This window comes from Janthinobacterium foliorum, from assembly GCF_978021625.1.
In genome coordinates this window covers 1-57,164 of sequence record NZ_CDXDQE010000003.1, presented here as the reverse complement: position 1 = coordinate 57,164, position 57,164 = coordinate 1, and the positions used below count along the sequence as shown (strand labels likewise).

The 57,164-nt window shown below is 63.4% G+C and carries 50 protein-coding genes and 1 rRNA gene (1 of these 51 running past the window's edge); 9 read left to right on the top strand and 42 right to left on the bottom strand.

The window, feature by feature from the left end; translation table 11 throughout:
* The 4 genes from ACZ92H_RS07730 to ACZ92H_RS07715 all read right to left on the bottom strand — a co-directional run.
* Positions 1-152, bottom strand: the start of a protein-coding gene (locus ACZ92H_RS07730) for an amino acid permease (protein WP_465048893.1). It extends 1,279 nt beyond the left edge of the window; 152 of the gene's 1,431 nt are visible here — the first part of the coding sequence; the start codon lies at positions 150-152; its stop codon lies off the left edge, out of view.
* 116 nt (positions 153-268) lie between these two features.
* Entirely contained in the window at positions 269-727 is a 459-nt protein-coding gene (locus ACZ92H_RS07725) for a RidA family protein (protein ID WP_465048892.1), read from the bottom strand.
* 255 nt (positions 728-982) lie between these two features.
* Positions 983-2,566: an ABC-F family ATP-binding cassette domain-containing protein gene (locus tag ACZ92H_RS07720; RefSeq protein ID WP_465048891.1), complete on the bottom strand. Its 1,584-nt coding sequence runs from the start codon at positions 2,564-2,566 to the stop codon at positions 983-985.
* 169 nt (positions 2,567-2,735) lie between these two features.
* On the bottom strand, positions 2,736-3,848 hold the full coding sequence (locus ACZ92H_RS07715) for an NADH:flavin oxidoreductase/NADH oxidase (protein WP_465048890.1): 1,113 nt from the start codon (positions 3,846-3,848) through the stop codon (positions 2,736-2,738).
* Between the two features lie 176 nt (positions 3,849-4,024).
* Here ACZ92H_RS07715 and ACZ92H_RS07710 point away from each other — a divergent pair, with 176 nt between their 5' ends.
* Positions 4,025-4,582: a glycine zipper 2TM domain-containing protein gene (locus ACZ92H_RS07710; RefSeq protein ID WP_465048889.1), complete on the top strand. Its 558-nt coding sequence runs from the start codon at positions 4,025-4,027 to the stop codon at positions 4,580-4,582.
* A 109-nt stretch (positions 4,583-4,691) separates the two neighbouring features.
* Here ACZ92H_RS07710 and ACZ92H_RS07705 read toward each other — a convergent pair whose 3' ends face one another.
* From ACZ92H_RS07705 to ACZ92H_RS07660, 10 genes are all read right to left on the bottom strand, one after another.
* The gene (locus ACZ92H_RS07705) at positions 4,692-5,201 is read right to left on the bottom strand and encodes a DUF1993 domain-containing protein (protein ID WP_131373284.1); all 510 of its coding nucleotides are present in this window, start codon (positions 5,199-5,201) and stop codon (positions 4,692-4,694) included.
* Positions 5,202-5,301: 100 nt separating this feature from the next.
* Positions 5,302-6,288: a DUF2167 domain-containing protein gene (locus ACZ92H_RS07700; protein WP_465048888.1), complete on the bottom strand. Its 987-nt coding sequence runs from the start codon at positions 6,286-6,288 to the stop codon at positions 5,302-5,304.
* A gap of 145 nt (positions 6,289-6,433) precedes the next feature.
* A complete protein-coding gene (locus ACZ92H_RS07695; protein WP_465048887.1) occupies positions 6,434-7,459 on the bottom strand; it encodes a succinylglutamate desuccinylase in 1,026 nt (341 codons plus the stop codon).
* Positions 7,459-12,171 carry an NAD-glutamate dehydrogenase domain-containing protein gene (locus ACZ92H_RS07690; RefSeq protein WP_465048886.1) on the bottom strand — a complete coding sequence of 1,571 codons (4,713 nt, stop codon included), beginning with the start codon at positions 12,169-12,171 and terminating at the stop codon, positions 7,459-7,461. The genes ACZ92H_RS07695 and ACZ92H_RS07690 overlap by 1 nt, the downstream gene beginning before the upstream one ends.
* 322 nt (positions 12,172-12,493) lie before the next feature.
* Positions 12,494-13,834, bottom strand: a complete 1,341-nt coding sequence (gene astB / locus ACZ92H_RS07685; RefSeq protein WP_465048885.1) for an N-succinylarginine dihydrolase — start codon at positions 13,832-13,834, stop codon at positions 12,494-12,496.
* A gap of 25 nt (positions 13,835-13,859) precedes the next feature.
* A complete protein-coding gene (astD, locus tag ACZ92H_RS07680; protein WP_465048884.1) occupies positions 13,860-15,350 on the bottom strand; it encodes a succinylglutamate-semialdehyde dehydrogenase in 1,491 nt (496 codons plus the stop codon).
* Entirely contained in the window at positions 15,343-16,395 is a 1,053-nt protein-coding gene (gene astA / locus ACZ92H_RS07675; protein WP_131373278.1) for an arginine N-succinyltransferase, read from the bottom strand. The genes astD and astA overlap by 8 nt, the downstream gene beginning before the upstream one ends.
* Positions 16,396-16,408: 13 nt before the next feature.
* Positions 16,409-17,440: an arginine N-succinyltransferase gene (locus ACZ92H_RS07670; RefSeq protein ID WP_465048883.1), complete on the bottom strand. Its 1,032-nt coding sequence runs from the start codon at positions 17,438-17,440 to the stop codon at positions 16,409-16,411.
* A gap of 106 nt (positions 17,441-17,546) precedes the next feature.
* Positions 17,547-18,788 carry an acetylornithine/succinylornithine family transaminase gene (gene astC / locus ACZ92H_RS07665; protein WP_131373276.1) on the bottom strand — a complete coding sequence of 414 codons (1,242 nt, stop codon included), beginning with the start codon at positions 18,786-18,788 and terminating at the stop codon, positions 17,547-17,549.
* 289 nt (positions 18,789-19,077) lie between these two features.
* The gene (locus ACZ92H_RS07660) at positions 19,078-20,022 is read right to left on the bottom strand and encodes a GlxA family transcriptional regulator (protein WP_131373275.1); all 945 of its coding nucleotides are present in this window, start codon (positions 20,020-20,022) and stop codon (positions 19,078-19,080) included.
* 134 nt (positions 20,023-20,156) lie between these two features.
* Here ACZ92H_RS07660 and ACZ92H_RS07655 point away from each other — a divergent pair, with 134 nt between their 5' ends.
* Both ACZ92H_RS07655 and ACZ92H_RS07650 read left to right on the top strand, forming a co-directional pair.
* Positions 20,157-20,642 carry a MarR family winged helix-turn-helix transcriptional regulator gene (locus tag ACZ92H_RS07655; RefSeq protein WP_465048882.1) on the top strand — a complete coding sequence of 162 codons (486 nt, stop codon included), beginning with the start codon at positions 20,157-20,159 and terminating at the stop codon, positions 20,640-20,642.
* The gene (locus ACZ92H_RS07650) at positions 20,639-20,923 is read left to right on the top strand and encodes a hypothetical protein (RefSeq protein ID WP_034778933.1); all 285 of its coding nucleotides are present in this window, start codon (positions 20,639-20,641) and stop codon (positions 20,921-20,923) included. Before ACZ92H_RS07655 ends, ACZ92H_RS07650 begins: the two co-directional genes overlap by 4 nt.
* On the opposite strand, the gene ACZ92H_RS07645 is transcribed toward ACZ92H_RS07650, so the two are convergent.
* Positions 20,907-21,095, bottom strand: a complete 189-nt coding sequence (locus ACZ92H_RS07645) for a hypothetical protein (RefSeq protein WP_465048881.1) — start codon at positions 21,093-21,095, stop codon at positions 20,907-20,909. The two genes, ACZ92H_RS07650 and ACZ92H_RS07645, sit on opposite strands and share 17 nt — an antisense overlap.
* Before the next feature lie 106 nt (positions 21,096-21,201).
* Between ACZ92H_RS07645 and ACZ92H_RS07640 the strand changes: the two genes are divergently transcribed.
* Complete coding sequence (locus ACZ92H_RS07640) at positions 21,202-22,050, top strand: HDOD domain-containing protein (RefSeq protein ID WP_131373273.1); 849 nt, start codon at positions 21,202-21,204, stop codon at positions 22,048-22,050.
* Here ACZ92H_RS07640 and ACZ92H_RS07635 read toward each other — a convergent pair.
* The 9 genes from ACZ92H_RS07635 to queA all read right to left on the bottom strand — a co-directional run bounded on the left by ACZ92H_RS07635 (position 22,047) and on the right by queA (position 30,458).
* Entirely contained in the window at positions 22,047-22,172 is a 126-nt protein-coding gene (locus tag ACZ92H_RS07635; protein WP_465048880.1) for a hypothetical protein, read from the bottom strand. The two genes, ACZ92H_RS07640 and ACZ92H_RS07635, sit on opposite strands and share 4 nt — an antisense overlap.
* 239 nt (positions 22,173-22,411) lie before the next feature.
* Positions 22,412-23,038, bottom strand: a complete 627-nt coding sequence (locus ACZ92H_RS07630; RefSeq protein ID WP_465048879.1) for a glutathione S-transferase family protein — start codon at positions 23,036-23,038, stop codon at positions 22,412-22,414.
* Between the two features lie 88 nt (positions 23,039-23,126).
* A complete protein-coding gene (locus ACZ92H_RS07625) occupies positions 23,127-23,828 on the bottom strand; it encodes a helix-turn-helix transcriptional regulator (protein WP_131373271.1) in 702 nt (233 codons plus the stop codon).
* A complete protein-coding gene (locus tag ACZ92H_RS07620) occupies positions 23,825-24,574 on the bottom strand; it encodes a hypothetical protein (RefSeq protein ID WP_465048878.1) in 750 nt (249 codons plus the stop codon). Before ACZ92H_RS07620 ends, ACZ92H_RS07625 begins: the two co-directional genes overlap by 4 nt.
* 74 nt (positions 24,575-24,648) lie before the next feature.
* Positions 24,649-25,671 (bottom strand): protein translocase subunit SecF, encoded by a 1,023-nt coding sequence (secF, locus tag ACZ92H_RS07615; protein ID WP_465048877.1) that lies wholly within the window; start codon positions 25,669-25,671, stop codon positions 24,649-24,651.
* 90 nt (positions 25,672-25,761) lie between these two features.
* Complete coding sequence (gene secD, locus ACZ92H_RS07610; RefSeq protein WP_465048876.1) at positions 25,762-27,627, bottom strand: protein translocase subunit SecD; 1,866 nt, start codon at positions 27,625-27,627, stop codon at positions 25,762-25,764.
* 96 nt (positions 27,628-27,723) lie between these two features.
* Complete coding sequence (yajC, locus tag ACZ92H_RS07605; RefSeq protein ID WP_131373267.1) at positions 27,724-28,053, bottom strand: preprotein translocase subunit YajC; 330 nt, start codon at positions 28,051-28,053, stop codon at positions 27,724-27,726.
* Positions 28,054-28,248: 195 nt separating this feature from the next.
* Positions 28,249-29,388 carry a tRNA guanosine(34) transglycosylase Tgt gene (tgt, locus tag ACZ92H_RS07600; protein WP_131373266.1) on the bottom strand — a complete coding sequence of 380 codons (1,140 nt, stop codon included), beginning with the start codon at positions 29,386-29,388 and terminating at the stop codon, positions 28,249-28,251.
* Positions 29,389-29,390: 2 nt separating this feature from the next.
* On the bottom strand, positions 29,391-30,458 hold the full coding sequence (queA, locus tag ACZ92H_RS07595; RefSeq protein WP_465048875.1) for a tRNA preQ1(34) S-adenosylmethionine ribosyltransferase-isomerase QueA: 1,068 nt from the start codon (positions 30,456-30,458) through the stop codon (positions 29,391-29,393).
* 199 nt (positions 30,459-30,657) lie between these two features.
* Here queA and recG point away from each other — a divergent pair, with 199 nt between their 5' ends.
* Positions 30,658-32,760 carry an ATP-dependent DNA helicase RecG gene (recG, locus tag ACZ92H_RS07590; protein WP_131373264.1) on the top strand — a complete coding sequence of 701 codons (2,103 nt, stop codon included), beginning with the start codon at positions 30,658-30,660 and terminating at the stop codon, positions 32,758-32,760.
* 122 nt (positions 32,761-32,882) lie between these two features.
* Here the strand turns inward: recG and ACZ92H_RS07585 are convergent, their stop codons facing one another.
* The 12 genes from ACZ92H_RS07585 to ACZ92H_RS07530 all read right to left on the bottom strand — a co-directional run bounded on the left by ACZ92H_RS07585 (position 32,883) and on the right by ACZ92H_RS07530 (position 44,817).
* Positions 32,883-33,374, bottom strand: a complete 492-nt coding sequence (locus ACZ92H_RS07585) for an REP-associated tyrosine transposase (protein WP_465048874.1) — start codon at positions 33,372-33,374, stop codon at positions 32,883-32,885.
* A gap of 215 nt (positions 33,375-33,589) precedes the next feature.
* Complete coding sequence (locus ACZ92H_RS07580) at positions 33,590-33,715, bottom strand: hypothetical protein (protein WP_257217404.1); 126 nt, start codon at positions 33,713-33,715, stop codon at positions 33,590-33,592.
* A complete protein-coding gene (locus tag ACZ92H_RS07575; protein ID WP_131373263.1) occupies positions 33,715-34,929 on the bottom strand; it encodes an MFS transporter in 1,215 nt (404 codons plus the stop codon). Before ACZ92H_RS07575 ends, ACZ92H_RS07580 begins: the two co-directional genes overlap by 1 nt.
* Positions 34,930-34,937: 8 nt before the next feature.
* The gene (locus tag ACZ92H_RS07570) at positions 34,938-35,939 is read right to left on the bottom strand and encodes a Gfo/Idh/MocA family protein (protein ID WP_465048873.1); all 1,002 of its coding nucleotides are present in this window, start codon (positions 35,937-35,939) and stop codon (positions 34,938-34,940) included.
* A gap of 34 nt (positions 35,940-35,973) precedes the next feature.
* Positions 35,974-36,786, bottom strand: a complete 813-nt coding sequence (locus ACZ92H_RS07565; protein WP_131373261.1) for a DUF3025 domain-containing protein — start codon at positions 36,784-36,786, stop codon at positions 35,974-35,976.
* Positions 36,787-36,793: 7 nt separating this feature from the next.
* Positions 36,794-37,858, bottom strand: coding sequence for a dihydroorotase (gene pyrC, locus ACZ92H_RS07560; protein WP_465048872.1), 1,065 nt, complete (start codon positions 37,856-37,858; stop codon positions 36,794-36,796).
* Between the two features lie 149 nt (positions 37,859-38,007).
* Entirely contained in the window at positions 38,008-39,468 is a 1,461-nt protein-coding gene (locus ACZ92H_RS07555; protein WP_465049236.1) for an amidohydrolase family protein, read from the bottom strand.
* A gap of 56 nt (positions 39,469-39,524) precedes the next feature.
* Positions 39,525-40,250, bottom strand: a complete 726-nt coding sequence (locus tag ACZ92H_RS07550) for an amino acid ABC transporter ATP-binding protein (protein WP_131373259.1) — start codon at positions 40,248-40,250, stop codon at positions 39,525-39,527.
* 19 nt (positions 40,251-40,269) lie between these two features.
* On the bottom strand, positions 40,270-40,962 hold the full coding sequence (locus ACZ92H_RS07545) for an amino acid ABC transporter permease (RefSeq protein WP_131373258.1): 693 nt from the start codon (positions 40,960-40,962) through the stop codon (positions 40,270-40,272).
* Between the two features lies 1 nt (position 40,963).
* Positions 40,964-41,713: an amino acid ABC transporter permease gene (locus ACZ92H_RS07540; protein WP_131373257.1), complete on the bottom strand. Its 750-nt coding sequence runs from the start codon at positions 41,711-41,713 to the stop codon at positions 40,964-40,966.
* 101 nt (positions 41,714-41,814) lie between these two features.
* Positions 41,815-42,771 (bottom strand): amino acid ABC transporter substrate-binding protein, encoded by a 957-nt coding sequence (locus ACZ92H_RS07535; protein ID WP_131373256.1) that lies wholly within the window; start codon positions 42,769-42,771, stop codon positions 41,815-41,817.
* Between the two features lie 195 nt (positions 42,772-42,966).
* Positions 42,967-44,817, bottom strand: a complete 1,851-nt coding sequence (locus ACZ92H_RS07530; protein ID WP_465048871.1) for an ABCB family ABC transporter ATP-binding protein/permease — start codon at positions 44,815-44,817, stop codon at positions 42,967-42,969.
* Between the two features lie 61 nt (positions 44,818-44,878).
* Between ACZ92H_RS07530 and ACZ92H_RS07525 the strand changes: the two genes are divergently transcribed.
* Together ACZ92H_RS07525 and ACZ92H_RS07520 are read left to right on the top strand one after the other, a co-directional pair.
* The gene (locus ACZ92H_RS07525) at positions 44,879-45,319 is read left to right on the top strand and encodes an acyl-CoA thioesterase (RefSeq protein ID WP_052139932.1); all 441 of its coding nucleotides are present in this window, start codon (positions 44,879-44,881) and stop codon (positions 45,317-45,319) included.
* Between the two features lie 24 nt (positions 45,320-45,343).
* Positions 45,344-46,933 carry an alkaline phosphatase D family protein gene (locus tag ACZ92H_RS07520; RefSeq protein ID WP_465048870.1) on the top strand — a complete coding sequence of 530 codons (1,590 nt, stop codon included), beginning with the start codon at positions 45,344-45,346 and terminating at the stop codon, positions 46,931-46,933.
* A 3-nt stretch (positions 46,934-46,936) separates the two neighbouring features.
* On the opposite strand, the gene ACZ92H_RS07515 is transcribed toward ACZ92H_RS07520, so the two are convergent.
* The 4 genes from ACZ92H_RS07515 to ACZ92H_RS07500 form a co-directional block, all read right to left on the bottom strand.
* A complete protein-coding gene (locus tag ACZ92H_RS07515; RefSeq protein WP_465048869.1) occupies positions 46,937-48,619 on the bottom strand; it encodes a long-chain-fatty-acid--CoA ligase in 1,683 nt (560 codons plus the stop codon).
* A 60-nt stretch (positions 48,620-48,679) separates the two neighbouring features.
* Positions 48,680-50,362 carry a long-chain fatty acid--CoA ligase gene (locus ACZ92H_RS07510; RefSeq protein ID WP_131373252.1) on the bottom strand — a complete coding sequence of 561 codons (1,683 nt, stop codon included), beginning with the start codon at positions 50,360-50,362 and terminating at the stop codon, positions 48,680-48,682.
* Positions 50,363-50,638: 276 nt separating this feature from the next.
* Complete coding sequence (locus ACZ92H_RS07505; protein ID WP_465048868.1) at positions 50,639-51,697, bottom strand: aminopeptidase; 1,059 nt, start codon at positions 51,695-51,697, stop codon at positions 50,639-50,641.
* Position 51,698: 1 nt separating this feature from the next.
* Positions 51,699-53,774 carry a molybdopterin-containing oxidoreductase family protein gene (locus ACZ92H_RS07500; RefSeq protein ID WP_465048867.1) on the bottom strand — a complete coding sequence of 692 codons (2,076 nt, stop codon included), beginning with the start codon at positions 53,772-53,774 and terminating at the stop codon, positions 51,699-51,701.
* A gap of 207 nt (positions 53,775-53,981) precedes the next feature.
* Here ACZ92H_RS07500 and ACZ92H_RS07495 point away from each other — a divergent pair, with 207 nt between their 5' ends.
* Positions 53,982-55,175 carry a M20 aminoacylase family protein gene (locus ACZ92H_RS07495; protein ID WP_465048866.1) on the top strand — a complete coding sequence of 398 codons (1,194 nt, stop codon included), beginning with the start codon at positions 53,982-53,984 and terminating at the stop codon, positions 55,173-55,175.
* A gap of 7 nt (positions 55,176-55,182) precedes the next feature.
* Here ACZ92H_RS07495 and ACZ92H_RS07490 read toward each other — a convergent pair whose 3' ends face one another.
* Positions 55,183-56,085 carry an NAD(P)-dependent oxidoreductase gene (locus ACZ92H_RS07490; protein ID WP_465048865.1) on the bottom strand — a complete coding sequence of 301 codons (903 nt, stop codon included), beginning with the start codon at positions 56,083-56,085 and terminating at the stop codon, positions 55,183-55,185.
* Positions 56,086-56,216: 131 nt separating this feature from the next.
* On the opposite strand from ACZ92H_RS07490, the gene ACZ92H_RS07485 reads away from it, so the two are divergent.
* On the top strand, positions 56,217-56,777 hold the full coding sequence (locus ACZ92H_RS07485) for an acyloxyacyl hydrolase (protein ID WP_131373249.1): 561 nt from the start codon (positions 56,217-56,219) through the stop codon (positions 56,775-56,777).
* A 269-nt stretch (positions 56,778-57,046) separates the two neighbouring features.
* Here ACZ92H_RS07485 and rrf read toward each other — a convergent pair.
* Positions 57,047-57,159 (bottom strand): 5S ribosomal RNA (gene rrf, locus ACZ92H_RS07480).
* Positions 57,160-57,164: the final 5 nt, after the last annotated feature.

Sequence of the window (57,164 nt, the reverse complement as noted above, 5' to 3'; positions counted from 1 at the left end):
ATAATATACGACAGCATGATGCCGGGACCGGCCATCTTGATGGCGTTGCCGGAGCCCAGAAACAGGCCCACGCCAATCGCGGCGCCCAGCGCCATCAGGCGAATCTGCCGCTCGCCCAGGCCGCGGTGCAAGCCTTGTTCACTCGTTTTCATTACGTGTCTCCGTTTTTTCTAGAATGCACCTGTCCCTCCACCCAATGGCGGTTCCGCTCTTGCTGGAAAGGAGGAAAGGGCTGGCCGGCGGGAAAGCCGCCGGCATGCTCAGATGATCAGGCCAGTTCGGCGATCAGTTCGATCTCGACGCAAGCGCCCAGCGGGATTTGCGCCACGCCGAAGGCCGAGCGGGCATGCTTGCCGCTGTCGCCGAAGACGTCGACGAACAGTTCCGAGGCGCCATTGGTGACCAGGTGCTGCTCCGTGAAGGTGGCGGTGGAATTGACCAGGCTCATGACCTTGACGATGCGCTTGACCTTGTTCAAGTCGCCGCCGCATGCGTCTTGCAGGGTCGCGATCAGTTCGATGGCGATGCCGCGCGCGGCCACTTTGCCTTCTTCCGTCGTGACATCCTTGCCCAGCTGGCCAACCCAGACCTTGCCATCCTTCTTGGCCAGGTGGCCGGACAGGAAGACGGTATTGCCCGTGCGGGCATGCATCACGTAGGCAGCAGCGGGCGCGGCAACGACTGGCAATTCGATGTTGAGGGCCTTGAGTTTTTCGTAAAACGACATGCTATTTCTCCAAGAAAACAATATAAACGAAACCGAAATTCATGAACGGCTGGGCTGGCATGACGCTGCCCCGGCCGCGCGGTCATGGACCGCCAACAGTGCCAGATTAAACGTCATCATATTGGTGAACCAGCAGTTTTAGTTCACAAATAGGCCCGGTTATTCAGTGGATTATACCGACAATCAAACAAAATTCAGCATCGTTTCATGAAGCATGCTCTGCAGGCATGAAGCGTGACTTTTTTTATTAAATTGTCACTTATGCAATGTCAAGCCCTGCGGGTCAAGGTTGATCGCATCCAGAAATGCCCGGTCATGCGAAACCACAAGTAACGCGCCCGCGTATTGTCCCAGCATCTGTTCCAGCGCCTGCAGGCTGGCCAGGTCCAGGTGATTGTCCGGTTCATCGAGCAGCAGCAACTGCGGCGGCGCCTGGGCGTACAGTTCGGCGGCCAGGGCCACTTTCATGCGCTCGCCGCCGCTGAGCAGGCGACTGGGCAGAGTGGCGCGCGCGCCGGCGATGCCCAGCAGTGCCAGCCGCGTGCGCAACTCGCCTTCCGGCAAGAGGCTGTTGCGTGCCTGCAAGCGCTGCACGGCGCTCCACTCGCCATCGCGCCCTCCGGCGTGCTGGTCCAGCCACGCCACCCTGGCATGGCAGCGCACCTCGCCACTGGCCGGTGCCAGCTGGCCGGCGATCACGCGCAGCAGGGTCGACTTGCCGCTGCCATTGTCTCCCGTCACGGCCAGGCGGCGCGGGCCGCTCATGACCAGGTTCAAAGGCTGGGCCTGGCCATATGGCAAGACCAGCTCGCGCAATTCCAGGATGAGTTTTCCGTTCGGCACGGCGCTGTCGGGCGCCAGCAACAGGCGTTCCACCTCTGGCGCGCAGCGGGCGCTGGCATCCGCCACCCTTTGCTGGCGCGCCTGCTGCGCTTCCTGCGCGCGCAGGCGCAGCTTGCCCTGGCTATCCTGGCTCTTCTCCTTTTTCGCGTCGAGCAGCAGCTTGCTTTGATTGCCTTCGCGGCCGTCCCGCTCACCGCGCATCACCCGTTTCTGCTGGCGCTCTGCCTGTTGCTGCGCCGCGCGCTGTTCACGCCTGGCACTGGCTTTTTCCGCCTGCAGGGCCGCCGTGAATCCCGCCTGCTCCAGCGCGCGTTGCTGGGCATACACGGCGTAGTTGCCGCCATAGCTGCGCAAGCCCTGGCTGGACAATTCGACGATGTCGTCCACGTGCTCCAGCAAGCCACGATCATGGCTGATCAGCAGCAAGCCACGCGGCCAGCGCGCCATCTGCGCCACCAGCCGCGCACGCTGCTGCGCGTCGAGATGGTTGCTGGGTTCATCGAGCACCAGCCAGTCCGCCTGCGACAGCCAGGCGCCCTGCAAGGCGATGCGCTGGCGCTCGCCACCGCTCAGGCTCGCCGTAGGCGTGCCGGCGTCGAGGTGACGCAAATCGATGGCGTCGAGGGCCTGGCGCAGGCGGGCATGGGCATCCCAGCGCTCGCCCACCAGCGCGTAATCGGCTTCATCCACGCCGCCTTGCGCGATGCGGTCCAAGGCGGCCAGCAAGGCAGTCACGCCGGCCAGCGCCGCCACGGTGGGATAGCGCCGCGCGTCCAGTTCCTGCGCCACGTAATGCACGCTGCCGTCGCAGCGCACGGCGCCGCTCGATGGCCGCACCTGCCCCGCCAGCAGGCGCGCCAGCACGCTCTTGCCCGCGCCGTTATCGCCGACGAGGCCGATACGCCGCGGGGCAAAGGACAGTTGCAAATCAGAAAAAAGAGTACGGCCATCGGGCAGCACACAGGAAAGACGGTCGAGTTGTAGTAATGCAGGCATGGATACTCCTTGTATGTGCAGACAGGGCTGGCGTACCCGCGGGCGCAATGGGGCGCTGGCGGGAAGGGCGAGGCCGTGCACAGCACGGCAGTATCAATGGCGCATGTCGAAGCGTCCTGGAGGAATGAGGTAGGGAAACGCGAGTGTAGCAGAACGGGCAATGATCCGCTCAGCGCTGGCCCAGGGTCGTGTCGCCGAACAGCTGCTTGTATTCGCGCGGCTGCGAGCGCCAGTACTGGGGCGGCGCCTGCACCTGCGCGCCCAGCTGGGCCGCCGCATGCCAGGGCCAGCGCGGGTCGAACAGGATGGCGCGCGCCAGCGCCACCATGTCGGATTGACCTTGCGCAATGATGTCTTCCGCCTGCTGCGCTTGCGTGATCAAGCCGACGCTGATGGTGGGCAAGCCGCTGTCGCGCTTGATGCGCTCGGCAAACGCCACCTGGTAGCCTGGCCCCACGGGAATCTGCTGCTGCGGAGAAATCCCGCCGCTGGACACGTGGATGAAGTCGGCGCCCAGCTGCTTGAGCTCCTGCGCGAAACGCACGCTTTGCTCGATCTCCCAGCCGCCCTCGACCCAGTCGGTGGCGGAAATGCGCACGCCCACGGCCACGCTGGCGGGCACGGCGGCGCGCACGGCTTCATAGACTTCCAGCGGAAAGCGCATGCGGTTGTCCAGGCTGCCGCCATACGCATCGGTGCGGTGATTCGACAGGGGCGACAGGAACTGGTGCAGCAGATAACCGTGCGCCGCATGCAGTTCGATGCCCTCGATGCCGAGCGCATGCACGCGCCGGGCGGCGGCGACAAAGGCGCCCTTCACTTGCAGCAAGCCCATGTCGTCCAGGGCGATCGGCACGGTTTCACCGGGCGCATGGGCGATGGCGGACGGCGCCACCGTTTGCCATCCCCCTTCGGCCAGGTGCACGCAGGAACCGCCTTCCCAGGGCGCGCGGCTCGATGCCTTGCGTCCCGCATGGCCCAGCTGCACCACCAGGGGAATCGGGGAGTGGCGGCGGATGGCTTGCACCACCTTGGCCAGCGCCGTCTGGTTCGCGTCCGACCACAGGCCCAGGTCCGCGGCCGAGATGCGTCCCTCGGGCGAGACGGCCGTCGCTTCCGTCATCAGCAAGCCCGCGCCGGACAGGGCCAGGTGGCCCAGGTGGATCATGTGCCAGTCGGTGGCGTTGCCATTGTCGGCCGAGTACTGGCACATGGGGGCGATGGCGATACGGTTGGCCACCTGCAAGGGTCCCAGCGCATACGGCGTGAATAACTGGCTCATGGCGGACTCCGGAAAAGGGGAAGCACCGATTCTACTGTGCTTTGGACATCGGGGCTTACACCTGCTTACGTTTGATACAGCGCACCGTCTAGCCTTGCGCGGCCGGCCCCGCTAATCTGGACACATCAACAACACAGCAGCAATACAGCAGCAACACCTTGCCCCCAGGAGAACACATGAACACGACGACCACCGCCAACCGCATCCACCCCTTGATGGCCGGCGCCGCCATTTCCGTCACGGTCCTGTGCCTGGTGGGCGCGGCGTCCATCGCCGGCATCCTGCCCACTTCGCGGGCCAACGTGCCGGCCACGCCAGCCATGCCTGCGGACGTGGCTGGCATGACGCCGGCGAGTGCCGCCGCCCTGGCCGCGCCAATCGCCGCGCCGCTGGCCGCTCCCGTCGTGGCACAGGCGGCGCCTGCCCCGGCGCCGGCACCCGTCGCGCACAAGCGCGTCGTGCACCACACGCAGGTGGCGCAAGCGCGCCCTGCCTACAATGACAACAACGATGGCTACCGCGAGACGGCGTACCGCGAACCCGCGCGTCAGCCGGCGCCGGCGCCGGCCCAGCCCAACTACGTGGGCATCGGCACGGGCGCCGTCATCGGCGGCCTGATCGGCAATCAGGTGGGCGGTGGCCGCGGCAAGGCGCTGGCGACAGTGGCCGGCGTGATCGGCGGCGGCATGCTGGGTAACGCAGTGCAGAACCAGGTCCAGCAGCCGCAACGATAAAAAACCTGCTGCGCGTGGCGCCTTGCGGCCTACGATGCCCACTGTGCTTCAGCACCCTTGCGCTTCTCGGCCACAAATCATTGCCGCTGGCGACGGTTTTTCAGGCCGATCAATCGTAAGGGCCAAGATAGTCGAGCTTGCCCACGGCCACGCCATTGTTGCGCAAGATGGCGTGGACCATGGAAACGTGGAAATAGAAATTCGGCAGGGCAAAACTGAGCAGGTAATTATCGCCCGAGAATTTCTTGCCCTCGTCGGTCCAGTTCAACACCACTTCCTTCTGTGCACTGCCCGCCATCTGCCCCGCGCTGACACCGTCGATATACGCGATGGTGTTGGCGATGCGTTCCTGCAATTGCTCGAACGACGCTTCGTTATCCTCGAATTTCGGCGCCGCAATGCCGCTCAGGCGCTCGATGGACATTTTCGACGTGTCGCTGGCGCGCTGCACCTGCGCCGTCAAGTCCAGCATGTCGGGCGCCAGCCGCGCACTCAAGACGATGTCCGGCACGATGCCGTCCTGCTCGACGTGTGACTGGGCTTTTTCCAGCAAGGCGGACACGACGCGCAAGCCGCGGATGAAGACGGGAACGCTGGCCTGGTACATGGACACGGACATGGTGGACTCCTCGATAGTGAACGATGAGCCAGTGTACCCGAGGCGCCCTCTTCCGGCAGCGCCCCCATGTGCGTCCGCGCACTGACCGGCGCAGTTCGTCCTACTTCTCCAGATTGACCTTGCCATCCGGCCCATGGCCCGGCTGTTCAAGCGGTTCCTGCTGCGGTGCGGGTTGCGGCTGCGGCTTTTCCTTGCGCTTGCCGCCAACGAAGCGGACGATGGCCGCGCCCGCGCCCGCCACGGCCAGGATCAGCACTTTTTTGAAGGCCAGCAACAGCGCCAGCAGCTTGCCAAACAGGCCCAGCTTGCTGGCCACGCCGCCCGCCACCAGTGCCGCCAGGCCGTATTCCGCCACCTTGTCCGTCTTGCTGTCGAAATCCGTGTAGCGGTTACCCTCGGTAAATTCCGTGAACGCCGTCACTTGCTGCATTTCCTGCCTGATCGCCGCGATCTGCTCCATGCCGGCGATCGCATTCAGGTTCAGCACGCCTTCACGGCCCAGCACGCGCACATTGTAGTTCAGGGAATGCGCGCCGCCGTCAACCATCAGGTCCTTGGCCCAGTACAGCTTGTGGGTATCCTTGGCATAGCTGGGTTTTTCCGCCCAGCCCATCAAATGGATGCCGGGATAGCCCTGTTTCTTGCGCTCCGCGTTGTTTTCCAGCACGGACGCCTGCATATCCTTGAGTAATTCGTCATAGTTGATGCTGTCCGCGTCGTCGTCCTTGATATGCCCTTCCTTTTCATACGTGACGATGACACCCCAGCTGTCGCGCTCCAGCACATTGGTCCTGGCGGGCACGATCATGCCCAGCGTCTGGAAGCCCGGTGGATTGCCCCAGGCATCGACCAGCACGCGCTCGGCATCGGCGGGCGCCAGGTAGCGGAAAGTGTCCGGCAAATCCAGGGTAGCGATACCGCCAGGCAAAGTGATCTTGCCCCGCTGAAGGTGCAACTGGGCGAGGAATTGCTCGACTGTCATTTCCGCGGCGTCGGCCTTGGCATCGGCCTTGTCCCCGGCATGGGCGGCACACAGCAAGCCGGAAAGAGTCAGGCACAGCACGGCGGCCAGCAGGCGTTTCAACATGATCGGTCCAGAAATTATTAAAGGGTAAATATTCTAAACCAGTTGATTGCCTAATGGATAATTATTTCCACACGGAATTTTTGTATGAAAAAGCGCCAGGCGGGTTTCCCCGGCTGGCGCCTGACGTACGCACACGGCACAAGGGTCAAGACACGCGCACCACCATCATCCCCGCGCGCAAGCCCACGCGCACGTCCGGATTCGGGAACACCACCAGTTCTTCCGCGTGCCGCACCGTATACACGTGGTCGCCATCGCTGGCGATCACGGCATGCTGCGGCAGGGACGTGAAATTCTGCGTGCTGCGGTCGAAGGCCATGCGGAATTCATCGCTGTGCTTGATGATTTCCTGCGCCACCTTGAACACGTGCGGCGCCGCCTTGACCGGCTGCGCGGGCAGCCCGCGCAACAGGCCGTCCAGCGCCCGCGACACGTCGTCGAACAGGGACAAATCGTTCTGCCCCAGCGTGCCCACGCGGCCCAGTTCCACCGTGCTGGCGGCCGCGCCGAAATGCTCGGCCGAGTAATAGCTGTAGGTGCCGGCCGATTGCGGATTCATGATGATGGCGCCGATGGCCGCCTGGCCCAGCCAGGCGATCAGCTGCGCCTTGGCCGCGTCGGCTACCAGGTCCGGCACGATGGCGAACGTGGGGTACACGGATGGCCGGATGGCCGTGTGCAAATCCAGGTGCCAGCGCTCGGCGCCCGCCGCGTCGAAGAACGCCTGTGTGGCGGCGATCATTTCATCGGCGCGCGCGCTTTCCGCCGCTTGCGCCAGGCTGCCCCGCACGGGACGGAACATGCGATTCAGGTCGGCGTCGATGAAACGCTTGCCGGCGCGGATCGCATCGACATTGCCCACGCAAACGAGCAGGTCGACGGCCAGTGCCGACGCATCGCGCGACAGCGCGTCGAGCAGGTGCGCCAGCACTTCGATCGGCCCCGTCTCGTCGCCATGCACGCCCACCGAGACGAGCACGCTGGCGCGGCCGTCCCCTGGTTTGCGCACTTGCAGCATGCCCGGAGCCGGCAAGGCCACCGTGAAGCCGGCGTCGGCGAACAGCTGCGCCACGGCGCTGAAATCGGCCGCGGCCAGCGCCTGCACGGCCGGCGGCAAGCCGCCAGCGCCCGCTACTGCCTGCGTTGCTACGTGTGTCGCTTCTTGCGTCATTACACCGCCGCTTCCGCTGTGGGTTTCGCCGCGATTTTATTCACGGCTTCCGACAAGGTCCACACATCCAGCATGGCTTGCTCCAGTTCCGTCGCCGCCACGTAGGCCGACAGGCCCAGCGCACCCGTCACCGCATCGACGGCCTGGCCCGCGCTGCCTTGCTCGGCGCGCGCCAGCACTTGCGTCAGCAGGCGCTGTTGCGTGCGGCGCAGGGCTTGCTGCGCGTAGTTGCGCAGCTGCTCCTGCGACTTGCCTTGCGCGGCCAGCTTCAGGCCACGCTCCAGCGTGTCGATGCCCGCCTGGCTGCGCAGGGCCAGGCCCACTTGCAGGAAGGAAGCCAGGTCCATCGAGGCAGGACGCGGCACGGACAGGGCCGGGAACAGGAAACCAGAAACGACTTCCAGCGCGTCGACCGCGTCCCACGCCTGCACGAAGGCCGGCTTGAGGCCCGGTACCAGCGCCGCTTCCGACTTGATGCCGACGGCCTGCAGCAGTTCGCGCTTCGATTCCGCGCCGAACAGGCCAGTCAGCTCGGCCAGGCCCGCGCCGCGCAATTGCTCGGCCGGCACGGACAGCACGCCGGCGATCATGGTCTGCTGCAGCACGCGCGTTTGCGCATCGACCTTGATCGACACCTCGCGTGGAATCGTCAAGGCATCCGCGTCGAGCGCGTCGAACACGGGCGCCAGGTTCAAGGCCACCCATGCCTGACCCCAGGCCAGAATCACGCTCGATTCATCCACGCCGTGTTCCGCCGCCAGGTCGCGGATCATCAACGGACCGCAGCGGTTGATCACTTCATTGGCCAGCACGGTCGCCAGGATGGCGTTGGCCAGCGGGTGGTCGAGCGCCGAACGGGTGGCCACCAGCAGGGACGGGAAGTAGGGCTTGAGCACCGGCTCGGCCCACGTTTCATCCGTCAAAGGCAAGGCGGAGAGGATGCGCTTGAAGCGGTTCTTGACGTTGGCGATCACCACCGCCAGTTCCGGCGTGGTCAGGCCACGGTTATCGAGCTTGCGGCGCGCCAGTTCGGCCACCGTCGGCAGCTGCTCCAGTTCGCGCGACAGGGCGCCCTCTTCTTCCAGGCTGGCGATCAGGGCGGCATAGCCATCCTGCACGGCGCTCTCGCTTTGCGCCTGCAATTCGCGCACCAGCAAATGCGTCTGCTGCGTGTTGTCGCGCAAGACCAGGCGCTCGACGTCGTCCGTCATCGCATACAGCTCGCGGTTGCGTTCTTCTTCCGTCAGCTTGCCGGCGTTGACTTCCACGTCCAGCCAGATTTTCACGTTCACTTCATGGTCCGAGCAGTCCACGCCGGCCGAATTGTCGATCGCATCGGTGAAGATGCGCCCGCCCGCCAGCGCGAACTCGATGCGGCCCGCCTGCGTCGCGCCCAGGTTGCCCCCTTCGGCGACCACTTTCACGCGCAGCTCGTTGCCATTCACGCGGATGTGATCATTCGCGCGGTCCTTCACCTGCGCGTGCGTCTCGGTGGAAGCCTTGATGTAGGTGCCGATGCCGCCGTTGTAGAACAGGTCCACGGGCGACTTCAGGATGCGGTGCATCAGTTCTTCCGGCGCCAGCGACGTCTCCGCGATATCGAGCGCGGCGCGGATCTGCGGCGACAGCTCGATCGTGCGGGCGGAGCGCGGATACACGCCGCCGCCTGCCGAAATCAGTTCCTTGTTGTAGTCGTCCCACGAAGAGCGCGGCAAGGCGAACAGGCGCGCGCGTTCCTCGAACGAGACGGCGACGTCCGGCGTCGGATCGAGGAAGATATGGCGGTGGTCGAACGCTGCCACCAGCTTCAGCTGGCGCGACAGCAGCACGCCATTGCCGAACACGTCGCCCGACATGTCGCCCACGCCGACCATGGTGATCGGCGTGGTGTTCAGATCATGGTCCATTTCATAGAAGTGGCGCTTCACGGCCTCGAACGCGCCCTTGGCGGTGATGCCCAGCTTCTTGTGGTCGTAGCCATTCGAGCCGCCCGAGGCGAACGCGTCGCCCAGCCAGAAGCCGCGCTGCACGGCGATGCCGTTGGCGATGTCCGAGAACGTGGCCGTGCCCTTGTCGGCGGCGACCACCAGGTAAGGATCGGCGTCATCGAAGCACACGGTGTCGACGGGCGGCACGATATTGCCCAGCGAACGGTTGTCCGTCACTTCCAGCAGGCTGGAAATGAACAGGCGGTACACGGCTTCGCCTTCAGCCGCGATGGTTTCGCGCACGGCGTCCTTCGGCATCATCTTGCAGACAAAACCGCCCTTCGCGCCAGCCGGCACAATGACGGCATTCTTGACCATCTGGGCCTTGACGAGGCCCAGCACTTCGGTGCGGTAGTCTTCCATGCGGTCGGACCAGCGCAAGCCGCCACGGGCGACCGGGCCGCCGCGCAGGTGCACGCCTTCGAAGCGGCGCGAGAAGACGAAAATCTCGCGGTAAGGGCGTGGTTCCGGCACCAGCGCCAGGCTGCTGGTGTCGAACTTGAAGATGATCTTGTCACCTTGCTGTTTGTTCTGGAAGTAGCTGGTGCGCAGGGTGGCGGCCATCAGGTCGGCCAGCGCGCCGAGGATTTCCTCCGTGTCCGCATGGTTCACGGAAGGCAGGCCGGCCTTGATGGCGGCGATTGTTTCCAGTGCGGCGGCATGCTGTGCATCGGACAGCGTCGGATCGAAGCGCTGCAGGAATGCATCGACCAGGGCCTTCACGTGGGCCGGCTGCTTGCGCAGGCTTTCGGCGATGTAGCGCACCGAGAAGCGGCTGCCCGTCTGGCGCCAGTAGCTGGTGTAGGCGCGCACCAGTTGCACTTCGCGCGTCGACAGGCCGCCCTCGATGACCAGGCCATTCAGGCGGCCGTCTTCGGCCGTGTCGTTGAACAGCGCCGCAAACAGTTCCTGCGCCACGGCGACGACGGATGGCTGCGCCAGTTTCGCCGCGCTGGCGGCATCGACCGTCAGGCTGGTGACGAAATAGCGCGTGCCTTCGGCAGGTGAAATGGAGTAGGCCTGTTCGCGGTCGATGGCCACGCCCGCATTGTGCAGGGCCGGCAGGATGGTCGACAGCGACGGCACCTTGTTGGCCGAGTACAGGCGGATGGTGGTGACGGCGCCCGTCTCGATGCGCACGGCCACGTGCGCCGGATCGGTGTTGCGCAGGATGGTGTCGAGGTCGCGGAAGGCGACGGCCGGCGCGGTGGCGGCCACGTAGTCGAGCGGCAGGGTGGCGCACAGCTTGCGCAGGCTGGTGCGCAGGACCACGTCGGGCACGGCGTCGGCGACGGCGGCAAAGCCGTTATGCCAGCCATCAAGCACGCCCAAGAGCGGCTGTTCGATATCCGTTTCCAGGTCCAGCGGGTAGCGCGCGGCATGGGCGATCAGGTAGACGCGCGCCAGCGGGCCGTCGGCCACCAGGGTTTGCGTGCTCACATGCGTGGCGCCGGAACTGGCCTGCAGGGCCTTCGCCAGGCTCGATGCCACGCTGGCGCTATAGCGTTCGCGCGGCAGGTACACCAGCACGTTCAGGTGGCGCGCATACACGTCGCGGCGCGCGAAGACCTTGGTGCGCGGCTGCTTGTACAGCGAAACGACGGCGCCGCACACCTGCGCCAGCCAGTCGAGGTCCGCTTCCAGCGCTTCCGTGCGCGGCAGCGATTCGAGGATCTCGCGGAATTTCTCGGCGCGGAAGCCTTGCTGGCGCACGCCGGCCAGGCTCAGCACCTTGGCCACGCGGCCGCGCGCAAAGGGCAGCGCCGCCAGCGGGGTGGAATTGCCGGCGCGGGTAAACAAGCCGACGAAGCAATGCTCGCCCAGGATCGCGCCTTGCGCATCCGTGTCGCGCACGCCGATGAAATCCAACTGCTGGTCGCGGTGCAAGGTACCGGCCACATCGGCCTTGACGATGGACAGCGCCGATTCCCGCTTGGCCAGGGTGTCGAAGTCGCCCGGGATATTCGCCAGGCAGGTGCCGTAGACGGGATGCGCCGTATCCTGCAGCACGCCCACGCGGCTCGGAATGTCGCGTTCCAGTTCGCGCACGCCCGGCTTGACGCGGTAATACGCGTAGCCGAACACTTCAAAACCGCCGCTGCGGGCCCACTCCAGGAAGGCGGCAACTTCCGCGCCTTCTTCGCCATGCTGGGCGGCGGCCGTGGCGACGGCGGCCAGGCGCTCGCTCATGGCGGCGCTGTCGCGGCGCACGACGGCAGCGTCGCGCGCCACCATGTCGATGGCGGCGACCAGCGCGGCCAGCGCGTCGGGCGCCAGTTCTTCATCGAGCAGCACCAGCACATACGATTCAAGCGGGTCACCGGACTGGCGCACCGCTTCCACGCTGCCGTCGGCGGCGCGGCGCACGGGCAGCACGGTATTCATCACGCCGCGCACTGCCAGGTGCTGGCGGCGCATGGCCATGACGATGGAGTCGACCAGGTATGGCATGTCTTCGTTCAGGATCAGCAAGGCGCTCGCCATGCCGCCACGGCCATCCGCATAGCGCAGGGTGGCGATCTGGCAGCCGCTGCCCGTGCGCCTGGCCGCTTGCGTGAAACCGTCGACCAGCACGGGCGCCAGGCTGTCGGGCGCGATATCGGCCAGGTCTTCCGCGTCGAGCGAGGCGAGCCAGGCTTGCACCAGCTCGACGACAGGCGCTGCCGCCTTGTCCTTGATCAGCTCCAGCGTTTGTGTACGCAAATCTTGTGGCGTGTGATTCATCTTGCATCTCCATTACGGTAATGTGAATGTCCAACGCTGTCGTTCGGGCTTGTGGCTGGGCGGCAGCGGTGTCAAGAGACGGGGGTCGCCCGTCCAATTCTGTGCTACGGAAAAAGTCATCCCCAATAAATTATTGTGATTTCTGACTTCCATAACCGGCGCTCTGCAAGGTGGCCGACGAGGCTTGCCCGCTGCTAGCAGTGCTCGCACTGCTAGCAGCGGGCGCCTTGCATAGCATCCAGTTCTGTTTGTCATAACTTCACAATAATGTCCCGTGGATTACTTAGCTGTCTCGGATTTTTTCTGTGTGTTTTTCTATCGCCTACAAGTCGTACAATCCCGGTAAGTTGAGGATGATCGTCAATTCTTCAAGCGCCGCATGCACTTCCAGCGCCAGCTGCGGGTCGGCCAGGTCGCTCGGCTCCAGATGGTCGCGGTAATGTTTTTCCACCCATGCCACCAGGCGATGGTACAGCGCTTCCGTCATGATCACGCCCTGGTGCATGGCGCGCGCTTCGGTTTCCGTCAGGGCCACGCGCAAGCGCAGGCAGGCCGGCCCGCCGCCGTTGCGCATGCTCTGGCGCAGGTCGAAATGAATCAGTTCATCGACCGGGCCGCCGCTGGCCACCAGGCCTTCCAGGTAGCGCGAGACGGCGCGGTTTTCCTGGCACTCCTGCGGAATCACCAGCGCCATCCTGCCGCCTTCCTTCGTCAACAACTGGCTGTTGAACAGATAGCTGCTGACGGCGTCCGCGATCGGCACCTGGCCCGTGTCCACGCGCAGCGCCTCCAGCTGCGCGCCCGTGGCGGCGACGGCGCGGTGCAGCTGCGACAGGCTCGCTTCTTCGTCGGCAAACGCCTGCTCGTGATAGAACAGCACATTACCGTTGCCGACGGCGATGACGTCGTTATGGAACACGCCCTGGTCGATCACGTCCGGGTTCTGCTGCACGTACACGGTGCGCTTGGCATCCAGGCCATGCAGGCGCGCCACGGCTTGCGACGCTTCCAGGGTCTGGCGCGCCGGGTAGCGCTTCGGACTCGGTGCCGATGGATCGAATTCCACCCGACCATACACGAACAATTCAACCGATGGCGCGCCATGGCCGGCGCCCAGGCGCGTGTGGTTGGCCGCGCCTTCGTCGCCAAAGGCGGGCGTCGACGGCAGCGCCTCGTGCACGGCAAAGTGCTGCTCGTCGCTGAAGATGGCGCGCAGGCTGCGCGCCGACTGCGCGTGCTCGAAGGCGCGGTGCAGCTTGTTATTCAGGTTGGCGGCCGTGAAATGCACGCGGCCATCCTGGGTGTCGGCGGACGGGCTGACGGTGGCCGCGTTCGCCGTCCACATGGGCGAGGCGGAATACGCGCAAGCCAGGATGACGGGCGACTCCTGGTAGGCGCGCGCCAGCACCTCGGCGTCCGTGCCCGTGAAACCGATGGAGCGCAGCAGGCGGAAATTCGGCCGGTCCTGCGGCGGCAGCAAGGCTTGCGCAAAGCCGCTCGCGGCCAGGGCGCGCATCTTGGCCAGGCCCTGCAGGGCAGCCTGCTTCGGATTGGAGGCGCTTTTCACATTGCTGAACGAGGCCACGTTGCCAAACGACAGTCCCGCATAGTTATGCGATGGGCCGACCAGGCCGTCAAAATTGTATTCGCGCGTGCTGTGCATGGGGATTCCTTGATAAATCTAAAACTTAAAAGTTCAGGCCGGGCGACAGCTTGGCCGGCATTTCCAATGCGCTGTTCTCGATCGAGGCGACCGGATAGGCGCAGTAGTCTGCCGCGTAATAGGCGCTCGGACGGTGGTTGCCCGACTTGCCGATGCCGCCGAATGGCGCCGTGCTGGCCGCGCCCGTGGTCGGACGGTTCCAGTTGATGATGCCGGCGCGCGCGCGCGTCTGGAACGTTTGCCACAGGGCCGGATCGTCCGACAGCAGCGCCGCGGCCAGGCCGAATTCGGTGGCGTTGGCCACTTTCAGGGCCGTGGCGAAATCGGCCACGCGGACCACTTGCAGCAGGGGGCCGAACCATTCCTCGTCGGGGATACCAGCGGCATGGGTGACGTCGACGATGCCGGCCGTCACAAAGCCCGCCTCGGGATTGAGCTGGCGCATCTGCAGCAAGGTGGTGCCGCCCTTGGCGACCATGTCCGCCTGCGCCTGCACCAGGCGCGCGGCCACGGCGGCGGAAACGACAGGCCCCATGAAGGGCTGCGGCTGCGCGTCGGAGGCGCCGATGCCCAGTTTCGCCGCCACTTCCACCAGGCGCGCCACAAACGCCGCGCCAGCGGCGTTGTCCTGCACCACCAGGCGGCGCGCGCAGGTGCAGCGCTGGCCGGCCGAGACAAAGGCGGAGAAGATGGCGTGGTGCACGGCCGCGTCCACGTCCTGCACGTCCCACACCACCAAAGCGTTGTTGCCGCCCATTTCCAGCGCCAGCATCTTGCCCGGCTGGCCGCCGAACTGGCGGTGCAGGCTGATGCCCGTCTGGCAGGAACCCGTAAACAGCACGCCGTCGAGCAAGGCATTCGCGCCCAGGGCCACGCCCGTGTCGCGCCCGCCGTTGACGAGGTTGACGACGCCATCCGGCAAGCCTGCCTGCTGCCACAGCTGCACGGTTTTCACGGCCGTGCGCGGCGCATATTCGCTGGGCTTGAAGACGACGGTGTTACCGGCGATCAGGGCCGGCACGATGTGGCCGTTCGGCAGGTGACCGGGGAAGTTATACGGGCCGAAGACGCCGAAGACGCCATGCGGGCGGTGGCGCAGCACGGCGTCGCCATCGGCGATCTTGCTCTGCGTGATGCCCGTGCGCGCGTGATACGACTGCACCGAGATGTCGATCTTGTTGGCCATGGTGGCCACTTCCGTGCGCGACTCCCACAGCGGTTTGCCCACTTCTTCCGAGATCAGCAGCGCCAGCGCCTCCGCGTGCTCCTTCAGCAGTTCGCGAAAGCGCACGCAGATGGCGATGCGCTCATCGACGGGCGTGTCGGCCCACGCGTCAAAGGCGCCGCGCGCGGCCTGGCAAGCCTCTTCGACCTGTGTTGGCGTCGCTTCCAGGCTGGCCCACGTCTGCTTGCCGTTCGACGGGTCGATGGTGAGCAGTTCGCGGCCCGTGCCTGGCAGCCAGGCGCCGTTGATGAAGTTCGATGCTGCGGCAGATGAATTAAACACATTAGACATGGGTATGCTTCCTCGGGTTGAGTGACAGCGTGCGCACGGTGTCGCCGTTGTGGCTACGCAGCAGATGCAGTTCAGCGTCATCGAGCGCGATCTTGCCGTTATGCGGATTGGCGCTGGTGACGATCATGCGGAAATCTTTCAGGTCGGTGTTCGACACCAGGTAAGGCTCGGCCTGGGCAGCATCGCCACAGGCGTCGGGAGCCGTCTCGGCATCGAGCACGGCGGGCATGCTGTCGCGCATGGCGCGCAGCTCGGAGACGCGCGCCTGCAGCACGGGGCCGGCGTCGAAAATGTCGACATAGCCTTCGAAGTGCAAGCCTTCCTGTTCCAGCAGGCGGCGCGCGGGCGCCGTGCTCAGATGTACCTTGCCGATGACTTCCTGCGCCTCGTCGGGCAGGTAGGCCACGTACATGGGCTGGCGCGGCATCAGTTCGGCGATGAAGGATTTTTTTCCCAGGCTCGTCAAGTCGTCGACGTGGTGGAAATCCATCTTGAAGAAATGGCGGCCCAGGCCCTCGTAGAATGGCGAGCTGCCATCCGGCGCCTGGTAGCCGCGCATTTCCGCGATCAGCTTTTCCGTGAACAGGTGCGGGAACTGGGCGATGAAGAGGAAACGGCTTTTCGACAGCAGCTTGCCGTTGTTGCCGCTGCGGTAATCGGGGTGCAAAAACAGCGAGCACAGTTCCGTGCTGCCCGTCAGGTCGTTCGACAGGTACAGCGTTTCCATGCGCGTAAACACATCGAGCTCGCGGCTCGAATGCACGAGGGTGCCGATGCGGTAGTTGTAGAATGGTTCGTCCAGGCCCACGGCGCCCTTGATGGCGCACACGCCGGCCAGGCGGCCCGTATCGGTATCCTCCATGACGAACATGTAGTCGCGCTTTTCGGGCGGGATGGTTTCGGCGAACGAGGCGCAGGCGATGGCCAGGCGGTCGCCCAGCATCTTCATGTCCGGCTTGAGGGTGGTCATGCCCGTGCCGACCTGGCTGGCCAGGCCATACAGGGCATCGAGGTCGTTGGCGTTGATGGCGCGTACTACTAGCATAAAATGGACTCCCTTAGATACGCACGCAAATGACGCTGTCGCCTTCGGCCACGGCCAGCGCCTCGAGCAGGTCGGCCGGCAAGCCGACGCTGTCCTGCGCCTCGAGCGCATCGCAGGCGAAGGTCACGGCGCGGAAATTGCGCTCGGCGCCGGAAGCGATCGCATAATTGACTTTCAGGCCAGTGCGGCTGGGCGTGACGCCGGCCGCCACGCGGCGCGTGAGCGAGCCCGTAAACGAGCGCAGCGAATTCTTGTGCGCCTGCAGGATCGGGCCGCCATCGAAGATGTCGATGTAGTCGTCGGCTTCGAAGCCTTCTTCCGTCAGCAGGTTGAAGGCCAGTTCGCCGCTCGGGTGGATCTGGCCCATGGCCGCCTGCGCGTCGCCGGGCAAGAGCGGCACGTACACGGGGTAGTGCGGCATCAGCTCGACGATCAGGGTGCGGTTGCGCGCGCCGCCGATGACTTTCTCGGCATCGAGGAAATCCATCTGGAAGAACTTGCGGCCCAGCGCATCCCAGAACGGCGACTGGCCGTTGGCGTCCGTGATGCCGGCCAGCGGCACGAAGAAACGGTCGCCGAAGCGGTGCGGCGCCAGCACGGCGAACAGCAGCCGCGCGCGCGACAGCAGGGCCGCTTCCAGGCCCGCCTGCTCCATGTTGCGCACATAGAAGCCGGACAGCTGCGAATACGCCGTCAGTTCGGAGCACAGGGTCAGCGCATGCACGCTGTGGCTGATGTTCAGGTCGCGCGAAACTTGCTGGATGACGTCGTTGCGAAAGGAAAAATAGGTGCCGTTCGAGCCGGCGGAGGCAAAGATGGCGGCCGTGCCAAAGATGCTCTTGTCGAGCAGGGATTCAAGCACGAAGAGATATGACTCTTCGCTGGGGATGTCGACGTGGGCGGCAAACGAGGCGATGGAGCGCTCGACGGAGGCGGCGATTTTCTCGCGCGTCCTCGGCAGGGTATGGACACCCGGCATGGTTACCGCGGCCAGCGCTTCGAGGGCTGCAATATCCGCAATTTCTACCGGACGGACAACATACATGGGTACTCCTTCAATGCTGACGTTACTTGGGCTGAAACCCGGGTAGAACCAAGCCGGCCCGCGGCAAAGCGGCGGGCCGGTGATCAAACAGGGAGCGAAGCTAGCTTCAGGCTTTCAGCAAGCCATCGACGGCCACGCGCAGCAAGCGGCCCGCTTCGGCGATCTGCTCGTCCGAGACGATCAGGGCCGGCGCCAGGCGCACCACGTCCATGCCGGCGATCAGCACCATCAGGCCTTGTGCTTCGGCGGCCTTCTGGATGTCTTTCGCGCGGCCCTTGTAGGCGTCGCTGACGACCAGGCCCAGCAGCAAACCGCTGCCGCGCACGGCGGAGAACACTTGCGGGTAATCCGAAATCAGGCCTTGCAGCATGGCGATGGTGTTGACGCTGGCTTCCTTCACGCGCGCCAGGAAGGCCGGCGTGTTGATCGTCTCCAGCACGGTCAGGGCCACGGTGGCGGCCAGCGGGTTGCCGCCGTAGGTGGTGCCGTGCGTGCCGACGGCCAGCGTCTGCGCCAGCGCGTCGGTGGTCAGCATGGCGCCGATCGGGTAGCCATTGCCCAGGGCCTTGGCGGCCGTCAGGATGTCCGGCGTGACGCCATAGCCCATGTACGCGAACAACGCGCCAGTGCGGCCCATGCCGCACTGGACTTCGTCGAAAATCAACAGGGCGCCCGTCTTGTCGCACAGTGCGCGCAGTTCCTTGAGGAATTCCGGATTGCCTGGCACGACGCCGCCTTCGCCTTGTACCGGCTCGACGATCACGGCGCACACGTCATCGCCGATGGCGGCGCGCGCCGCTTCGATGTCGTTGTAGGCGATGTGGTCGATCGATGGCGGCAGAGGCTCGAAGCCTTCCGTGTACTTGGCCTGGCCGCCGACGGAGACCGTAAACAGGGTGCGGCCGTGGAAGGAGCTGAAGCACGAGATGATGCGCGACTTGTGCGCGCCAAACTTGGTGTGCGCGTACTTGCGCGCCAGTTTCAGGGCCGCTTCATTGGCTTCCGCGCCCGAGTTGCAGAAGAAGGCGCGGTCGGCGAAGGTCGCTTCCGTCAGGGCCAGGGCCAGGCGCAGCACCGGCTCGTTGGTGTAGCCGTTGCCCAAATGCCACAGGCTGTTGATTTGCTTGGTCAGCACGTCGACCAGGGCAGGATGGCAGTGGCCCAGGCTGTTGACGGCGATGCCGGAGGTGAAATCGAGGTAATGCTTGCCGGACTGGTCCCACAGATCCAGGCCGGCACCGCGCACGGGTACCATGGCAGCGGGAGCGTAGGTAGGAACCAGGACCTGGTCAAAGGTTTCCCGGCTGACTGGACGAGCGGTTACGGTCGAATCAAGCTTGGCATTCATAGCATTTCCCCATCAATATGTTAGGTACTCCGCAGCTACGACAGCTACGTGTGTACAGCATTATAAAAAGCGGGATGCTAAAACTCTTTTGAATCTGCGACAAGGATTTTCACAATTCATCACGGCCATGCTTATCGCACGATAGTGCGAAATATAGAACGCCTGGCGGAATCGTAGCGAGCGGCAGTGAGTTGTGGCTGAGAAGGCGCAGCTGTGCGCAGCACGGGGCTGCCGAGGCAGTGAGCATCGGCGGCCGCAAGGCGCGGCGCGCAGTCGACTTCACCAGACGTTAAACCGTCGGCATCAACTTGCGCTGCCGCTCTTCGCGCGGGGTATTGCCGAACAGGGTGCCAAAGGCCGTGGAAAAGTGCGAACCGGAAGAAAAACCGCACATCAGGCCCACTTGCACGATGGAATAATGTGTATCCAGCAATAGTTGCCGGGAGCGTTGCAGGCGCAGCTCCAGGTAGTAGCGCGATGGCAGGCTGCCCAGGTATTGCTTGAACAGCCGCTCCAGCTGGCGCCGCGACAGGCCCACCAGGCTGGCGATATCATCGGTCGACAGTGGTTCCTCGATATTGGCTTCCATCAAGGTCACCGCTTCGGACAGCTTCGGCTGCAAGACGCCGAAACGCGCCTGCAGGGCCACCCGCTGGCGCTCTTCCTTGCCGCGCACCTTGTCCACGCACAGCGCTTCCTTGACGAGCGCCTGCACGTCGGCACCGAACACGGTTTCGATCAGCGTCAGCGAAAAATCGATGCTGGCCGCGCCGCCGCAGCAGGTGATGTGCGGGCCGTCGATGTCGAACAGGTGCGGCGTCAGGATGGCGCGCTCGGCCTTCGCTTCCGCGTCCGCGTACAGGGCCCAGGGCAAGGCGATGCGCACGCCATCCATCACCCCGGCGTCGGCCAGCCACAGCACGGCCGCGCCCACGCCGCCCCAGAACGGCGCCGAACGGCAGCGCTCGATCACCGCGCGGCACAGCTCGGCACGCAGCGGCGCTTGCGTTTCATCGGCCACCAGCAGCGCGATGTGCCAGTTGCCGCCCTGCTGCGCCACTTGCTCGGGTGTGCGCACCTCCAGCTGGAATGCCTCCGGCCCCAGTGCCCGCGCGCACAGGCGCAGCGGCTGCACCAGGCCGGCCCAGGTGATCGACTCGGCATCGCCGGCGTGCACCAGCAGCAGGCGCAAGGGTTTGTCGAGGCCGATACGGGAAAGATTAGCAAAAGACATCGGCGGGGCAGGATGGGGGCAAGGGCTGAGTTGCACACATGATACCGGACTTCCGCCCCATCCAGCCCCTGCCGCCCCAACACGCCAGGACGCGGCAAAAAAAAAAGCGGGGCGGAAGGATATAATCACACCCCATGGGTGAACGATATTTAAAAAGTATCCGGCTGCTGGCCGAATGCATGCAGGACTTCGAGCGGTTTTCTAGCGACTTCGTGCGCCAGTACGGCTTGACGCATGCGCAATTCGACATCATTGCCACGCTCGGCAACACCTCTGGCATGTCCTACAAGGAACTGGGCCAGAAAACCCTGATCACCAAGGGCACGTTGACGGGCGTGGTGGACCGCCTGGAACAGAAGGCACTGGTGATACGGGAACGTTGTCCACGCGACAAACGTTCCTACTATGTACGCTTGAGTACACAGGGGGAACAGGTGTTCCATGACGTGTTCCCCAAGCTGACCAGGCAGGGCCGGCAACTGTTTGCCAACTACACGGAGGACGATTTCAATCGCCTGGAAACGACCCTCGCGGGCCTGAAACAAGCCATTGCCAACGGTCCAGCCGCACATTCGCCACGCACGGACTCACATTCAAACAAGACAAAGGAAACAAGTTGAAAACCTCATTGCTCGAAGGCAAAAAGCCAGCGCATTTCGATAAACATATCATCGGCAACCTGTTGCTCAACGCCAGCACGCCGGAACTGGTGCGCCAGGAAAAGCTGATCATCGGCGTGCGCAACGAAGACGGTGAAATCTACCGCCTGATCGGTGCGACCAAGCACAACAGCTTCATGAATGCCGTGGAAGAATTGTTCGACCTGGGCCTGACGGATGAACTGGAAGACAGCGACGAGCTGGTCGAAGGCTGTGACGCCATCTTCAGCGAATCGCTGTAGGAACGCGTAACAAAACCTGCTGCGCGGCGGGCTTGGCGGCCGGCGACGCCCGCCGTACTTGAATACGGTTGCGCTTCTCGGCCACACATCCCATCCGCTCGCAATGCTCCTGCTCAAGGGCTTGACGATCGCTGTCGTTAAAAAAAAAGGCATGCCACTGATCCAGCGGCATGCCTTTTCCCGTTTACGGGGCAGTTGCTTGCCTTTTGCTCGGCTGTTTGCGAAAAGATCACGCTTAAAAAGTTCCGCAAGGAAATATTGCGAGTATAATTTTTTCAATGAACAGACTCGACGCCTTTAAAAGTATCGCTGCACTTGCCGGTCGTGGCGAGCTGACTTTCCCTGCCAATGTGGATGCTTCGCTCAAGCTGCAGCAGGCGCTGGCCGATCCCGATTGCCATATCGAGGCGGCCGCCAAGCTGGTGCAGGCTGACCCGCTGCTGGCGGCGCGCACGGTGGCCATCGCCAATTCGGTGGCCTTCAACCGTTCCGGCAATGAAATCACCAGCGTGCGCAATGCCGTGCAGCGCCTCGGCGTGCGTACGCTGCAATCGGTGGTGGCGTCGCTGATCGTGCGCCAGCTGGGCAGCACGATCACCGATCCCGTGGTGCAAGCCAAGGCCAACCAGCTGTGGGAGCATACGGCCCACGTGGCGGCGCTGGCACAGGTGATTGCACGGCGCGTGACGAAGGTCGATCCCGATACGGCCCTGTTCGCGGGCATCATGCATGAAGTGGGCGGCTTTTACATGCTGTCGCGCGCGGCGGAGTTTCCCGGCATCCTGGACGGCGAGCCGCAGGACTGGGTCGAGCATGGCGAACAGGCCATCGGCCACGGCGTGCTGACCAAGCTGAAAGTGCCGGAAGCCGTCATGCAAGCCATCGCATCCCTGTGGGAAGGCTTGCGCGCCATCCCGCCCGAATCGCTGGGCGACACCCTGCTGCTGGCGAACGACCTGGCGCCCGTGGCATCGCCCCTGAATGAAAGCCCGGCCGCCATCGCCGTGCGGGCCGCCCGCGCCGCGCGCAGCATCGACTGCGTCATCGGCGAAAGCGCCACCCTGTCGAGCATCATGGAAGAGTCGGACGATGAAGTGCAGTCGCTGCTCAAGGTGCTGGTGCACTAGCCTGCCGGCGTCTTGCCCGCCGGCGGCGGTGGCGCCGGCTTGCGCGTCTCGACGATCAGCACATGCTTGTCCACCAGCCTTGCTGGCCTGCCCTTGCTGGACGACTTGCATGGCAACGGCACGGGTGCTCAACAGCGGTTTCGGATGGCGTGGCATGAACATGGCGTACCTGCATGGGAATGGTGTGCCATCCACTTGCATGGCACTTGTCAGCTTTTCAAGCACCTATTGAAACGCGGGACAAAAAAAACCCGCTCGAAAGCGGGTAAAGTCCAAAGCTAGGGATGTCCTGAAAGAGACAGCCCTATCTTATGCGTGCGGCGCCACCGGCTCCGTGCGCTGGCTCACTTAGCGGCCACATTTATCCGCCGATCAACTCCACGTCCGTTTCCTGCCAGGCGCGCAACTGCCGCACGCGGGCGAACCAGGCCTGGATATGCGCATACTGCGCCAGCGGCAGGCGCACCGCCTCGCTGTACATCAGCGGCGCGGCCACGGCGAAATCGGCCAGGGTCAAGGCATCGCCGCAGAGCCAGTCGCGCCGCGCCAGGTGCGCATCGAGCACCACGGCGCAGGCATGCAGTTCGTGCTCGCCGCGCGCCTCTTCCAGCGGGTCGGCCGCGCCATTGCCCGTCATGCCCTTCCATGCCCGTTCCCAGGCCAGCACGGCAATGGCGGGAGAGAAATGCTGCGCGGCCCAGAACAGCCAGCGGTTGACGTCGGCGCGGGCCTGCAGCGCCGCCGGATAGAGGGTCTGGCCCGGCACCTGTTCGGCCAGGTATTGCATGATGGCGCACGATTCCCACAGCAGGAAACCGCCATCGGCCAGCACGGGCAGCTTGGCATTCGGATTCAGTTCGCCCAGGCGGCGGCGGTCATCGGCATTCATCAGGTCGACTTCGGCCAGTTCCAGGGGCAAGCCGAGGTGGATCGCCGTCATCAGGGCGCGGCGGGCATTCGAGGACATGGGGTGGTGGTACAGGCGCATGGTGGATGGCTCCGGTGAGTGAAGAAGCCACCATCGTAGAACCAGTCACTGACAGTTTTTGTCAGGAGCCTGTCAGCGTGCGGGCCGCCTACCCTTCCGGATCGATATCGTACATCGCGCGCCACGCTTCCAGCAGCACGTGGCGGCGCGTGGCATAGCGTTCCGCATGCGGCTGCACGCTGGCGATGCGGTCGATGCGGAAATGGCGGTAGTCGCCGCGCAGCTCGCACCAGGCGGCCAGCAGGCGCTTGCCCTCGAAAAAGGCCAGCGCAAAGGGCCAGACCGTGCGCGAGGTGGCGCTGCCGTGTTCGTCCTGGTAGCCCAGCGTCAGCTTCTGTTCGTAGCGGATCGCCTCGCGCACCGGCTGCACGTGGCGGTCGGCCGGCTGCGTGCCATCGGCGGGGCGGCCCAGCGGCACCCACAGGCTGGTCTCGGCCATGCTGTCGCGCAAATCGCGCGGCGAAGCGGCGGCGATCTTTGCCAGCGCCGCTTCGGCCGCCCGCGCCAGGCCCGCGTCGCCCTGGCGGCGCACCCAGCGCGCGCCCAGCACCAGCGCTTCCAGCTCGTCGGGACCGAACATCAACGGCGGTAAAAAGCTGCCACGGCGCAGCACATAGCCGACGCCGGCCTCGCCCTGCAGGGGCGCGCCCAGCTCGGCCAGGGTCTGGATATCGCGGTAAATCGTGCGTTCGGATACATCCAGCTGCTGCGCCAGCTGGGCCGCCGTGACGGGCACCCGCTTCGCGCGCATCGCGTCCATCAGCAGGAACAGGCGGCCGCTGCGGCTCATGGGCAGTCCGGCAAGGCCTGGTCGCCCATGACGAGGGCGGACAGGGCAGGTACATAGACATAGCCGGCTGGCTGCATGCGCGCCGTGCGCGTGCCCTCCTCCACGCCGACGATGCCATAGCAGCGCCGCAGGCGTGCCGCCGCCGGCCACCAGAAGACGGCCGCCTCCTGGTCCGGGAAGCGCTGGCGCACGGCGTCCGCCTGCGCCGCCACCTGGCGGAAGTCGCGGTAAAAGACGGGGGCGATGCCCATGTCGGCAGCAAACGCCGCTTCCAGCGCCGCCACGCCCGCCAGCTGCGCCGCCAGCACCGCCGTTGCCGCGTCGAGATCCTCGGCCGCCACGCCCGCCTCGGCCAGGGTGCGCCGCATCTGTCCCGGCCCCGCCTGCGCGCGCAGGAAGGCCGAGGCCTGCAAGGCCAGCACGGCGTCGGCGGGAACCTGCTTGCGGCGCGCAGCCGGGAAGACGTACAGGGCGCAACTGCCCGCGCACACGGTATCGATGGACACATCCCATTGCTGCTGGCGCAGGTAGCGCCCCAGCTGCATGGCCGCCTGCGCATCGCCGCCTTCGCTATTCACGCGCAGCACGGTGGTCGCCGGCGTGGCCAGCTGGCGCAGCTTGTCCACGTCGCCGTCGGCGAGGGTGCCGCGCAGGGCGACGGTATCGCTGGCCGCAATGCGCAATTCCGCGGCACCGGCCAGCGCGCTCACGCCCGCCAGGATGCCCATTACAATCAAACGCTTCATCGTCATCCGTCACAAAAAAAAAACGACCACCGCGCGGGTGATCGTTCTTCCATTCGTCATGCAACTGGCCGCGCTTACACCACGGCGCCGTCGGTTTCGTCCTTTTCCTTGACCGGCTTGATCAAGTCTTCGCGCTTGACGCCCAGCCACATGGCGATCGATGCCGCCACGAACACGGACGAGTAAATACCGAAGCAGATACCGATGGTCAGCGCCAGCGCGAAGTGGTGCAGGGTCTGGCCGCCGAAGATCAGCATCGACAGCACCATCATCTGGGTCGAACCGTGGGTGATGATGGTACGCGAAATGGTGCTGGTGATCGCACTGTCGATCACTTCATGCACGCTCGCCTTGCGCTGCTTGCGGAAGTTTTCGCGGATACGGTCAAAGATCACCACCGATTCGTTGACGGAATAACCCAGTACCGCCAGGATCGCCGCCAGCACCGTCAGCGAGAATTCCCACTGGAAGAAGGCGAAGAAGCCCAGGATGATGACCACGTCATGCAAGTTGGCGATAATCGCCGAGACGGCGTATTTCCACTCGAAGCGGATGGCCAGGTACACCATCACGCCCAGGATCACCATCACCAGCGCGTTCAAGCCGTTCTGCGCCAGTTCCTCGCCCACTTGCGGGCCGACGAATTCGACTTTCTGCAGCACCAGCGCTTCATTGCCGGCGGCGTCCATGCAGGCGCTCTTGATGACGTGCTCGCCCTTGTCGGTGACGGTATCGATGCCCTTGGTCGTGCCCTGCTCGACCTTGCACAGCGCTTCAAACACGCGCTGCGAAGTGTTCGCGGCAGTCACGCCTTTTTCCACCGGCAGGCGGATCATGACGTCGCGCGCCGTGTCGAAGCTGGTCACGCCCGGCTCTTCATAGCCCATCTTGATCAGGGTGCCGCGTATGCCTTCAAGGTTGGCCGCTTTCGGATACTTCACCTCCATCACGGTGCCGCCCTTGAATTCCACGGACAGGTGCAAGCCCTTGTGCACCAGGAAGAAGACGGCGGCAATGAAGGTCACGGCCGAGATGACGTTGAAAATCAACGCATGGCGCATGAAGGGAATATCTTTTTTGATCCGGAAAAATTCCATGAAATCCTCTGAGTTCTGTTCTGTGCATCCGGCGGCTGTGCCACCGGACGCTATCGCTATTGACGCTATGGGGTAGGGCTGGACCGTCGCTTATTTGCTCGTGCCCGGTACCCAGACCGTGCCGATCGACAACGTCGTCAGCTTTTTCTTGCGGCCATACCAGAGGTTGACCACGCCGCGCGAAACGAAGACGGAGGAGAACATCGAGGTCAGGATGCCCAGGCAATGCACGACGGCAAAGCCGCGCACGGGACCGCTGCCGAAGGCCAGCAGCGCCAGGCCGACGATCAGGGTCGTCACGTTCGAGTCGAGAATCGTCGCCCATGCGCGGTCGAAGCCGGCGGCGATGGCCGCTTGCGGCGTATTGCCGGCGCGCAGCTCTTCACGGATACGTTCGTTAATCAGCACGTTGGCGTCAATCGCCATGCCCAGCGCCAGCGCGATCGCGGCGATACCGGGCAAGGTCAGGGTTACCTGGATCATCGACAGCAAGCCGATCAGCAGCAACAGGTTGGAGGCCAGGGCCAGCACGCTGAAGGCGCCGAACAGCATGTAGTAGGCGATCATGAAGATGGCGATGGCGATGAAGCCATACAGGGTCGAATGGAAGCCCTTGGCGATGTTTTCCGCGCCCAGCTGCGGTCCGATCGTGCGTTCTTCGATGACGGTCATCGGTGCCGACAGGGCGCCCGAGCGCAGCAGCAGCGCCAGTTCATTGGCGTTTTCCGCGCCGCCCATGCCCGTGATCTGGAAGCGCGAGCCCAGTTCCTGCTGGATGGTGGCGACCGACAGCACTTCCGGCTTGCCTTTTTCAAACAGCACGATGGCCATGCGCTTGCCGACGCGTTCGCGCGTCGCTTCGCGCATCTTGCGCCCGCCGTCGCCGTTCAGGTCGATCGACACGGCCGCTTGCTGGTTCTGGTCGAAGCTGGCCGTGGCGCTGGAAATATAGTCGCCCGTCAGGATCACGTCTTTCGACAGCACGACAGGCACGCCCTTGCCAACGGTGAACAATTCCGAATTGAACGGAATGGCGCTCGACAGTTCCGTGCCAGGCACGATGGTCTCGTCGACCAGGCGCACTTCCAGGGTGGCCGTGCGGCCGATGATGGCTTTCGCGCGGGCCACGTCCTGCACGCCAGGCAGTTGCACCACGATGCGGTCAGGACCTTGCTGCTGGATCAGCGGCTCGGCCACGCCCAGCTCGTTGACGCGCTTGGACAGGGTGGAGATATTCTGTTTCACGCCTTCATCGATGGTGGCTTTCAGGGCCGCCGGTTTCAGCGTGATGTTGAGTTTCAAATCGCTGCCTTCGCCCGCATCGGCGAACGCCAGCTCCGTCATCTGGTCGGACAGGACATTTTTTGCCTTCAGGCGCGTTTCCGCGTCACGGAAGTTGATCTGCACGCTGTCGCCCACGCGGTCGATGCCGGCGTGGCGGATATTCTTGTCGCGCAGCACGCTACGCGCGGCGGACTGGACGCCCTGGATTTTCTTGTTCAGTACGGCTTTGGCATCGACCTGCATCAGGAAGTGCACGCCACCGCGCAAGTCCAGGCCCAGGAACATGGGCAAGGCATGCAGTTTCTGCATCCACATCGGCGTATTCGCCTGCAGGTTGACCGTCACGATGTAGGCGGGGTCGCTGGCATCCGTATTCAGGTCCTTTTCCAGCACCAGTTTCGCCTTGAACTGGGTATCGGGATCGGCGAAACGCACGCGCACGGAGGCGAGATTGCCGGCGCCGTCCATGGTGACACCTTCCGACTTGACGTTCTCTTTCGTCAATATTTGATCGACTTGCGTCATCAGCTCGCTCGTCACTTTGACGGTCGACTTGCCGCTGGTTACTTGCAGCGCCGGTGATTCACCGAAATAATTGGGCGCCGTATAGAGTGCGCCCAGCAATAAGGCGACGACGATGATGATGTATTTCCAGGCAGGATAGCGATTCATATTGATTCAGCGTTCAGTGTTGAGCGTCGGAGGCGTCGCGAGGGGCGGCCGATTACCGCCCCGGTCAGTCGCCACATGCGTGGCGACGGCGAGGAATTACAGCGCCTTCAGGGTGCCTTTAGGCAGCAGGGTGGTGATGGAGCTCTTTTGCACCGTGATTTCGGTGCCGCTGGCCACTTCGATGGTGACGTAAGCGTCCACTACCTTGACAACACGGCCCAGCATGCCGCCGGCGGTGACGACTTCGTCACCCTTGGCCAGCGCGTCCATCATCGCCCGTTGTTCTTTGGCGCGTTTTTGCTGTGGGCGGATCATCAGGAAATACATGACCACAAACATCAATACCAGCGGCAGGAAGCTGGTCAGGTTGCCGCCGAGGCCGAGGGCATCGGTCGATTGCGCGTAAGCGTTGGAAATGAAAAACACGGTGACTCCAGTTCTAATCAGTTTGAAAAAACAGCGCTGTATTCTAGCATTGGCAAAAGGCCATCCCCCGAATTGCAGGCATGGCAGCTCCACATGGGGCTAAAAAAGCATTATGCAATGCTTTATCGCCCCGTCCAAGCACCAATCTCGAAAACATCGGCGCAAGGGCGCGCGGCCCCTGCACCTAAGCATTTCTTAAGTTCCCCGTGCGCGTTCCGCGTGGAATTGCAGGGTGAACGCGTGGAAGCGGTCTTCATCCAGCGCTACACGCATCTGGCGCATCAGGTCCAGGTAGTAATGCAGGTTATGGATGGTGTTCAGGCGCGCGCCGAGGATTTCCTTGGAGCGGTGCAGGTGGTGCAGGTAGGCGCGCGAGAAATTGCGGCAGGCGTAGCAGCTGCACGTCTCGTCCAGCGGCGCCTGGTCTTCCTTGTACTTGGCGTTCTTGATCTTGATGTCGCCGAAACGGGTAAACAGCCAGCCATTGCGGGCGTTACGCGTCGGCATGACGCAGTCGAACATGTCGATGCCGTTCGACACGCCCGCCACCAGGTCTTCCGGCGTGCCCACGCCCATCAGGTAATGGGGCTTGTTGGCCGGCAGGCGCGGGCCCACGTGGGCCAGCATGCGCATCATGTCTTCCTTCGGCTCGCCGACGGACAGGCCGCCGATGGCGATGCCGGGGAAGTCGATCTCTTCCAGCTTGGCCAGCGACTCGTCGCGCAGCATTTCGAACATGCCGCCCTGCACGATGCCAAACAGCGCATTCGGGTTCTCGCCGCGGTGGAACTCGTCCTTCGAGCGCTGCGCCCAGCGCAAGGACATGCGCATGGACTTGGCCGCTTCCTCGATGGTGGCGGGACGGCCGGCGATTTCGTACGGCGTGCATTCGTCGAACTGCATGACGATGTCGGAGTTCAGCACGCGCTGCACCTGCATCGATACTTCCGGCGACAGGAACAGTTTATCGCCGTTGATGGGCGAATTGAAATGCACGCCCTCTTCCGTGATCTTGCGCATGGCGCCCAGCGAAAACACCTGGAATCCGCCGGAATCGGTCAGGATCGGCTTGTTCCAGCCCATGAAACCGTGCAAGCCGCCGAATTTTTCCATGACGGTGTTACCTGGACGCAACCACAAATGAAACGTGTTGCCCAGGATGATTTGCGCGTCGATCTCGTTGAGTTCCAGCGGCGACATGGCTTTTACGGAGCCGTAAGTGCCCACTGGCATGAAGATCGGCGTCTGCACGACGCCATGGTTGAGTTTCAAGGTGCCGCGGCGTGCCTTGGTCAGGCCGCTCGTGTCGGTCTTGAGGAGGGTAAATTCCAGCATTCTTATTCTTTCACGGGAGTATCAAGGTTCAGCGGAAGGGGGAGCGAAGAACGCGACTGCGTGGTGAGCAGCATCGCATCGCCATAGCTGAAGAAACGGTAGTTCTGCGCGATCGCATGCGCGTAGGCGCTGCGGATCGGCGCATAGCCGGCAAAGGCCGACACCAGCATCAGCAGGGTCGACTTCGGCAAATGGAAGTTGGTGATCAGGCGCGTCACCGTCTTGAAGGCATAGCCGGGCGTGATGAACAGGGCCGTATCGGCGCTGCCCGCCACCAGCTGGCCGCTTTGCGACGCCGATTCCAGCGCGCGCAGGCTGGTCGTGCCGACGGCCACCACGTCGCGCCCGGCCTGCTGCGCGGCGCGCACGGCGTCCACGGTTTCCTGCGGCATGGTGTACCACTCCGTATGCATCTTGTGCTCGGACAGCACTTCCGTGCGCACGGGCTGGAAGGTGCCGGCGCCCACGTGCAGGGTCACATAGGCGAAATTGACGCCCTTGGCCTTCAGTTGGTCGAGCAGGGCCTGGTCGAAATGCAGGCCCGCCGTCGGCGCGGCGACAGCGCCCGGCACCTTGTTGAACACGGTCTGGTAGCGCGTTTCATCAAATTCGTCCGCGTCGTGCTCGATATACGGCGGCAGCGGCAAGCGGCCATGCGCCTCGATCAGCTCGAACACGTCGGCCTCGAAGTGCAGGGTAAAAAATTCGCCGGCGCGCTGGCCCACGGTCACGTCGAAGGCGTCGGCCAGGCGGATGCGGCAGCCGGGCGGCGGCGACTTCGAGGCGCGTACCTGGGCCAGCACGGTGCGCTCGTCGAGCACGCGCTCGACCAGCGCCTCGATCTTGCCGCCGCTTTCCTTGACGCCAAAGAAGCGCGCCTTCAGCACGCGCGTATCGTTCATCACCAGCAGGTCGCCCGCCTGCAGCAGCCCGACGATGTCGGCGAACTGGCGATCGACCAGGGCGTCGCCGTCCAGGTGCAACAGGCGCGAGGCACTGCGCTCGGCCAGCGGAGTTTGCGCAATGTTTTCTTGCGGCAAATTAAAATCGAAATCGGAAAGCGAATACATGCGTTTTGCTTCAAAAGTACGTCAAAAATGATTAGGAGTGCGCAATGGAACATCTGGCACTATACTGTGCGCCTATACAGGCATTACAATAATCCGCCGCAACAATTAACGACTGCGGTACGCACAGGGTGTGCCGGACAACCCTCTATTTTACGCTAGCGGCATAAAAACCTGCGCTAATGGCACCAAAACCTTGCATATGCCCGATCCAACGCCTGATCTTCCACCTGCCGCCAAGCCCGCCGCGAAGCCGAAAGCCGCCAAGAAGGTGGTCAGCACGGAAAGCCGGCTGGCCAAGCTGGGCTTGCGCACGGACATGGACCTGGTGCTGCATCTGCCGATGCGCTACGAGGATGAAACCAAGGTCTACACCATCCGCGACGCCTGCCTGCGCGGCGGCGAATCGTGGCAGGTCGAGGGCATCGTCACCAAGTGCGAAGTCAATTTCAAGCCGCGCAAGCAGCTGCTGGTGACGATCGCCGATGAAACGGGCAATCTGCTGCTGCGCTTCATGAATTTCTATGGCAGCCAGGTCAAGCAGCTGGCCGAAGGCACGCGGGTGCGCGCGCGCGCCGAACTCAAACACGGTTTTTTTGGCGCCGAGATGGTGCACCCCACGTATAAAGTGGTCAACGAGGGCGCGCCGCTGCCGACGGCGCTGACGCCCGTGTACCCGTCCGGCGAAGGCCTGTCGCAGCACGTGCTGCGGCGCGAGATCGCCGACGCCATGCGCCGCATCGACTGGCAGGACACCCTGCCGGAGCAGCTGCTGCGCGAGATGCAGCTGTCGCCGTTCCGCGCCGCCGTGCACCTGCTGCACTATCCGCCGCAGGACATCGATGAAAGCGCGCTGATGGACCGTTCGCACCCGGCCTGGGTGCGCATGAAGTTCGATGAGCTGCTGGCGCAGCAGCTGTCGCTGAAACGCGCCCAGCGCGCGCGCCGGTCGAAAGGCGCGGCCTCCCTGCCCATCGTCGGCACACTCTCCGAAGCCTTCGGCGCCGCCCTGCCCTTCAAGCTGACGGGAGCGCAGGCGCGCGTGCTCGAGGAAATCCGCGCCGACCTGCGCCAGCCGTATCCCATGCAGCGCCTGCTGCAGGGCGACGTCGGCAGCGGCAAGACGGTGGTGGCGGCGTTATCCGCCACGCAGGCCATCGACAGCGGCTACCAGGCCGCGCTGATGGCGCCCACGGAGATCCTGGCCGAGCAGCACTTCCGCAAGATCGCCGCATGGATGGAGCCGCTGGGCGTGAAGGTGGCATGGCTGACGGGCAGCCTGAAGAAAAAGGAAAAGACGGCGGCGCTGGCCCTGATCGAATCGGGCGAGGCGCAGCTGGTGATCGGCACGCATGCGCTGATCCAGGACAACGTGCTGTTTGCCAAACTGGGCCTGGTGATCGTCGACGAGCAGCACCGCTTCGGCGTGGGCCAGCGCCTGACCCTGCGCAACAAGGGCGACAGCGCGGCCGTCCCGCACCAGCTGATGATGTCGGCCACGCCGATTCCGCGCACCCTGGCCATGACCTATTACGCCGACCTGGAAGTGTCAGTGATCGACGAGCTGCCGCCCGGGCGCAGCCCCATCGTCACGCGCGCCATCGACCAGAACCGGCGCGACGAAGTCATCGCCCGCGTGTATGCGGCCGCGCTGGAAGGCCGGCAGGTGTACTGGGTCTGTCCGCTGATCGAGGAATCGGAAGCGCTGCAGCTGCAGACGGCCACCGACACCTACATGATGCTGGCCGAAGCCCTGCCCGCGCTGCAGGTGGGCCTGGTGCACGGCCGCCTGAAGCCGGCGGAAAAGCAGGAAGTGATGGACGCCTTCATCGCCGGGCAGATCCACGTGCTGGTGGCCACCACCGTCATCGAGGTGGGCGTCGACGTGCCGAATGCCTCGTTGATGGTGATCGAACATGCCGAGCGTTTCGGCTTGTCGCAGCTGCACCAGCTGCGCGGGCGCGTGGGACGCGGTTCGGCGGCCAGCGTCTGCCTGCTGCTGTACCAGGGGCCGCTGGGCGGCGTGGCCCGCCAGCGCCTGATGACCATGCGCGAAACGACGGACGGTTTTGAAATCGCCCGGCGCGACCTGGAAATCCGCGGCCCGGGCGAATTCCTTGGCGCGCGCCAGTCCGGCCAGGCCATGCTGCGCTTCGCCGACCTGGAAACGGACCAGTGGCTGGTCGACCAGGCGCGCGACGTGGCGCACGACCTGCTGCACGCCACCACGGCAGCCGCCGCCACCACCGTGGAAGCGCATCTGGCGCGCTGGCTCGGCGGCAAAGAGGAATTCCTGAAGGTGTAAATCCGGGATTGCCTGCTTGCGGGTGTTGTCGGATTACGCGCTGTGCGCTAATCCGACCTGCGCACTACGCAAACAGTAGGTCGGATTAGCGTGGCGTAATCCGACAACATTGTTGGCGCTGCTCACTCCCGCCCAACAACAGCCGCGTCCACACCATCCCCGCCCCAATCCGCGGCACACCATCCCAGCTTGACATACCGATGAAAACTGGAATACGGCCAATCGATGACCTTGCTCACAAACCCATGCTTGACGGGGTTGTAATGGATATACTCGACGTGCCTGGCAAAGTCTCGCGCATCGCGCAAGACGTGTTCCCAATACCGCTGCTGCCAGATCAGTTTCAGATCGCTTCGCTTGCTGAACCACGTCTTGATCAGTCTCCAGCGCGTCATGAAATCGGCATCGCCGTCAGGCAGGGTCCAGATGCAGTGCAGGTGATCGGGCAGGACGACGATGGCGTCGATATCGAATGGCCGCTGCTGACGCACGGCGCGGAATGCATCCCGCAGCAAATCCACGGCAGTTGCCGACGCAAAGACAGGCCGGCGGCGCGCCGTCACCACCGTAAAGAAAAAGCTGCCGCCTGGCTGGAATGCGCGTCGGTATCGCATGGGTTCAAGCTATTGTCGCATTGCGGCCTGCGGTCTGAGCCACATCGGCAATGCCTGTTTTCGGGTGTTGTCGGATTACGGCCTTTGGCCTAATCCGACCTACGCACTAATCCGACCTGCGCACTACGCAAACAGTAGGTCGGATTAGCGCGTAGCGCGTAATCCGACTTCCAGCATAATCCGACAACCCACCAGCACATTTGCGCCCGCGCAGCCTACATGCACATCCAGAAGCGGTTCGCCAGGTCGAGCATGAAGTCGGGCCGCAAATAGGCCAGGAAGACGATGGCCAGCAGCGCGGCGCCAAGCAGGCGCCACAGCCACGTGCGCCAGCTGCCCATTACGCCGCCACCGCCGCGCGCTTGACGGCGCGCTCGTCGATGGGCAGGTTGATCAGCGCAGCCAGCAGGCCCAGGCCGATGGTGATCAGCCACACGGCCTGATACGAGCCCTGGTGCTCGTACAGGTAGCCGCCCAGCCAGGCGCCAAGGAAGCTGCCCACCTGGTGCGAGAAGAACACCATCCCCGCCAGCATCGACAAATGCTTCACGCCGAAGATGCCGGCGATGATGCCGTTCGTTAGCGGCACCGTCGACAGCCACAGCACGCCCATGCCGGCGGCAAAGAGGTATACCGACCATGCCGAGAGGGGCGCCAGCAGGAACAGCGCGATGACCACGGCGCGCGCCACGTAGATGGCCGACAGCAGGTAGCGCTTGGCGATCTTGCCACCGAGCTTGCCCGCGTAGTAGGAGCCGACGATGTTGAACAGGCCGATCAGCGCCAGCGCCGTGACGGCGATGTTCGGATTCATCAGGCCCTGGTCCTTCAGGTAGGCGGGCAAATGCACGCCGATGAAGACCAGCTGGAAGCCGCAGACGAAATACCCCGCCAGCAGCAGCCAGAATGAACGGTTGCCGACAGCTTCGCTGAAGGCGGCGCCCACGCTTTGCTGCGGGCCGCCGGCATGCGTAACGGCCGGCTCGCGCAGGTAGAACGCCATCGGGATCATGGCCAGCAGCACCAGCGCGGCCAGCACATAGAAGGCGTTTTGCCAGCCCACGGCGGAAATCAGCTGCTGCTCCACGGGCATCATGAGGAACTGGCCGAAGGAGCCGGCCGCCGAGGAAATGCCGAAGGCCCAAGAGCGCTGCTCGGGCGGCGCGCTGCGGCCGATGATGCCGCTGATGGCGCCAAAGGCCGTGCAGGCCAGCGCCAGGCCGATGAAGATGCCGGAGCCGACGATGAACAGGGTCGGCTGCGTCACCAGCGCCATCCACACCAGGCCCGCCATGTAGCTGATGGCGCCGACGATGACGACGCGCATGGTGCCGAAACGGTCGGCGGCCATGCCGGCGAACGGCCCGAAGACGCCCCACATCAGGTTTTGCATGGCCAGCGCCAGCGAATACGTTTCGCGCGTCCAGCCATTGGCCTGCGAAATCGGCTGCATCCAGAAGCCCAGACCATGGCGCACGCCCATCGCCAGGGTCAGCACGACGCCGCTGGCGATGAGGACGGTTTTCAGGCTGGGGCGGGAAGCGTTCAGTGTCATGGGATTTCTCATTCCTTGTCGGCGCTGTGGTCTGCGCTGTACGCCAGGCCAATCTGGCTGCGCATGGTGTCGAGATTGTGCATGAGCGCCACGCTGTCGGCGTGCGGCATGAGGGGGCTTTCCAGCAGGCCGGCGCGGATGCAGCGCATCGCTTCGAGCGCTTCGTGCGTGTAGCCGTTACCCAGATATGGGGCGGACACGACGCGGCGCGCGCCATCCATGGGCTCGACGACCAGATGATCTGGCTTGTAGAAACGGTTGGGCAGGCGGATGCGCCCCAGGCTGCCGGAGAGCGTCATTTCCGTCGGCGTCAGCGCGCGCAGGCTGCAGGCGCAGGACGACGCGCCGCCGCCCGCGTGCAGCAGCGAGAACACCACCTGCTCGTCGACGCCGGTGGCACCCATCTCGGCCAGCGCCTGCACCTGAGATACTGGGCCGAGGAAGAAGGCCGCCATCGACAGCGGGTAGATGCCCACGTCGAGCAGCGCGCCGCCGCCAAGGTCGGGATTGAACAGACGATGCTCGGGCGGGAAGCTGGCGACAAAACCGATATCGGCCTGCACCTGCCGTGGCACGCCGATCTCGCCGCTGGCGATGATGCGCTGCGCTTCCTGCACGGCGGGCAGGAAACGGCTCCACATGGCCTCCATCAGGAACAGCTTTTTTTCACGCGCCAGGTCAACCACGGCCCGCGCCTGGCGCGCGTTCATGGTGAACGGTTTTTCGCACACGACATGCTTGCCGGCGGCCAAGCACATGAGGGCATTTTCCGCGTGCAAGGTATGCGGCGTGGCGATGTAGATGACGTCCACGCCGGCATCGTCAGCCAGCGCCTGGTAAGTGCCATGACAAGTGTCGATGCCGAATTCGGCGCCGAAGGCCTGTGCCCCGGCGCTGCTGCGCGAGGCCACGGCCACCAGTTGCGCCCCGGGCGCGTCGCGCAAGCCAGCGGCCATCGCGCGGGCGATTTTTCCAGTGCCGAGGATGCCCCAGCGGATCACTTTATCCATGCGTCGTCTCTCTCGCAGTGCCTGCGGCCTGCTGTCATTGTGATGGTGTGGGCGGCTGGCGCTTCGGGCGAAACACCGCCGCATCATTGTAGAAATCGTCGTCCTGATTCTCGCACCAGCCGGGCAAGCCCAGCACGGGCAGCGGCGTAAAGTCGGCCGTGCTCAAGCCTTGCTCCACCAGGTCTTGCGCCACGCGCGCGTCGAGCCATGCGCGCCGCGCCATATCATCGAGCGCAAAATAGGCATCGTCCGCGAAGATCACGCGCGTATGCGCCGTGATGGCCTTGCGCGGCGCTACCAGTTTTTCCATCAGCGCGTGGCCGAACAGCCAGACTTCGGCATCGCCGCCCGCGCCAAATTTGTCGCGCTGCGCGATAAACGCGCCACGCCAGTCATGTCCGCGCAGTGCCGCTTCCAGCGCGCGCCCGGCATCGCTGTCGCGCAGCACCAGCAGGGCGGAGTTCTCGTCGAAAATCGTCGCGCCATCGCGCGCCGGCCCGCGCGACTTGCCCACGCCGGACAGGGCGATCTGCGCCGCCTGCAAGGCGTTCAGCTGCCGCTTGATGCGCGGGAAGGTCAGCCACACGAGCGCGTTGAAAAAATCGTGCAGATTGTCGCGCGTGGGCACGCCGCCCGTCGCGCCGATGAACTCTTCGTAGGCCACGCCTTCGGGCAAGTCGGCTTGCGGCACGAAGGCCAGCGGCAGGCCGGATGGATTGCGCAAGTCCAGCGCCCGCGCGCGCCCGTTCAGCGCGGCGATCACCGAGTCGCGCTGCAAGTCCAGCTGCCGCCGCGCCGGCAGCACCGTGGCATACCAGGGGCGGCTCCAGTCTATCGATGGCAGCATGGAATGCTTACACCATCTTCCAGTGGATCTGCTCGCCCGCGTTGAGCGGAATCACATGGCTGTCGCCCAGCGGCAAGGTGGCTGGCAAGGTCCAGCTTTCCCGCTTCAGGGTGATGGTATCGGTGTTGCGCGGCACGCCGTAGAAGGCCGGGCCGTGGAAGCTGGCAAACGCCTCCAGTTTATCCAGCGCGCCGGCGCGTTCGAACGCTTCGGCGTACATTTCCATCGCGTGCAGGGCCGTGTAGCAGCCGGCGCAGCCGCAAGCCATTTCCTTGGCGCCTTGCGCGTGCGGCGCCGAGTCCGTGCCGAGGAAGAAACGCTCGTCGCCGCTGGCGGCCGCCGTCATCAGCGCCAGGCGGTGTTCTTCGCGCTTGAGGATGGGCAGGCAGTAGTAATGGGGACGGATGCCACCCTTGAAAATCTCGTTGCGGTTGTACAGCAGGTGATGCGCCGTGATGGTGGCGGCGATCGGGCCTTCCGCTTCGGCCACGTACTGCGCAGCATCCTTGGTCGTGATGTGCTCGAACACGACGGAAAGGGCCGGGAAGGCGCTGCGCAGCGGGCGCATCACGCGTTCGATAAAGACGGCTTCGCGGTCGAAAATATCGATTTCCGGATCCGTCACTTCACCGTGCACGAGGAAGGGCATGCCCACTTCCTGCATCACGTCCAGCACCTTGTAGCAGTTTTTCAGATCCGTCACGCCCAGGTCGGAATTGGTGGTGGCGCCGGCCGGATACAGTTTGACGGCCTGCACGATGCCGCTGTCCTGCGCGCGGCGGATTTCATCGGGCGAGGTGTTGTTCGTCAGGTACAGCACCATCAGCGGATCGAAATTCACGCCTTCCGGCACGGCGGCCAGGATGCGCTCGCGGTAGGCGGCAGCATCGGCCGTGGTGGTGACGGGCGGTTTCAAGTTCGGCATGACGATGGCGCGGCCGAACTGGCGCGCGCTGTGCGGCAGCACGCTGGCCATGACGGCGCCATCGCGCAGGTGCAAATGCCAGTCATCTGGGCGGGTGATGGTGATGGAGGATGGAACGGCGGTCGGGGTGTGGTCGGGTGTGGACATGGCGGCTGCTCTCGGGCGGTCATTGCGAATAGCGCCATTTTACCAGCCGCGGGGCCACAGCACAGGCCGGGGAAGCCTGCACGCGCTGCCCGGCAGACGGCAAAACGGCCGGGTTCACCCGGCCGCTTTTGGCGTCATTGCGAAGAGAATCAGGATTTGGCGGGCGCCGCCTCTTCCTTTGCCACCCAGGCGCGGATGTCGGCCAGCATCTGGTCCAGCCTGGCGCGGTCATACACGGTGCCGCGGCTGACCACCAGGCGGATCTGGCGAGTGGCATTGATGTCCTGCAGCGGGTTCGCGTCGAGCACCAGCAGGTCCGCCGCCTTGCCGGCCGCCACGCTGCCGTAGCGGTCCAGCTTGCCCAGGAAGCGGGGGCCGTTGATGACGGCCGACTGCAAGGCTTGCTGCGGCGTCAGGCCGTACTGCACGTACAGGCCGATTTCATCATGCAAGGCCTGGCCCGGATAGTCGAAGGAATTCAAAAACCCCGCATCCGTGCCGGCGATGATGCTCACGCCCTGCTGCTGCAGGATCGGCAGCAGCTTGGCCGACTGCTCGAACTGCGCGTGGCGCTGGGCGATCGCTTCCGGGCCATCCTTGGCGGCGCGCTGCACGCGCCAGTCGTAGGTGGCGCGCAAGCCCTTGCCGATGTATTGCAGGGCCGGATCGTGGGTATGGTCTTCGCGGTCCAGGTATGCCGTCACGCGCGAGCCCCACAGGGTCGGCACGATGGCCGTGCCGCGCGCTGCCAGGTAGCTGAATGCCTTGCGCGCCGTCGGCTCGTCATAGCTTTGCAGGCTCTCGCGCATGGCTTCGCGGCCCGTCAGGGTACCGGCGGCCACCTTGGCCGTCAGTTCCTGTTCGCGCGGCGTGGTCGCGCGCAGCAAATACGATTGATGCTCGATCGTGCCCAGGCCCGCGTCGGCCATCTGCTCCAGCGTCAACTGCACGGGAATATGGCCCGAGGTGCGCATGCCCCGTTCGCGCGCCTGGCGCAGCGCTTCCAGGTACAGTTCCGGCTTCAGGGTGTTTTCCGTGATCTTCACGAAGTCCACTTTCTGCGCCTGCAGGCCGTCGAGCGCGCGCGTGACTTCCTGCGGCGTGCCCACCTCGATGGTGCCCTTCCACAGGGGCTTGATGCCTTCGAGCTTGGCGCCGGACGTAAAGATCGTCGGGCCTTGCAGCTGGCCCGCGTTGATCTGCTGGCGCCATGCCAGCACCGTGTCGGGCAAGTCGCCCGAGCAGTCGCGCACGGTGGTGATGCCGTGCGCCAGGTACAGCGGCAGCAGCTGCTTGTTCTCGTCGATCAGCTCCGGCCCGCCGCCAAAATGCACGTGCGTGTCCCACAGTCCCGGCATCAGGTATTTGCCTGGCAGGCGGATGGTTTGCTTGGGGGCGTAGTCGCGCAGCTGCGCGTCGTTGACGACGGCGACGATGCTGTCGCCCTTGAGCAGCACGGATTGTCCCGTGACGGCCTTGCCGCCGGCAACGTCGATCAGGGTGGCGTCGCGCAGGGCGATGTCGACGGCGATCTTGTCAGCCGCGTGCGCATGCGCGAGCATGCCCAGCGCCAGCATCGTGCCGGCCATTTTTTTCAGTACAGGCAGCATTTCCACGTTCAATTTCAATGTCGGTCCAGTTCAGCAGGTGATTAAAAAAGTAAAAATTAATGAATGATCTTGGCGAGGAAGTCGCGCGCGCGGTCCGAGCGCGTGGTGGTGAAAAACTCATCCTTGCTGCAATCCTCGATGATCTTACCCTGATCCATGAAGACGATGCGGTTGGCGACCCGTTTCGCAAAGCCCATTTCGTGGGTGACGACCATCATCGTCATGCCTTCCTGCGCCAGGCCCACCATCACGTCGAGCACTTCGTTGATCATCTCGGGGTCGAGCGCCGATGTCGGCTCGTCGAACAGCATGGCGATCGGGTCCATCGACAGCGCGCGGGCGATCGCCACCCTCTGCTGCTGGCCGCCCGACAGCTGGCCGGGGAATTTGTCCTGCTGCGACAGCAGGCCCACGCGGTCCAGGTATTTCAAGCCCTTGGCATTGGCTTCGTCGGCGCTGCGTCCCAGCACCTTGATCTGGCCGATGGTGAGGTTTTCGCGGATAGACAGGTGCGGGAACAGCTCGAAATTCTGGAACACCATGCCGATGCGCGCGCGCAGTTTCGACAAATTCGTCTTCGGGTCGTTGACGGTGATGCCATCGACGACGATCTGGCCCTGCTGAATAGGTTCGAGGCCGTTGACGGTCTTGATCAGGGTCGACTTGCCGGAACCGGACGGGCCGCAAATGACCATCACGTCGCCCTTGGCGACCTTGGTGGTGCAGTCGGTGAGGACCTGGAACTGGCCATACCATTTGCTGACGTTATTGAGTTCAATCATCTTGTTCTTTCTATTGCGGTTAGCGAATGATGGCGACGCGTTTCTGCAGGCGCTTGACGAGGAACGACAAGGCATAACACAGCACGAAATACACGACGGCGACAAACACGTACATCTCCACCAGGCGGCCGTCGCGCTGCGCGATTTTGGAGGCGGCGCCGACGAAATCGGGGATCGACAGCACGTACACGAGCGACACGTCCTGGAACAGCACGATGGTTTGCGTCAGCAGCACGGGGATCATGTTGCGGAAGGCTTGTGGCAGGACGATGCTGCCCATGGTCTGCCGGTAGTTCATGCCCAGCGCCTGGCCCGCCCACACCTGGCCGCGGGGAATCGACTGTATGCCGCTGCGCATGATTTCGCAATAGTAGGCCGCCTCGAACATGATGAAGGTGATCAGCGCGGAGGAGAATGCCCCCACCTTCACGGGTTCGCTGGCGCCGATGATCCAGGCGGCGATATACGGCACCAAAAAGTAGAACCAGAAGATCACCAGCACCAGCGGGATCGAGCGGATCAGGTTGACGTAGCTCGACGCCACGCCGGAGACGATGCGGTTGCCGGACAGGCGCATCAGCGCCAGCACGGTGCCCAGCACGATGCCGCCCACCATGGCCAGCGCCGTCAGTTTCAAGGTGAATACCATGCCGGTCTGGAACAGGTAGACCCACGAGCGGGAGATGACATCGAAGTCGAAATTACCGAGCATGTCAGTGTCCTCCCGTCTTGGCGCCGGCGACAATGAAGCCGGGGATGGCGACCTTTTTCTCGATCAGGTGCATCAGCACCACCACCAGCAGATTGACGACGATGTAGATGATGGTGGCGGCGGAAAACGCTTCGAATACCTGGAACGAGAATTCCTGGATGGCGCGCGCGCTGGCCGTCAGTTCGATCAGGCCAATCGTCAATGCCACGGAGCTGTTCTTGATGATGTTCAAAAACTCGCTGGTCAGCGGCGGCATGATGACGCGCGCGGCCATCGGCAGCAGGATATGGCGGTAGGTTTGCGGCAGGGTCAGGCCCAGCGCCGTGCCGGCCAGCTTCTGCCCGCGCGGCAGCGCCTCGATGCCCGTCGTCACCTGCACGGCCACGCGCGAAGAGGTGAAAAAGCCCAGGCACAGCACCGCCGTGACAAACGGCGCATTCGGCAGCGACTTGACCCAGGCGCCCATGTCCGCAGGCAGCAGCTCCGGCATGACGAAATACCACAGGAACATCTGCACCAGCAGCGGCACGTTGCGGAACAATTCGACGTACGCATTGGCCACGCCCACCACCCATTTATTCGGCAGGGTGCGCACGGTGCCGATCACCAGGCCCAGGACCAGGGCCATGATCCACGCCGCGCCGGCCGTGGCCAGGGTCCAGGTCAGCCCGGACCACAGGGTGTCCATGTACGTGCCTACGCCATCGGGAGACATCTCCCAGAAGATGCGCCAATTCCAGTTGTAATTCATGATCATCCTTCCCATGCAGCCCAGGGACAGCGGCCAGCCGGCCGGCCGCCCCGCAAATGAAACGGGAGGCTTGCGCCCCCCGGTTTGTTACGCAGTCTTTACTATTTTTTCCGTTTGTCCGAGGTCTTCTGCGCTTCGGGCACGGCTGCGTACGCGGCCGGATCACCGGAGTCGGTCGGGTTCATGAACACGGCCTTCAATTGCGGCGGCATGGGGAATTTCAGGTTGATGTTTTTCGGCGGGATCGGCGAGGTAAACCACTTCGCGTAGATGCGGTTGATGTCTTCGCTCTTGTACAGGCGGATCAGGGCGTCGTCGACGACCTTCTTGAAGGCGGGATCGCCCTTGCGCAGCATGATGCCGTACGGCTCGACGGACAGCGCTTCCTTGGTGATTTCATAGTCGTTCGGGTTTTTCGAATTGGCCACCTGCGAGGCCAGCAAGATATCGTCGTTGGCTTCGGCCACCGCGCGGCCCGTTTCCAGCATCAGGAACGATTCGGGATGGTCCTTGCCGACGGCGATGGTCATGCCCAGGTTTTTTTCCTTGTTCAGGATGGTCATCTGCTTGATGGTGGACGTGCCGGCCGTGGCGACCAGGGTCTTGCCGCGCAAGTCTTCCAGGGTCTTGATGTTCGAGGATTTTTTCGACAGCACGCGGTTGCCGATGACGAACATGGTGGGCGCGAAAGCGACTTGCTGCTGGCGCTCCAGGTTGTTCGTCGTCGAACCGCATTCGAGGTCGATGGTGCCGTTGGCCATCAGCGGGATGCGGTTGGCCGACGTGACGGGGCTCATCACCACTTTCAGCTCGCTCATGCCCAGGTGTTTTTGCAGGGCCGTGACGACTTTCATGCACAGGTCGATCGAATAACCTTGGTATTGCTGCTTGTCATCGAGGTAGGAGAAGGGCACGGAGCCATCGCGCACGCCGAGGGTAACGGAACCGGCTTTCTTGATCTTGGCCAAGGTGCCAGTCAATTCCTGGGCCTGGACGGGCGCCATGCTGCTGATGACGCCGACGCTTAGCAGAGTGGCGATGATTTTGGTCAATTTCATAAATTCTCCTGGGCGGACAAACCGGATAGATTCCGAACGAAACAACTGTGGTGCAAACGCCACCAATGGAATTAATTTTATTTCATTTTCAGCGCCGGACTAGCCGTTTTCTGTGATTGCCCGCAAATAGGCGCTATACGCGCGCCGGAATCCCCGCGCCTGTAGCATTTTTCCTACTGATTTCCCATTCCCGATTTATTTTGCCGGAGCCAGCCCCTCCAAAGCGTCCTCTGGCACCTCGTCGTCCATGTCCGCCTGCTGGCGTTGCCACATCTGCGCATACAGGCCATCGGCCGCCAGCAATTGCGGATGCGTGCCCCGCTCGACGATGCGGCCATGGTCGAGCACCAGGATTTGCTGGGCATCCGCCACCGTCGACAAACGGTGCGCTATCACCAGGGTGGTGCGGTTTTTGGCGATTTCCTTCAGTTGCGACTGGATCGCCTGCTCGGCTTTCGAATCGAGCGCCGACGTGGCTTCATCGAAGATCAATATCGCCGGGTCTTTCAGCAGGGTGCGGGCGATGGCCACGCGCTGCTTTTCGCCGCCCGACAGTTTCAGGCCCCGCTCGCCCACCATGGAGTTATAACCATCCGGCAAGCTTTCAATAAAATCATGGATCGACGCGGCCTTGGCCGCCGCCACGATGGCGTCCTTGCTGGCCCCCGGCTTGCCGTAGGCGATGTTGTATTCGATGGTGTCGTTGAACAGCACCGTGTCCTGCGGCACGATGCCGATGGCCGCGCGCAGGGAATCCTGCGTGACGGCGCGCAAGTCCTGGCCGTCGATGGTGATGCCGCCGCCATCGACTTCATAGAAGCGGAACAGCAAGCGCGACAGGGTCGACTTGCCCGAGCCGCTATGGCCCACCACGGCCGTGGTGGTGCCGGCGGGGATCTGGAAATCCACGTCGAACAGGATTTGCCGCTTGGCTTCATAGCTGAAATCCACGTGCGCGAAACGCACGGCCGCGCCCCGCGTGACGAGCGGCCGGGCTTCCGGCGTATCGGCGATTTCGCGGTTCTCGTTCAGCAGGGAAAACAGGCGCTCCATGTCGGCCAGGCTTTGCTTGATTTCGCGGTAGATGACGCCGAGGAAATTGAGGGGAATGTACAGCTGGATCATGAAGGCGTTCACCAGCACCAGGTCGCCCAGGGTCATCGTGCCGTTGATGACGCCCACCGTGGCGCGCCACAGGATCAGGGTGACGGCCGTGGCGATGATCAGCGACTGGCCCGTGTTCAGCAGGGACAGGGAAGTCTGCGATTTCACGGCGGCAGATTCATAGCGCTGCAAGCCTTCGTCATAGCGCTGCGCTTCGTAATCCTCGTTGCCGAAATACTTCACGGTTTCATAGTTGATCAGCGAATCGATGGCCTTGGTATTGGCTTTCGAATCGAGGTCGTTCATGGTACGGCGGAAATGCGTGCGCCAGTTCGTCACCAGCACGGTAAACGCGATGTAGGACACCAGCGCCACCGCCGTGATGACGGTAAACCATATGTCGTAATGCAAGACCAGGTAGCCCAGCACGAGGGTGATTTCCACCAGGGTCGGCAGGATGTTGAACAGGGTGTAGGAAATGAGCGAGCCAACGCTGCGCGTGCCCCGTTCGATGTCGCGCGTCATGCCGCCCGTCTGGCGGTTCAGGTGAAAGCGCAGCGACAGCGCGTGCAGGTGGCGGAACACTTGCAGGGCGATGGTGCGCACGGCGCGCTGCGTGACGCGGGCGAAGAGGAACTCGCGCAATTCCGTAAACAGCGTGGTCGACAGGCGCAGCACGCCATACGCCACCAGCAAGCCCACTGGCAACACTAGCAGCGCTTGCGGGTGCGCCGCCGTGATGGTCAGGGCATCGACGAGTTTTTTCAGGATCAGGGGCACGCCGACGTTGGCCAGCTTGGCGCCCACCAGGCAGAGCAGCGCCAGCAGCACCCGCCATTTGTAGACCCACAGATACGGCAGCAAGGTCTTGATGGTGGCGAAATCGCTGTGGCTGGCGGAAGCGGGCGAGCGGGGTGGGGGAGTAGTCTGGGAGCGGCGCATGGCGAAGGTCGGCTTTTTATGGTTCAATCGGGGCAATTGTAGCCTTTCATGAGAATAAAAGATGAGCACCTCCCCCGATCGCCCTGACAACTGCCTCGCCTCCGGCCTGCCCGCCGGAAAAATGCCGGAACTGCGCATGATGCCCGCCCCGTCGGACGCCAATGTGTACGGCGACGTCTTCGGCGGCTGGATCATGGCGCAAGTCGATATCGCCGGCTCCCTGCCCGCCACGCGGCGCGCCAACGGCCGCGTCGCCACCATCGCCGTCAATTCCTTCGTCTTCAAAAATCCCGTCTTCGTCGGCGATCTGCTGTCCTTCTACGCCGATATCGTCAAGGTAGGCAACACTTCGATTACCGTCAATGTGGAAGTGTATGCCGAGCGCAACCGCCTGCAGGCGTGCATCGTGAAAGTCACGGAAGCCACCCTGATCTATGTCGCCACGGATTCCGACCGCAAGCCGCGCAAGGTGCCGCCCATCGAAACCCTGCTGTCGCCTTAATCCCACATTCGTCCCCAGCGCGCCATGGATAGCCAGCGCCGCATCTTCCTGCTCAGCGCGGCGCGCATGGCCTCCCTGGCCGCGGCCGGCAGCGTGCTGTCCGGCTCCAGCGCCGGTGCCGCCACGCGCCTGAACGGCAGCGGCTATCCGTTTGCGCTGGGCGTCGCTTCCGGCTCGCCCCTGCCCGACGCCGTGGTGCTGTGGACGCGCATCTGCCACGACCCGCTGCAGGCCGCCGCCACGCCCGCCATCGCCTTGAACGTGCGCTGGGAAATGGCCAGCGATGTTGCGTTCCGGCACATCGTCGCCAAGGGGCTGGCGACGGCCACGCCCGCCCTCGCGCACAGCGTGCACGTCGACGTGGGCGGCCTGGCGCCCGGGCGCTGGTACTGGTACCGTTTTATGTTTGGCGACGCCGTCAGTCCCGTGGGCCGCACGCGCACGGCGCCCGCCGCCGATGCATTGCCCGCCTCGCTGAAACTGGCCGTGGCCTCCTGCCAGCACTGGGAATTTGGCGCCTACGCGGCGCACCGGCATATCGCGGCCACCGCGCCCGACCTGGTGGCCTTCCTCGGCGACTACATCTATGAATGGGGGCCGTACCAGCTGCAGCATCCGAGCCGGGCCGTGCGCACGCATGAAAGTTTTACCCTGGACGACTACCGCGCCCGCTACGCGCAATACAAGGGCGACCGGGATTTGCAGGCGGCCCATTTGGCCGCGCCGTGGATCGTCACCTGGGACGACCATGAAGTGGCCAACGACTATGCCAACGACCGCGACGAACTGCTGACACCCACGTTTCTTGCGCGCCGCGCGGCCGCCTATCAGGCGTTTTATGAGCACATGCCGCTGCGCCTGCTGCCGCTGGGCAGAAGGGGCTTTGTCGACATGCGCATCTACCAGCGCTACGACTGGGGCCGATTGGCGCGCTTCCACGTGCTGGACGACCGGCAATACCGCGCCCACCACGCCTGCGCCAGGCCGGGCCGCGGCGGCTCGAACTCCATCACCACGCGCCGCTGCCCCGACCTGCGCAAGCCCGAACGCACGATGCTGGGCGAGGAGCAGCAGCGCTGGCTGCAAAGCGGGCTGGATAACTCTCCCGCCCGCTGGAATATCCTGGCCCAGCAAACCCTGATGGCGCAATCGAGCCAGGTGCCCATCCTGCACCCCGGCGATGAACGCATCTGGACCGATGGCTGGGATGGCTATCCGCTGGCGCGCCAGCACCTGCTCGATGCCTTGCAAAGCAGCAAGGCCAGCAATCCGCTGGTACTGTCGGGCGACGTGCACACCTTTTATGCGACCGAACTGAGCCGCGATGCCATGCGCCCTGCCAGCAAGGACAATCCCGTGCTGGCCACGGAGTTTTGCGGCACCTCCATCACGTCCAGCTCGCGCCCGCAGGCGCGCACGGCCGAGTACGTGGCGATGAATCCGCATATCCGTTATGGCCGCAGCGACAAGCGCGGCTACATGCTATTGGAGATCACGCCGGAGAAAACCACGACCCTGTTCCAGGGCCTGGAGAACGTGCGCGACAGTGCGTCTTCCATCGCGACGCTGGCCCGCTTTACCGTGCAGGATGGCAAGGCGGGCGTGCAGGGGTAAGATTCAAGCGGCTTTCTTTTCGTCGCGCAATTGGCGGCGCAAGATCTTGCCGACGTTGGTCTTCGGCAATTCATCGCGGAACTCGATGTATTTCGGTTTCTTGTACGCCGTCAATTCATGCTTGCAATGCTCGCGGATCTGTTCCACCGTCAGGTTCGGGTCCTTGCGCACGACGAACACTTTCACGGCTTCGCCCGAATTGGCATCCGGCACGCCGATGCACGCGCATTCCAGCACGCCAGGGCACGACGCGACCACGTCTTCCACTTCGTTCGGATACACGTTGAAGCCCGAGACGATGATCATGTCCTTCTTGCGGTCGACGATCTTCACGTAGCCGCGCTCGTCCATGACGCCCACGTCGCCCGTCTTGAAATAGCCATCGGCCGTCATCGACTTGGCCGTTTCGTCGGGACGCTGCCAGTAGCCGGCCATCACTTGCGGGCCGCGCACGGCGATTTCGCCCGGTTCGCCCAGCGGCACTTCCACGCCGTCGTCATTGAGAATGGCCACTTCCGTCGACGGGAACGGCAGGCCGATGGTGCCCGTGAATTCCGTGATGTCGACGCGGTTGCCCGTCACCACGGGGGATGTTTCCGACATGCCATAGCCTTCGATCAGCGGGCAGCCCGTGAGTTTCAGCCAGCGTTCGGCCACGTTGCGCTGCAGGGCCATGCCACCGCCATTGCACACCTTATAGCTGGAAAAATCGAGCTTGGCGAAATCCGCATTGTTCAGCAAGGCGTTGTACAGGGTATTGACGGCCGGGAAGACGACGATCTTGTGCTTGGCGAGTTCCTTGACGAAGCCGGGAATGTCGCGCGGGTTCGGGATCAGCACGTTCAAGCCGCCCACGCGCATGCCCATCAGGGCGCTGACCGTCAGCGAATAGATGTGATAGAGGGGCAAGGCGCACATGAAACCCATCGAGGTAGCACGCATTTCCGGCGTCATGACGGGCGAAATCCACGCCTCGTTCTGCAGCACGTTGGCGATCACGTTACGGTGCAACAACATGGCGCCTTTCGACACGCCCGTCGTGCCGCCCGTGTATTGCAGGAAGACGATGTCGTCATGGCCTTGCTGCACGGGCGTCAGGGTCAGGCGCGCGCCTTCGGCCAGCATCTTGTTGAAACTGATGGCGCTCGGCAAGGAGAACGCGGGCACCATTTTCTTGATCTTGCGCACGACGAAGTTGACGATCGTGCCCTTCAGGCCGCCCAGCAGGTCGCCCATGGTGGCCACGATCACGTGCTTGACCTGCGTGTGCGGCAACACCTGCTCGACGGTGGTGGCGAAGTTTTCCAGTACGATGATCGCTTCGCTGCCCGAATCGATCAGCTGGTGCTGCAATTCGCGCGGCGTGTACAAGGGGTTGACGTTGACCACCGTATAGCCGGCACGCAGGATCGCCGCCATGGCCACCGGATATTGCAGCACGTTGGGCAGCATGATCGCCACGCGCGCCCCCGTCTTCAGGCCCTTGCTTTGCAGCCAGGCCCCCATCTGCAGCGACAGCTTGTCGAGTTCGCGGTAGGTAAGGAATTTATCCATGCACACGAAAGCATTGCGGTCCGCATATTTCTGGAATGACTCTTCCAGCAAATGCGTGACGGAACGATATTGCGTGTAGTCAATCTCTGCGGGAACGCTGTCCGGGTACGACTTCAACCAAATCTTGTCCATCTATGCCTCATCTTTATCTGTATGAAAGGGTGCGCGGCCTTGGCACACACCCTGCACTGTTTATGCTGCTATCTTTGTTTCGTCACGCAGGGCGCGACGCAAAATCTTGCCGACGTTGGTCTTCGGCAGTTCATCACGGAACTCGATGTATTTCGGCCGCTTGTAGCCCGTGAACTGTTCCTTGCAATACGCCATCAATGTTTCCGCCGTCAGGTTCGGATCCTTGCGCACGATAAACACCTTCACGGCTTCGCCCGAGTGTTCATCCGGCACGCCCACGCACGCGCATTCGAGCACGCCCGGATGGGCCGCGATGACAGCCTCGACCTCGTTCGGATACACATTGAAGCCGGAGACGAGAATCATGTCCTTCTTGCGGTCCACGATCTTCACGTAGCCGCGCTCGTCCATGATGCCCACGTCGCCCGACTTGAAGTAGCCATCTGGCGTCATGACCTTCGCCGTCTCATCGGGACGGTTCCAGTAGCCGCTCATCACTTGCGGGCCACGGATGGCGATCTCGCCCGTCTGCCCCAGCGGCACTTCCTTGCCGTCGTCGTCGAGGATGGCGATGTCGGTCGAAGGCACGGGCAAGCCGATGGTGCCGGAAAACGCCGTGCTGTCGGCGCGGTTGCAGGTTGCCACGGGTGACGTTTCCGACAGGCCATAACCTTCGATGATGGACACGCCCGTCACTTGCAGCCACTTGTCGTTGACGGCTTGCTGCACCGCCATGCCGCCGCCATTGGCGATTTTCAAGCCCGAGAAGTCGAGCTTGGCAAAGTCAGGATGATTCACCAGCGCGTTATACAGGGTATTGACCGCTGGCAACAGGTTGAATTTGTATTTGCCCAGTTCCTTGATCAGGCCCGGGATATCGCGCGGATTCGGAATCAGGACATTCAGCGCGCCCACGCGCGTGCCCCACAGCGCGCACGCCGTCAGGGCAAAGATGTGGTACAGCGGCAAGGCGCACACGACGATCAGCTGTTCCTTGCTGTTCTGGTCCAGCGCCGCGCCCGACCATGCCTCGCTCTGCAGCACGTTGGCGATCACGTTGCGGTGGCTCAAGGTCGCGCCTTTCGACACGCCCGTGGTGCCGCCCGTGTATTGCAGGAAAGCGGGATCAGTGATGCTCAGTTCGACCGGCGTGAGCTTCATGCGGCCGCCCAGCGACAAGGCTTGCTTGAAACGCATGGCGTTCGGCAGGGAATACGCGGGCACCATCTTCTTGACGTTGCGCACGACAAAATTGACGATGGCTCCCTTCAAGCCGCCCAGCATTTCGCCCATGCTGGCAACAATGATGTGCTTGACGGCCGTCTTGCTCAGCACTTGCTCCAGGGTATGCGCGAAGTTTTCCAGCACGATGATGGCTTCGCTGCCCGAATCGTTGAGCTGGTGTTCGAGTTCGCGCGGCGTGTACAGCGGATTGACGTTGACCACCGTGTAGCCGGCGCGCAGCACGGCGGCGATGGCGACCGGATACTGCAGCACATTGGGCATCATCAGGGCAACGCGCGCGCCCTTTTTCAGGCCACGGCTTTGCAGCCAGGCGCCCAGCTGGCGCGAATAGGTGTCGAGTTCGGCGTAGGTAAGAAATTTGTCCATGCAGACATACGCATTGCGGTCTGCATATTTTTGAAACGCTTCTTCCAGCAAATGCACCAGCGAACGATATTGATCAGGATCGATGTCGGCGGGGACGCCGGGAGGATACGACTTCAGCCAAATTTTTTCCATCCTGTGCCTCTTGTCTCGAATAATCGTGGGGGAGCCGACGCACCTTGCCGGCACGGATCATTGCTGCGGATTCTGTCGTCCTGCAGTCAGTGTGAGCATTCTGACGAGCAAATGCTCTATGCTACTAACGCGATGCTATCGGTCGCCGCGCTTCCATGCAAGCGCTTTCAACAGTATTCGAGCGGCAACTCTAGGGGCATTTTGTGCTGCATTGCAGCATGATAAATACGCTGTTGCAGGATCGCTTGTCCCGGCGTACGGGACAATCTCCACGGGTCACGGGCTGGACAATTGTTCCAGCGCGCGCCTGCGCTCAGGCTTCTTGATCTGAGCCATTGTGTGCACTGCAGCATAAAAAGCACGAAAGTTCTTTTTTTCTTCCAGCAATTTTTTAAAGGCAGGCAAAAATTCATTGTAGGTGGACACGGAAGCCAGGTGCGCATTGCTCAAGGGCTGCTCGAACCAGCGGTCATAACCGGCAAAACCACCCCAGGTTTTCTTCAGCACCTGATACGCTTCTTGCAGTGCCGCAAACACCTGCGCCTTGCGCAGGCGCTTCTCCGCATCGCTGGCGTCGCTGGCATACACGGCTTCCAGCTCGCCCCGGTAATGCAGCAGCAGGGCGAGAAAGTCCTGACGCCGCGCCGCGTACTGCGCATACGCCGTGCGCATCGCCGCATTGCCCTCTTGCGCGAGCCAGCGCTGCACGCCGGCCTCTTCCACGGCGCCGACAAACGATTCATTGAAGGCCGAATCGCCGGGCACGTACACGACCTGGTGCGCCAGTTCGTGAAAAATCAGGCGCGCCAGTTCCGCATCGTTGTAGTTGATAAAGGTCGACAACAATGGGTCGTCGAACCAGCCCAGGGTGGAATACGCGGGCACGCCGCCCACCTGCACGTCGTAATGCTGGGCGCGCAACTCGTCGGCATAGGCCAGCGCCTCATCCTTGCTGTAGTAGCCGCGGTAATTGACGCAGCCGGCGATGGGAAAACACCACTGCAGCGGCTGCAGCGACAGTTCCGGCGTGGCCACCACGTTCCACAGCACGTAAGGGCGATGCAGCGCGGCATAGTTCTTGTAGCTGCCATTGTCGGGCAAGTCCAGCTCGCTGACGGCAAAGCGGCGGATCTGCTGTGCCTTGGCCAGGCGCACCTTCAGGCGAGGTTCCGTGGCCGGGTCGCTGAGCCAGGCATCGACCGGCCGTGCGCCGGACCACAGGGCATATTGCCCCTGCGCCGCCTGCGTGTAGTAGCGCAGCTGCGTGCAGCCGCCCAGCAGCAGGCACACGGCGCCGACAAGCAAGCGGGCGGGCCAGCGCAACGGGGCCGTCACGTCAGGCAGCCTTTTCCACTTCGACCAGCGTGTCGTAGAAAGTGGGCGCGCGGCCCATGTCCGTCAGGCGCTGGCTCGTCACTTCATTGGCGTTCTTGCCGTCGCTGGCAAGTTTTTTCCACCATACGGACAAGCCCACCACCAGGCCGGGTCGCGCCTTGTCCGTGACCCTGGCCTTGGCGACAAAGCTGCCGCGGTCGTTGAAGATGCGCACCATGTCACCGGCCGCGATGCCGCGCGCGGCACAATCGTCCGGGTGGATATCGAGGTGCGGCTCGCCTTCGGCCGCGCGCAGGCTTGTCACGTTCACGAAAGTGGAGTTGAGGAAATTGCGCGCCGGCGGGGAAATCATCGCCAGCGGGAAGCGTGCCGCCAGGCCCGGGTTGCTGGCCTGCGATTCGTATGGCGCGATATATGCTGGCAAGGGATCGAGCCCCGCCTGTGCCATGGCGCTTGAATAAAACTCGCACTTGCCCGATGGCGTAGGGAAACCGCCCGTGGCGAACGGCGCATCGGGCATGGCCAGCTTTTGCCAGCCCGTGCGTTTCAGTGATTCCCAGTCGAAATGCACGGCGCGCGCGTCCCCGTTATCGAATGCCTGCGCGGCCAGCGCGTCGTCGCTTTCCTGGAAACACGGATCGTCAAAGCCCATGTGCTGCGCCAGCAGGCGGAAGATTTCCGTATTCGCCTTCGCTTCACCCAGGGGCGCCACGGCCGCGTTGTTCGCCATCATGTACAGGTGCCCGTAGGTGGCGTGCGCATCGACGTGTTCCAGCTGCGTCGTGGCGGGCAGCACGATGTCGGCGTAGTCGACGGTATCGGTCTGGAAATGCTCGAGCACCACCGTAAACAGATCCTCGCGGGCAAAGCCTTGCGCCACTTTCGAGGAATCGGGGGCCACCGCCAGCGGATTCGAGTTGTAAACGATCACGGCTTCCACTTGCGGGCCGAACGCGGGCGAGCTTGCTTTCAATAAATCGTCGCCGATGGTGCTCATGTTGATGGTGCGGGGTACTCCCTTCAGCAAGTCGGGGCGCTGCAAGGCCTTGCGGTTGATGGGGAAGGAACCCGAGCTCGACAGCTGCATGCCGCCGGCCGCATGGCGCCAGGCGCCCGTCAACGCTGGCAGGCAGGCGATATTGCGCACCGCCATGCCGCCGCCATGCACGCGCTGCACGCCGTAATTGGCACGGATGGCCGCGCCGTCGCCGTCGCGGCAGGTCTGGCCATACAGGCGCGCCAGTTCCACCACTTCCGCGACCGTGATACCGCAGACTTCGGCCACGCGCTCGGGCGGCCATTCCAGCGCGCGTTCTTTCAAGGCATCGTAGCCGAGCGTGAATTGCGCGACATAGTCGTGGTCGACCAGGTCTTCCTTGATCAGCACGTGCATCAAGCCCAGCGCCAGGGCCGCATCGGTGCCAGGCAGCAAGGCGATGTGCTGGTGGCATTTCTCGGCCGTCAGGGAGCGGTAGGGGTCGATGGCGATCAGGGTGGCGCCCTGGCGCTTGGCCTCCTGCGCGCGCATCCAGAAGTGCAGGTTCGAGGCGATCGGGTTGCCGCCCCAGATAATGATCAATTTGGCATTCTGGAACTGTTCCAGATCCGTGCCGATGCTGGCGCCCACCGTGTAGCGGTAGCCCGTGGCACCGGCCGAGGCGCAGATGGTGCGGTCCAGCAGGGACGCGCCCAGCTGGTTGAAAAAGCGCGAGGACATCGATTCGCCCTGCACCAGGCCCATGGTGCCACAGTAGCTGTATGGCAAAATCGCCTGCGGGTCGCGCGCGGCGATCGGTTTCAGGCGCGCCGCAATCGTGCTCAGGGCTTCTTCCCAGCTGATGCGCTCGAACTTGCCTTCGCCCTTCCTGCCCACGCGGCGCAGCGGATGCAACAGGCGCTCCGCATGATAGGTCCGTTCCGTGAAGCGCGAGACCTTGGTGCACAGCACGCCCGCCGTGGTCGGGTGGTCGGGATCGCCCTTGACCGCCGTGGCCACGCCATCGGTCACCGTGACCAGCAGGGCACACGTATCGGGGCAGTCGAGCGGGCAGGCGGCGCGCACTTGGGTGGTGGTCATGGGGTAATCCAAAAAACGGTGGCGGAAGGCGATACTGTAAACCATTCCGCGTGCTTGCTGTTGGTGTCGGGGCGAGCTGGGCCGTGCGCTGGATTTACCCGGCAAACAAGGGCTACAATGCATTATTCACCGCGCATGTTTTTGATCAAACATGGGTGGTCCGGCGCGCCATACATGGCGGCGCGCCAGCATCCACAGGAGAGTCCGATGAAACTAGTTGATCCCATCTTGGCGTTTCAATCCGAGCTGCAAGGTATCCGCCGCGACCTGCACGCGCATCCCGAGCTGTGCTACGAAGAACAGCGCACCTCGGACGTTGTCGCCGCCAAACTGACCGAATGGGGCATTCCCGTGGTACGCGGCCTGGGCCGCACTGGCGTGGTCGGCATCATCCAGAATGGCACGTCGAAGCGCGCCATCGGCTTGCGCGCCGACATGGATGCCTTGCCCATGCAGGAAATGAATACCTTCGAACACGCTTCGCGCCATCCGGGCAAGATGCACGCCTGCGGCCATGACGGCCATACGGCCATGCTGCTGGGCGCCGCCCATTACCTGGCACAGCATCGCCATTTCGATGGCACCGTGTACCTGGTCTTCCAGCCGGCCGAAGAAGGCGGCGCGGGGGCCCGGGAAATGATCGAGGACGGCTTGTTTACCCGTTTCCCCATGGATGCCATCTACGGCATGCATAACTGGCCGGGCGCGGAAACAGGCACCCTGAGCGTGGTGGAAGGGCCGATGATGGCGTCCAGCAATGAATTCCACGTCACCGTCAAGGGCAAGGGCGCGCACGCGGCCCAGCCCCACAAGGGCATCGATCCTGTCATGGTGGCCGTGCAGATCGCGCAAAGCTGGCAAACCGTCATCACCCGCAACAAGAGCCCGCTGGACACGGCCGTGCTGTCCATCACGCAAATCCACGCCGGCAGCGCCACGAATGTGATTCCCGACGATGCCAGCCTGGTGGGCACCGTGCGCACCTTCACCACGCCCGTGCTGGATCTGATCGAAGAACGCATGCGCGAGATTGCCGTGCATACGGCCGCCGCCTTTGGCGCGGAAGTCGATTTCCACTTCAAGCGCAACTATCCGCCGCTGGTCAACCATGCGAAAGAAACGGCGTTTGCCGTCGAAGTCATGAAGAGCGTGGTCGGCGCGGACAAGGTCAACGCCAACGTCGAGCCCACCATGGGCGCGGAAGACTTCGCCTTCTTCCTGCAAGAAAAAGCGGGATGCTACATCTTCATCGGCAATGGCGATGGCGAACACCGCGATGGCGGCCACGGCCTGGGTCCGTGCGTCTTGCACAACGGCAGCTACGACTTCAACGACCATCTGCTGCCGATCGGCGCCAGTTTCTGGGTCAAGCTGGCCGAAGCGAGCCTGCCGCCCCCGTAACCGGAAGTTAACTGAGCTGGTCCGGACCGTCGCCCAGGCGCTGTCCCGGATTCAACGCTTCCAGGGCCAGCAAAGCGGCCGCGTGGTCCGCCGTCGGATGGCTGGTGGCGAGGGTTTCATAACGCTGCGTCACCAGTTGCGTCACCGGCAAGGTGACGTGCGCCGCCTCTGCGGCTGCAAGGATGTTGTGCATGTCCTTGATCTGGCTTTTCACCTGGCCGCCGGCCACAAAATTGCGCTCCAGCATGCGCTGGCCGTGGACCTCCAGAATTTTACTTTCAGCAAAGCCGCCACGGATCGCCGTGCGCACGGCTGCCGCATCGGCACCGGCCGCCTGGGCCAGCAGCAGGGCTTCGGCGACGATATTCAAGGTGGCGCCCACGATCAATTGATTGCACAGTTTGGCTACCTGGCCGCTGCCGGCAGGCCCCACCAGCGTCGGGCGTCCCATGGCTGACAATATCGTTTCCACACGGGCATAATCGCCGACGCTGGCACCGGCCATGATGGCCAGTGTGCCCGCCTGGGCACCGCCCACGCCACCTGAGACAGGCGCATCGATGAAGCCGTGGCCCGCATCGGACAAACGGGCGTGGAATTGCAACGCTTCAGCTTGCTGGGTGGAGCTCATGTCGATCCAAATCGCAGCGGACGGCAAGGCGGGCAAGGCATCGCCAATGAGCTGTCCCACGACGGGACCGGCTTCCAGCATCGAAATCACGATATCCGCTTCGGAGACGGCCTCGGCCAACGTTGTGGCGACCTGTGCTCCCGCCGTTTTCAATACGTGGGCCTTGCTTAGCGTGCGATTCCAAACTGTGACAAAATACCCAGCTTGCAGCAAACGGCGCGCCATCGGTTCGCCCATCAGGCCTATACCAAGGAAGGCGATCTTTGTAGAGAATGTCACTGCAGCTCCTATTGCCAAAAATTAAGTTACTGTAAGAATTGGTTCTATGTTCGGCAATTCCACTACAATCAGCCGCGCCCTAACGATGGCTAGTGCGCATACCGTTGGCTAATTTTACGATGAAAGAAGATATGTCCTATCAGAATCAAGTATTAAAATCCCTGGCGCTTGCCGCCGCTTTACTGGCCAGCCATACGGCCTTCGCAGCGGACGACAAGCTGATCGACTCCGTCTACGGTGAGTATGCCAAGGGCGTGAAGGTGCAGATGGTCCGCGCGGGCGTCACCTCGAACTGGGATAAAGCCTGGTTTGTATCGAATGGCACGCAGCTGAGCGGTTACTGGGACGCCAGCATCGGCGGCTGGGATGGCAAGAGCTACCGCAATGTCCCCGGCCAGCATCAAAAGCTGTGGGACCTGGGTTTTACTCCTGTGTTCCGCTTTGAAAATACGAACAAGCTGGGCTTTTATGCGGAAGGTGGCATCGGCGTGCACATGCTGTCGAAGCTGTACGACAATGACGATAACCGCCTGTCGACGCACTTTCAGTTCGGCGACCACATCGGCGTAGGCTATGTCTTCAATAACAAGTGGGAAGTCGCTGCCAAGATCCAGCATTTCTCGAACGGCGGCTACAAGAAACCGAATAGCGGCGTCAATTACATGAACGTCAAAGTCGCTTATCACTTTTAATGGGTGTGATAAATGACAAAGACAGCGCATAGCGCTGCCTTTTTTTTCGCCTGTCGCGGCAGTCGATGTACCGCCGGGGTCAGATCCTCGACACCGCCAACACCAAGGTCATCGCCGACGCGCGCGGCGGCGGATATGCCCCAGCGGGGCACATCCCGCTCACGCAGGGACTGCCCCCCGCCTTTGCCTGGGGGCCGCATCACGACACCGCCAGACGAAAAAAAACCCGTCAATTGCTTGACGGGTTTTTCTCTTACTGCGAATAACAAGCCTGACGATAACCTACTTTCACACTGGTTGCAGCACTATCATCGGCGCAAAGTTGTTTCACGGTCCTGTTCGGGATGGGAAGGGGTGGGACCAACTTGCTATGGTCATCAGGCATAA

Bases quoted from the DNA above. Each gene is read 5' to 3' on its own strand.
- ACZ92H_RS07725 (WP_465048892.1), bottom strand. From the start codon at position 727: ATGTCGTTTTACGAAAAACTCAAGGCCCTCAACATCGAATTGCCAGTC.
- ACZ92H_RS07720 (WP_465048891.1), bottom strand. From the start codon at position 2,566: ATGCCTGCATTACTACAACTCGACCGTCTTTCCTGTGTGCTGCCCGAT.
- ACZ92H_RS07715 (WP_465048890.1), bottom strand. From the start codon at position 3,848: ATGAGCCAGTTATTCACGCCGTATGCGCTGGGACCCTTGCAGGTGGCC.
- ACZ92H_RS07710 (WP_465048889.1), top strand. From the start codon at position 4,025: ATGAACACGACGACCACCGCCAACCGCATCCACCCCTTGATGGCCGGC.
- ACZ92H_RS07705 (WP_131373284.1), bottom strand. From the start codon at position 5,201: ATGTCCGTGTCCATGTACCAGGCCAGCGTTCCCGTCTTCATCCGCGGC.
- ACZ92H_RS07700 (WP_465048888.1), bottom strand. From the start codon at position 6,288: ATGTTGAAACGCCTGCTGGCCGCCGTGCTGTGCCTGACTCTTTCCGGC.
- ACZ92H_RS07695 (WP_465048887.1), bottom strand. From the start codon at position 7,459: ATGACGCAAGAAGCGACACACGTAGCAACGCAGGCAGTAGCGGGCGCT.
- ACZ92H_RS07690 (WP_465048886.1), bottom strand. From the start codon at position 12,171: ATGAATCACACGCCACAAGATTTGCGTACACAAACGCTGGAGCTGATC.
- astB (WP_465048885.1), bottom strand. From the start codon at position 13,834: ATGCACAGCACGCGCGAATACAATTTTGACGGCCTGGTCGGCCCATCG.
- astD (WP_465048884.1), bottom strand. From the start codon at position 15,350: ATGTCTAATGTGTTTAATTCATCTGCCGCAGCATCGAACTTCATCAAC.
- astA (WP_131373278.1), bottom strand. From the start codon at position 16,395: ATGCTAGTAGTACGCGCCATCAACGCCAACGACCTCGATGCCCTGTAT.
- ACZ92H_RS07670 (WP_465048883.1), bottom strand. From the start codon at position 17,440: ATGTATGTTGTCCGTCCGGTAGAAATTGCGGATATTGCAGCCCTCGAA.
- astC (WP_131373276.1), bottom strand. From the start codon at position 18,788: ATGAATGCCAAGCTTGATTCGACCGTAACCGCTCGTCCAGTCAGCCGG.
- ACZ92H_RS07660 (WP_131373275.1), bottom strand. From the start codon at position 20,022: ATGTCTTTTGCTAATCTTTCCCGTATCGGCCTCGACAAACCCTTGCGC.
- ACZ92H_RS07655 (WP_465048882.1), top strand. From the start codon at position 20,157: ATGGGTGAACGATATTTAAAAAGTATCCGGCTGCTGGCCGAATGCATG.
- ACZ92H_RS07645 (WP_465048881.1), bottom strand. From the start codon at position 21,095: ATGCCGCTGGATCAGTGGCATGCCTTTTTTTTTAACGACAGCGATCGT.
- ACZ92H_RS07640 (WP_131373273.1), top strand. From the start codon at position 21,202: ATGAACAGACTCGACGCCTTTAAAAGTATCGCTGCACTTGCCGGTCGT.
- ACZ92H_RS07630 (WP_465048879.1), bottom strand. From the start codon at position 23,038: ATGCGCCTGTACCACCACCCCATGTCCTCGAATGCCCGCCGCGCCCTG.
- ACZ92H_RS07625 (WP_131373271.1), bottom strand. From the start codon at position 23,828: ATGAGCCGCAGCGGCCGCCTGTTCCTGCTGATGGACGCGATGCGCGCG.
- ACZ92H_RS07620 (WP_465048878.1), bottom strand. From the start codon at position 24,574: ATGAAGCGTTTGATTGTAATGGGCATCCTGGCGGGCGTGAGCGCGCTG.
- secF (WP_465048877.1), bottom strand. From the start codon at position 25,671: ATGGAATTTTTCCGGATCAAAAAAGATATTCCCTTCATGCGCCATGCG.
- secD (WP_465048876.1), bottom strand. From the start codon at position 27,627: ATGAATCGCTATCCTGCCTGGAAATACATCATCATCGTCGTCGCCTTA.
- tgt (WP_131373266.1), bottom strand. From the start codon at position 29,388: ATGCTGGAATTTACCCTCCTCAAGACCGACACGAGCGGCCTGACCAAG.
- queA (WP_465048875.1), bottom strand. From the start codon at position 30,458: ATGTATTCGCTTTCCGATTTCGATTTTAATTTGCCGCAAGAAAACATT.
- recG (WP_131373264.1), top strand. From the start codon at position 30,658: ATGCCCGATCCAACGCCTGATCTTCCACCTGCCGCCAAGCCCGCCGCG.
- ACZ92H_RS07585 (WP_465048874.1), bottom strand. From the start codon at position 33,374: ATGCGATACCGACGCGCATTCCAGCCAGGCGGCAGCTTTTTCTTTACG.
- ACZ92H_RS07580 (WP_257217404.1), bottom strand. From the start codon at position 33,715: ATGGGCAGCTGGCGCACGTGGCTGTGGCGCCTGCTTGGCGCCGCGCTG.
- ACZ92H_RS07575 (WP_131373263.1), bottom strand. From the start codon at position 34,929: ATGACACTGAACGCTTCCCGCCCCAGCCTGAAAACCGTCCTCATCGCC.
- ACZ92H_RS07570 (WP_465048873.1), bottom strand. From the start codon at position 35,939: ATGGATAAAGTGATCCGCTGGGGCATCCTCGGCACTGGAAAAATCGCC.
- ACZ92H_RS07565 (WP_131373261.1), bottom strand. From the start codon at position 36,786: ATGCTGCCATCGATAGACTGGAGCCGCCCCTGGTATGCCACGGTGCTG.
- pyrC (WP_465048872.1), bottom strand. From the start codon at position 37,858: ATGTCCACACCCGACCACACCCCGACCGCCGTTCCATCCTCCATCACC.
- ACZ92H_RS07555 (WP_465049236.1), bottom strand. From the start codon at position 39,468: ATGCTGCCTGTACTGAAAAAAATGGCCGGCACGATGCTGGCGCTGGGC.
- ACZ92H_RS07550 (WP_131373259.1), bottom strand. From the start codon at position 40,250: ATGATTGAACTCAATAACGTCAGCAAATGGTATGGCCAGTTCCAGGTC.
- ACZ92H_RS07545 (WP_131373258.1), bottom strand. From the start codon at position 40,962: ATGCTCGGTAATTTCGACTTCGATGTCATCTCCCGCTCGTGGGTCTAC.
- ACZ92H_RS07540 (WP_131373257.1), bottom strand. From the start codon at position 41,713: ATGAATTACAACTGGAATTGGCGCATCTTCTGGGAGATGTCTCCCGAT.
- ACZ92H_RS07535 (WP_131373256.1), bottom strand. From the start codon at position 42,771: ATGAAATTGACCAAAATCATCGCCACTCTGCTAAGCGTCGGCGTCATC.
- ACZ92H_RS07530 (WP_465048871.1), bottom strand. From the start codon at position 44,817: ATGCGCCGCTCCCAGACTACTCCCCCACCCCGCTCGCCCGCTTCCGCC.
- ACZ92H_RS07525 (WP_052139932.1), top strand. From the start codon at position 44,879: ATGAGCACCTCCCCCGATCGCCCTGACAACTGCCTCGCCTCCGGCCTG.
- ACZ92H_RS07520 (WP_465048870.1), top strand. From the start codon at position 45,344: ATGGATAGCCAGCGCCGCATCTTCCTGCTCAGCGCGGCGCGCATGGCC.
- ACZ92H_RS07515 (WP_465048869.1), bottom strand. From the start codon at position 48,619: ATGGACAAGATTTGGTTGAAGTCGTACCCGGACAGCGTTCCCGCAGAG.
- ACZ92H_RS07510 (WP_131373252.1), bottom strand. From the start codon at position 50,362: ATGGAAAAAATTTGGCTGAAGTCGTATCCTCCCGGCGTCCCCGCCGAC.
- ACZ92H_RS07500 (WP_465048867.1), bottom strand. From the start codon at position 53,774: ATGACCACCACCCAAGTGCGCGCCGCCTGCCCGCTCGACTGCCCCGAT.
- ACZ92H_RS07495 (WP_465048866.1), top strand. From the start codon at position 53,982: ATGAAACTAGTTGATCCCATCTTGGCGTTTCAATCCGAGCTGCAAGGT.
- ACZ92H_RS07485 (WP_131373249.1), top strand. From the start codon at position 56,217: ATGTCCTATCAGAATCAAGTATTAAAATCCCTGGCGCTTGCCGCCGCT.